The sequence below is a fragment of the Melioribacteraceae bacterium genome, from assembly GCA_019638015.1.
In the GTDB taxonomy this organism is placed as follows: Bacteria; Bacteroidota; Ignavibacteria; order Ignavibacteriales; family Melioribacteraceae; genus JAHBUP01.
Genome location: JAHBUP010000001.1, coordinates 3,517,958 through 3,575,628, shown reverse-complemented (window position 1 = coordinate 3,575,628; position 57,671 = coordinate 3,517,958). Strand labels below are relative to the sequence as shown.

General features: G+C 34.0%; 55 protein-coding genes (1 of these 55 cut by a window edge). 44 read left to right on the top strand and 11 right to left on the bottom strand.

Annotated elements, in window-relative coordinates:
* Positions 1-135: 135 nt before the first annotated feature.
* The 12 genes from KF816_15320 (at position 136) to KF816_15265 (ending at position 11,251) form a co-directional block, all read left to right on the top strand.
* Entirely contained in the window at positions 136-540 is a 405-nt protein-coding gene (locus KF816_15320) for a hypothetical protein (protein ID MBX3009390.1), read from the top strand.
* Between the two features lie 55 nt (positions 541-595).
* Positions 596-2,263, top strand: a complete 1,668-nt coding sequence (locus KF816_15315; GenBank protein ID MBX3009389.1) for an amidase — start codon at positions 596-598, stop codon at positions 2,261-2,263.
* Between the two features lie 16 nt (positions 2,264-2,279).
* Positions 2,280-3,068, top strand: coding sequence for a LamG domain-containing protein (locus KF816_15310; GenBank protein ID MBX3009388.1), 789 nt, complete (start codon positions 2,280-2,282; stop codon positions 3,066-3,068).
* 83 nt (positions 3,069-3,151) lie between these two features.
* On the top strand, positions 3,152-3,907 hold the full coding sequence (locus KF816_15305) for a cytidylate kinase-like family protein (GenBank protein ID MBX3009387.1): 756 nt from the start codon (positions 3,152-3,154) through the stop codon (positions 3,905-3,907).
* Positions 3,908-4,021: 114 nt separating this feature from the next.
* Positions 4,022-5,524: a serine hydrolase gene (locus KF816_15300; GenBank protein ID MBX3009386.1), complete on the top strand. Its 1,503-nt coding sequence runs from the start codon at positions 4,022-4,024 to the stop codon at positions 5,522-5,524.
* A 1-nt stretch (position 5,525) separates the two neighbouring features.
* Positions 5,526-6,665, top strand: a complete 1,140-nt coding sequence (locus KF816_15295) for a hypothetical protein (GenBank protein MBX3009385.1) — start codon at positions 5,526-5,528, stop codon at positions 6,663-6,665.
* Positions 6,666-6,756: 91 nt separating this feature from the next.
* Positions 6,757-9,120: a CotH kinase family protein gene (locus tag KF816_15290; protein MBX3009384.1), complete on the top strand. Its 2,364-nt coding sequence runs from the start codon at positions 6,757-6,759 to the stop codon at positions 9,118-9,120.
* 9 nt (positions 9,121-9,129) lie between these two features.
* Positions 9,130-9,642: a DinB family protein gene (locus KF816_15285; protein MBX3009383.1), complete on the top strand. Its 513-nt coding sequence runs from the start codon at positions 9,130-9,132 to the stop codon at positions 9,640-9,642.
* 12 nt (positions 9,643-9,654) lie between these two features.
* Entirely contained in the window at positions 9,655-10,176 is a 522-nt protein-coding gene (locus KF816_15280; protein ID MBX3009382.1) for a 2'-5' RNA ligase family protein, read from the top strand.
* 75 nt (positions 10,177-10,251) lie between these two features.
* The gene (locus tag KF816_15275; GenBank protein MBX3009381.1) at positions 10,252-10,563 is read left to right on the top strand and encodes a DUF2752 domain-containing protein; all 312 of its coding nucleotides are present in this window, start codon (positions 10,252-10,254) and stop codon (positions 10,561-10,563) included.
* A complete protein-coding gene (locus KF816_15270) occupies positions 10,556-10,906 on the top strand; it encodes a TM2 domain-containing protein (GenBank protein ID MBX3009380.1) in 351 nt (116 codons plus the stop codon). Before KF816_15275 ends, KF816_15270 begins: the two co-directional genes overlap by 8 nt.
* A 132-nt stretch (positions 10,907-11,038) precedes the next feature.
* Complete coding sequence (locus KF816_15265) at positions 11,039-11,251, top strand: cold-shock protein (GenBank protein MBX3009379.1); 213 nt, start codon at positions 11,039-11,041, stop codon at positions 11,249-11,251.
* A gap of 47 nt (positions 11,252-11,298) precedes the next feature.
* Here KF816_15265 and KF816_15260 read toward each other — a convergent pair whose 3' ends face one another.
* Positions 11,299-11,940, bottom strand: coding sequence for an NAAT family transporter (locus KF816_15260; protein MBX3009378.1), 642 nt, complete (start codon positions 11,938-11,940; stop codon positions 11,299-11,301).
* A 229-nt stretch (positions 11,941-12,169) separates the two neighbouring features.
* On the opposite strand from KF816_15260, the gene KF816_15255 reads away from it, so the two are divergent.
* Positions 12,170-13,027: a serine acetyltransferase gene (locus KF816_15255; GenBank protein MBX3009377.1), complete on the top strand. Its 858-nt coding sequence runs from the start codon at positions 12,170-12,172 to the stop codon at positions 13,025-13,027.
* Positions 13,028-13,049: 22 nt separating this feature from the next.
* Here KF816_15255 and KF816_15250 read toward each other — a convergent pair whose 3' ends face one another.
* From KF816_15250 to KF816_15240, 3 genes are all read right to left on the bottom strand, one after another.
* A complete protein-coding gene (locus tag KF816_15250; GenBank protein MBX3009376.1) occupies positions 13,050-13,868 on the bottom strand; it encodes a M23 family metallopeptidase in 819 nt (272 codons plus the stop codon).
* Positions 13,869-13,902: 34 nt separating this feature from the next.
* On the bottom strand, positions 13,903-16,815 hold the full coding sequence (locus KF816_15245; GenBank protein ID MBX3009375.1) for a tetratricopeptide repeat protein: 2,913 nt from the start codon (positions 16,813-16,815) through the stop codon (positions 13,903-13,905).
* Positions 16,816-16,938: 123 nt separating this feature from the next.
* Positions 16,939-18,084 carry a hypothetical protein gene (locus tag KF816_15240; protein ID MBX3009374.1) on the bottom strand — a complete coding sequence of 382 codons (1,146 nt, stop codon included), beginning with the start codon at positions 18,082-18,084 and terminating at the stop codon, positions 16,939-16,941.
* Between the two features lie 244 nt (positions 18,085-18,328).
* Here KF816_15240 and KF816_15235 point away from each other — a divergent pair, with 244 nt between their 5' ends.
* The 10 genes from KF816_15235 (at position 18,329) to KF816_15190 (ending at position 28,505) form a co-directional block, all read left to right on the top strand.
* On the top strand, positions 18,329-18,802 hold the full coding sequence (locus KF816_15235; protein ID MBX3009373.1) for a YbaK/EbsC family protein: 474 nt from the start codon (positions 18,329-18,331) through the stop codon (positions 18,800-18,802).
* A gap of 8 nt (positions 18,803-18,810) precedes the next feature.
* Positions 18,811-19,587 (top strand): hypothetical protein, encoded by a 777-nt coding sequence (locus KF816_15230; protein MBX3009372.1) that lies wholly within the window; start codon positions 18,811-18,813, stop codon positions 19,585-19,587.
* A 9-nt stretch (positions 19,588-19,596) separates the two neighbouring features.
* Positions 19,597-20,463 carry a glucose-1-phosphate thymidylyltransferase RfbA gene (gene rfbA, locus KF816_15225; GenBank protein ID MBX3009371.1) on the top strand — a complete coding sequence of 289 codons (867 nt, stop codon included), beginning with the start codon at positions 19,597-19,599 and terminating at the stop codon, positions 20,461-20,463.
* A 31-nt stretch (positions 20,464-20,494) separates the two neighbouring features.
* Entirely contained in the window at positions 20,495-20,887 is a 393-nt protein-coding gene (locus KF816_15220; GenBank protein ID MBX3009370.1) for a YbaN family protein, read from the top strand.
* Positions 20,888-21,042: 155 nt separating this feature from the next.
* Positions 21,043-22,752 (top strand): hypothetical protein, encoded by a 1,710-nt coding sequence (locus KF816_15215; protein MBX3009369.1) that lies wholly within the window; start codon positions 21,043-21,045, stop codon positions 22,750-22,752.
* Positions 22,742-23,482, top strand: coding sequence for a hypothetical protein (locus KF816_15210; protein ID MBX3009368.1), 741 nt, complete (start codon positions 22,742-22,744; stop codon positions 23,480-23,482). Before KF816_15215 ends, KF816_15210 begins: the two co-directional genes overlap by 11 nt.
* 12 nt (positions 23,483-23,494) lie before the next feature.
* Positions 23,495-24,883, top strand: coding sequence for a hypothetical protein (locus KF816_15205; GenBank protein ID MBX3009367.1), 1,389 nt, complete (start codon positions 23,495-23,497; stop codon positions 24,881-24,883).
* A 48-nt stretch (positions 24,884-24,931) separates the two neighbouring features.
* Positions 24,932-26,653, top strand: a complete 1,722-nt coding sequence (locus KF816_15200; protein MBX3009366.1) for an AMP-binding protein — start codon at positions 24,932-24,934, stop codon at positions 26,651-26,653.
* Positions 26,653-26,886, top strand: a complete 234-nt coding sequence (locus tag KF816_15195) for an acyl carrier protein (GenBank protein MBX3009365.1) — start codon at positions 26,653-26,655, stop codon at positions 26,884-26,886. Before KF816_15200 ends, KF816_15195 begins: the two co-directional genes overlap by 1 nt.
* Before the next feature lie 119 nt (positions 26,887-27,005).
* Positions 27,006-28,505 carry an MBOAT family protein gene (locus KF816_15190; GenBank protein ID MBX3009364.1) on the top strand — a complete coding sequence of 500 codons (1,500 nt, stop codon included), beginning with the start codon at positions 27,006-27,008 and terminating at the stop codon, positions 28,503-28,505.
* 114 nt (positions 28,506-28,619) lie between these two features.
* On the opposite strand, the gene porQ is transcribed toward KF816_15190, so the two are convergent.
* Positions 28,620-29,555 (bottom strand): type IX secretion system protein PorQ, encoded by a 936-nt coding sequence (gene porQ, locus KF816_15185; protein ID MBX3009363.1) that lies wholly within the window; start codon positions 29,553-29,555, stop codon positions 28,620-28,622.
* Between the two features lie 239 nt (positions 29,556-29,794).
* On the opposite strand from porQ, the gene htpX reads away from it, so the two are divergent.
* The 8 genes from htpX (at position 29,795) to KF816_15145 (ending at position 37,711) form a co-directional block, all read left to right on the top strand.
* Positions 29,795-30,637, top strand: a complete 843-nt coding sequence (gene htpX, locus KF816_15180) for a zinc metalloprotease HtpX (protein ID MBX3009362.1) — start codon at positions 29,795-29,797, stop codon at positions 30,635-30,637.
* Positions 30,638-30,812: 175 nt separating this feature from the next.
* Positions 30,813-31,400 carry a hypothetical protein gene (locus KF816_15175; protein ID MBX3009361.1) on the top strand — a complete coding sequence of 196 codons (588 nt, stop codon included), beginning with the start codon at positions 30,813-30,815 and terminating at the stop codon, positions 31,398-31,400.
* Between the two features lie 91 nt (positions 31,401-31,491).
* On the top strand, positions 31,492-32,238 hold the full coding sequence (gene bamD / locus KF816_15170; GenBank protein ID MBX3009360.1) for an outer membrane protein assembly factor BamD: 747 nt from the start codon (positions 31,492-31,494) through the stop codon (positions 32,236-32,238).
* A gap of 4 nt (positions 32,239-32,242) precedes the next feature.
* A complete protein-coding gene (locus KF816_15165; protein MBX3009359.1) occupies positions 32,243-32,716 on the top strand; it encodes an acyl-CoA thioesterase in 474 nt (157 codons plus the stop codon).
* The gene (locus KF816_15160) at positions 32,664-34,790 is read left to right on the top strand and encodes a VCBS repeat-containing protein (GenBank protein MBX3009358.1); all 2,127 of its coding nucleotides are present in this window, start codon (positions 32,664-32,666) and stop codon (positions 34,788-34,790) included. Before KF816_15165 ends, KF816_15160 begins: the two co-directional genes overlap by 53 nt.
* Positions 34,790-36,412, top strand: a complete 1,623-nt coding sequence (locus KF816_15155; protein ID MBX3009357.1) for a hypothetical protein — start codon at positions 34,790-34,792, stop codon at positions 36,410-36,412. Before KF816_15160 ends, KF816_15155 begins: the two co-directional genes overlap by 1 nt.
* Entirely contained in the window at positions 36,399-37,055 is a 657-nt protein-coding gene (locus KF816_15150) for an ABC transporter ATP-binding protein (GenBank protein ID MBX3009356.1), read from the top strand. Before KF816_15155 ends, KF816_15150 begins: the two co-directional genes overlap by 14 nt.
* On the top strand, positions 37,052-37,711 hold the full coding sequence (locus tag KF816_15145) for a heme exporter protein CcmB (protein ID MBX3009355.1): 660 nt from the start codon (positions 37,052-37,054) through the stop codon (positions 37,709-37,711). The genes KF816_15150 and KF816_15145 overlap by 4 nt, the downstream gene beginning before the upstream one ends.
* Before the next feature lie 5 nt (positions 37,712-37,716).
* Here the strand turns inward: KF816_15145 and KF816_15140 are convergent, their stop codons facing one another.
* Genes KF816_15140 through KF816_15130 form a run of 3 tightly spaced genes read right to left on the bottom strand, consistent with a single transcriptional unit; the run spans position 37,717 to position 40,207 of the window.
* Positions 37,717-38,301 carry a hypothetical protein gene (locus tag KF816_15140; protein ID MBX3009354.1) on the bottom strand — a complete coding sequence of 195 codons (585 nt, stop codon included), beginning with the start codon at positions 38,299-38,301 and terminating at the stop codon, positions 37,717-37,719.
* A gap of 15 nt (positions 38,302-38,316) precedes the next feature.
* Positions 38,317-38,997 (bottom strand): response regulator transcription factor, encoded by a 681-nt coding sequence (locus tag KF816_15135; GenBank protein MBX3009353.1) that lies wholly within the window; start codon positions 38,995-38,997, stop codon positions 38,317-38,319.
* The gene (locus tag KF816_15130; GenBank protein MBX3009352.1) at positions 38,984-40,207 is read right to left on the bottom strand and encodes a hypothetical protein; all 1,224 of its coding nucleotides are present in this window, start codon (positions 40,205-40,207) and stop codon (positions 38,984-38,986) included. Before KF816_15130 ends, KF816_15135 begins: the two co-directional genes overlap by 14 nt.
* Before the next feature lie 172 nt (positions 40,208-40,379).
* Here KF816_15130 and lgt point away from each other — a divergent pair, with 172 nt between their 5' ends.
* Genes lgt through KF816_15110 form a run of 4 tightly spaced genes read left to right on the top strand, consistent with a single transcriptional unit; the run spans position 40,380 to position 44,184 of the window.
* Entirely contained in the window at positions 40,380-41,162 is a 783-nt protein-coding gene (gene lgt / locus KF816_15125; GenBank protein MBX3009351.1) for a prolipoprotein diacylglyceryl transferase, read from the top strand.
* 14 nt (positions 41,163-41,176) lie between these two features.
* Positions 41,177-42,301 (top strand): PD40 domain-containing protein, encoded by a 1,125-nt coding sequence (locus tag KF816_15120; GenBank protein MBX3009350.1) that lies wholly within the window; start codon positions 41,177-41,179, stop codon positions 42,299-42,301.
* 28 nt (positions 42,302-42,329) lie between these two features.
* Positions 42,330-42,755 carry a hypothetical protein gene (locus KF816_15115; GenBank protein MBX3009349.1) on the top strand — a complete coding sequence of 142 codons (426 nt, stop codon included), beginning with the start codon at positions 42,330-42,332 and terminating at the stop codon, positions 42,753-42,755.
* A gap of 1 nt (position 42,756) precedes the next feature.
* The gene (locus tag KF816_15110; GenBank protein ID MBX3009348.1) at positions 42,757-44,184 is read left to right on the top strand and encodes an NOL1/NOP2/sun family putative RNA methylase; all 1,428 of its coding nucleotides are present in this window, start codon (positions 42,757-42,759) and stop codon (positions 44,182-44,184) included.
* Positions 44,185-44,228: 44 nt separating this feature from the next.
* Here KF816_15110 and glnA read toward each other — a convergent pair whose 3' ends face one another.
* On the bottom strand, positions 44,229-45,647 hold the full coding sequence (gene glnA / locus KF816_15105) for a type I glutamate--ammonia ligase (GenBank protein ID MBX3009347.1): 1,419 nt from the start codon (positions 45,645-45,647) through the stop codon (positions 44,229-44,231).
* Positions 45,644-46,111 (bottom strand): Lrp/AsnC family transcriptional regulator, encoded by a 468-nt coding sequence (locus KF816_15100; GenBank protein ID MBX3009346.1) that lies wholly within the window; start codon positions 46,109-46,111, stop codon positions 45,644-45,646. The genes glnA and KF816_15100 overlap by 4 nt, the downstream gene beginning before the upstream one ends.
* 223 nt (positions 46,112-46,334) lie before the next feature.
* Here KF816_15100 and KF816_15095 point away from each other — a divergent pair, with 223 nt between their 5' ends.
* Positions 46,335-47,558 carry a M20/M25/M40 family metallo-hydrolase gene (locus KF816_15095; protein ID MBX3009345.1) on the top strand — a complete coding sequence of 408 codons (1,224 nt, stop codon included), beginning with the start codon at positions 46,335-46,337 and terminating at the stop codon, positions 47,556-47,558.
* On the opposite strand, the gene KF816_15090 is transcribed toward KF816_15095, so the two are convergent.
* Entirely contained in the window at positions 47,551-48,684 is a 1,134-nt protein-coding gene (locus KF816_15090; protein ID MBX3009344.1) for a 4-phosphoerythronate dehydrogenase, read from the bottom strand. The two genes, KF816_15095 and KF816_15090, sit on opposite strands and share 8 nt — an antisense overlap.
* A gap of 120 nt (positions 48,685-48,804) precedes the next feature.
* On the opposite strand from KF816_15090, the gene aspS reads away from it, so the two are divergent.
* The 8 genes from aspS to KF816_15050 form a co-directional block, all read left to right on the top strand.
* Positions 48,805-50,574, top strand: a complete 1,770-nt coding sequence (aspS, locus tag KF816_15085; GenBank protein MBX3009343.1) for an aspartate--tRNA ligase — start codon at positions 48,805-48,807, stop codon at positions 50,572-50,574.
* 211 nt (positions 50,575-50,785) lie between these two features.
* Positions 50,786-51,166 carry a hypothetical protein gene (locus KF816_15080; GenBank protein ID MBX3009342.1) on the top strand — a complete coding sequence of 127 codons (381 nt, stop codon included), beginning with the start codon at positions 50,786-50,788 and terminating at the stop codon, positions 51,164-51,166.
* A 14-nt stretch (positions 51,167-51,180) separates the two neighbouring features.
* Positions 51,181-51,567, top strand: a complete 387-nt coding sequence (locus tag KF816_15075; protein MBX3009341.1) for a hypothetical protein — start codon at positions 51,181-51,183, stop codon at positions 51,565-51,567.
* 92 nt (positions 51,568-51,659) lie between these two features.
* A complete protein-coding gene (locus tag KF816_15070) occupies positions 51,660-53,003 on the top strand; it encodes a type II secretion system F family protein (protein MBX3009340.1) in 1,344 nt (447 codons plus the stop codon).
* Between the two features lie 3 nt (positions 53,004-53,006).
* Positions 53,007-54,794 carry a type II/IV secretion system protein gene (locus KF816_15065; protein ID MBX3009339.1) on the top strand — a complete coding sequence of 596 codons (1,788 nt, stop codon included), beginning with the start codon at positions 53,007-53,009 and terminating at the stop codon, positions 54,792-54,794.
* 68 nt (positions 54,795-54,862) lie between these two features.
* Complete coding sequence (locus KF816_15060) at positions 54,863-56,086, top strand: PilT/PilU family type 4a pilus ATPase (GenBank protein ID MBX3009338.1); 1,224 nt, start codon at positions 54,863-54,865, stop codon at positions 56,084-56,086.
* Between the two features lies 1 nt (position 56,087).
* Entirely contained in the window at positions 56,088-57,635 is a 1,548-nt protein-coding gene (locus KF816_15055) for a hypothetical protein (protein ID MBX3009337.1), read from the top strand.
* A protein-coding gene (locus tag KF816_15050; GenBank protein MBX3009336.1) for a hypothetical protein crosses the window boundary here: on the top strand, positions 57,632-57,671 show its 5' end (the start). Its footprint extends 839 nt past the window's final position; 40 of the gene's 879 nt are visible here — the first part of the coding sequence; it begins with the start codon at positions 57,632-57,634; its stop codon lies off the right edge, out of view. The genes KF816_15055 and KF816_15050 overlap by 4 nt, the downstream gene beginning before the upstream one ends.

Genomic DNA, 57,671 nt, shown 5'->3' with positions numbered 1-57,671 from the left:
CGCAAATTCATTTATTGAGTTAACTCAAATCACTAATAATTATTTTGCAATAACACTTATTTGTTATAATTTAAGCATCAGCAATCACAATATGTAATTATAGTTCATTCTTTAATTTCAGAGTTGGAGGGGTAAGTGGCACGAGAAATTAGACAAGATCAAATCTATTTAGACAAACTATTAAAATTAATTCCCAGCGAAATTATTGCAGCATACCTTTTTATTCAAAATTTAATTGCTGACCAACCGGTGGTAATTGGAAATATCGATTATCAAATTATAGTTCTGTGGCTAGTTGTGGGTGTGTTCATAATTGTTACGCCAGTATATTTAGTGAATGTACAGCATGTTTATAAGATGAATCAGATCGTTTTAAGCAGCATCGCATTTTTAATTTGGACTTATTCACTTGGCGGGCCATTTCGATTAGAAGGATGGTATAATCCACAAATTGCAGCAATATTGTTGGTGCTTTGGACTTTAATCACGCCAATATTTATTAAAACAACTCCGGCGCGAAAACCAAAACTGAGTAAATAGCAATCGAATATTTCGGTTTTCAACATAATCATTTTTAAATCCGGCAGAGGATCATATGAAAACAAATTTTTTTAGTAAATCATTCCTTCTTTTTATCATCATCTCTATTTCGGCATTTACTTTTTTTACTACTGAGTTAGTCAAGATCACCAAAAATGATATTCCTTTCGCCGAAAAAATTATTGGTCTCGAATTCAGCGATGCCGAGCGTGATTCGATGGCTGACGCTTTAAATGAAAACCTAGAAAGTTTTATTAAAAATCGTCAACTTTCCCTTACAAACGAAATACCTCCGGCAATCTCATTTAATCCCCTCCCAATTGGTTTTTCGATTTCACAAAAACAAAATAAACTGATTTTTAGTAATTATACTTCTGTAAAATTACCTGCCAACATTAATGAGCTTGCATTTTATTCTATCGGAGAACTCGCACAATTAATTAAAACCAGGAAAATATCATCGGTAAAATTAACCCGCTTCTTTATTGATAGACTGAAAAAATTCTCTCCAAATCTGTTTAATGTAATTACAATTACCGAAGAGAGAGCTTATGCTGAAGCAGAAAAAGCGGATTTAGAAATTAAATCGGGCAAATACAGAGGAATGCTGCATGGAATTCCATATGGCGTAAAAGATTTATTATCAACAAAAAATTATAAAACTACCTGGGGAGCTTCCCCATTTAAAGATCAACTAATAGATGAAGATGCTGAAGTAATAAAAAAATTAAGTAACTCGGGTGCTGTTTTAGTTGCTAAATTTTCGATGGGGGAACTTGCTTGGGGAGATGTATGGTTTGGAGGAATTACTAGAAATCCGTGGGATACTACAAAAGGATCGAGCGGCTCCTCAGCTGGTTCTGCATCGGCTGTATCGGCTGGATTGGTCCCATTTGCGATTGGCACCGAAACATGGGGCTCAATTGTTTCTCCTTCAACTGTATGCGGGGTAAGCGGACTGCGGCCAACTTATGGAAGAGTAAGCAGAACAGGTGCGATGGCATTAAGTTGGTCGATGGATAAAATTGGTACAATCTGCAGAAACGTGGAAGATCTCGCAATTGTTTTTAATTCCATTTATGGGAAAGATATAAAAGATCAAACATTAATAAACGCCCCATTTAATTATTCGCACAAAATTGATTTCAGCAAATTAAAAATTGGTTACCTAAAAAATGATTTTGACAAAAAGTATCCATTTCATTCTCAAGATTCTGTTGCCCTAAAACAATTGGAGAAATTAGGAGCTAAGTTAATACCTATTGAATTGCCAACGATAAGTAATTATGATATTTCTTTTATTCTGACTGCAGAAGCTGGTGCAGCTTTTGATGAGCTAACAAGGTCAAATAAAGATGATCAGTTAGTAAGGCAAATTAAAAACGCATGGCCGAATGTGTTTAGATCATCCAGGTTTATACCTGCGGTTGAATATATAAATGCGAATAGAATTAGATTTTTATTGATTCAGCAAATGAATGAAATGATTAAAGATTTGGATTTTTATGTTTCTCCATCATGGATAGGAAATAATTTATTAGTTACAAATTTAACCGGTCATCCGAGTGTAGTAGTTCCTACCGGTTTTTCAAAAGCAGGTACACCAACCAGTTTTACATTTATAGGTAAATTATTTGATGAAGGAACAATAATTGCGGCCGCGAAAAAATATCAGGATGAAACCGCGCATCATAAAAAACATCCTCCCTTATTCAGTAAATAATGGAATGATATGAGTGATGAAAAAATTAGTGACAAAATTTTTATCAGTTCTCTTACTAATTATTTATTCATGTAATGTAACAAGAGAACTGGAGCCGGAGCCAATCTTTAACCCGGATTTGGATCTCTTAGCTTATTGGCCCTTTACCGGAAATGCAAATGATATGAGCGGACATAATATACATGGTACAGTAAATGGAGCCATTTTTGTCGATGATCGGTTTAACAATCCATTCAGCGCATTCTATTTTGATGGACAAAGTTATTTGAAGTTTGATTTTAATCCTGAGCTGAGCTTTATTCATGAAAGTACTACAATTACACTTTGGGTTAAAGGAGATAATTTTGATAGAAGCGCAAAAATTATTAATAATGGTCAAACGATGTTTGCCTATCCGCCAAATACCGGTTACTCAATAAGAACAGTGAAGCAGCCTATGTATCAAACAATATCGGGTCAAACAGAGATTTGGTTTCACTTAATAGATATTAACGATAAGAGGGAGTATGTTGGATTTCCGATTAGTGAGCTTCCATTAAATAAATATTTTATGCTCACGGCAGTTTTTGAAAGATCAAAAGAATATTCCACCATGAAGATATTTCTAAATGAAAAATTAATGGATTCAAAGAAGGTGGTGTTGGGAAATATTGAGACATCACAGCCCGTCTCGATAGGAGCATTATACCGATACGAGCATTATCTTATTGATGATTCTTTTAAAGGTACTATTGATGATGTTAGAATTTACAATAAAGCTCTAACTCCAAATGAAATTATTCAACTGTATAAGTTGGTAAAATAAATTCTGATTTTTATTACACTTTTATTTACTTTTAAGCAGAAATATATCCCTTCCTCCATCCATCACAAACTATGGAGGCTGCAATGAAACACATGACGTCGTACGAAAAAGCGCGCGCCTATCTTCAAAAGCATTCTGAGTTCGAAGAATTACAAAACATCGTAAAAAAAAATCCGGGTCCGGTAGTAACAATATCCCGCGAAACTGGAGTGGGCGCACCTACAATTTGTAATAAGCTTTGTGAGTATTTAAATAGTTTTTCTGTTAAGCATTATAATCACTGGACTTACTTTGATAAAGATTTAATAAACCGTGTATTGGAGGATCATAATTTACCAATTCATTTCAAAAAGTTTTTAGAAAACGAGAAACCCCATACACTCGATTCTTGGTTTAATGAAATGCTTGGTATTAGTCCCTCAAAATTGGCTCTATTAAATAAAACTAAGCAGACTATACTGCATCTTGCTCATTATGGCTGCTCTGTTATAGTTGGGCGAGGTTCAAATATCATTCTTAAAGATTATCCTAAGGCTTTGCATGTACGATTAGTGGCCCCACTTCAATTTAGAATTGAAACCGCGATGAAATTGTATGAGATCGATCGCAAACAGGCAGCTGAATTTATTGTGAAGGAGGATGAAGCTCGAAAAATGTACCTTCTCAAATATTTTCATAAAGATATAGAAGATCCCCATTTGTATCATGCCGTAATTAATACAAACATGCTGGGTTTTGATGAGATTGCAGAGATGATTGGACATTGTGTGATGCGTCGATATGAGCATTATTTTGTCCAATCCCATCTACAGATTGAAAATGATTTAATGGATAGATAAAAATTAATTGCCCTAATGTACATAGCACATTATTTTAGCGATTAGATTTGGGATTAAGTTTTTAAAATTGTTAAGCTTAATCCCTTTTTCATTTTTAATAATATGGGAGTATATATGAGTTTTCGTAAAATCTTTGTTGGGATCTGTACTCTTCTTGTAATTATTTCAAGTCCTCTTCTACCACAGAAAAATCAGATCGAAAAAATTGACTCTTTTATTGTTAAGTCGATGGATGACTGGAAGATGCCTGGTTTTGCAGTTGCAGTCGTTAAGAATGATTCTGTTATTTTTTCAAGAGGATATGGATTTAAAGATTTGCGGAGTTCGGAAAGAGTTGATGAAAATACTCTTTTTATGATTGCTTCCTGTTCAAAGGCATTCACAACTGCGGCAATAGCTACTCTCGTTGATAGAAAACTAGTTAATTGGGATGACAAGGTAATTAAATACCTGCCCGATTTTCATATGTATGATCCATGGGTCACTAATGAAATTACTATAAGAGACCTTGTTACACACCGGAGCGGGCTTGAGACATTTAGCGGGGATATACTTTGGCTCGGTTCAAATTATGATTCAAAGGAAGTGATTAGAAGAGCACAATATCTTAAACCTACCTCAAGTTTTAGAAGTAAATATGGTTACCAAAATATAATGTACAGCGTGGCGGGAGAAGTAATTACAGCTATTACTGATACTTTGTGGAGTGACTTTATTAAAGCACATTTCTTTGTTCCATTAAATATGAATAGAAGTGTTACTTCATTAGCGGATATGAAAGTAAGGGGAAATTATGCTCAGCCCCACAAAATCAAAAATGGAAAAGTTGAAGCTTATCCTGAATTTTATTCTATAGAAACTGTAGCTCCCGCCGGTGCAATTGTTTCTTCTGTTGCAGATATGACTAATTGGATTCGACTTCAATTAAACAAAGGCAAAGTTGGTGATAAAACTGTATTTAGTGAAAAACAATCAGCCGAAATGTGGCTAAACCAAACTCCTGTAGGTACAAATAATTACGGATTGGGTTGGTTTATAAGATACTGGAATGGGAAAAAGTTATTTAACCATGGAGGAGGAATGCCGGGAATGATATCCGATGTAACTTTAATTCCTGAAGAAAAGATCGGAACTGTTATTCTTAGCAATTACGAAACCGGAATGGTGACAGCAGTAAGAAACTACATTCTTGAAGTACTGATTAATAAAGAACCGCAAGATTGGAATAAGATTATGCTCGAAAACTGGAAAAAAAGAGAAGAGAATTTTGAAAAAGAAAACTTGCGTCGTGAAGAAGTTAGAGTTAAAAACACAAAACCCTCTCTGGAATTAGAAAAATATACCGGTCTTTATGAAGATAAAATGTATGGTAAAGCTGAAATAAGGATTGAGAAGGAAAAGCTATTTATGCAATTTTTACCTTCCCCAACAATGAAGGGAGAACTGAAACATTATCATTACGATTCATTTTATATCGATTGGGAAGATGAATTTTTAACACGGGGTTGGATTAAATTTGATATGAATTTTGACGCATCTGTAAAAAGTTTTTCGATAGAAGTACCAAATTCACCCGATTTTATATTTACAGAATTACTTTTCCAAAAGGAAAAATGAAATGGATTTTATCCTTAAAATCCTATTCATAATTCTTGTTATAACCGTTACATTAAAATCTCAATCTTACTATTCCAGTTATGTATTGAAAGGTACTTCTCTGGATATAAATCCATCAACTCAGCAAATAGGAACCGGTGAGTCGAGTGTTGCTAATAATTTTGCGAGCGGGAGTTATTTCTCCAATCCCGCCGCGATTAATGGTAAAGAGGGAATCAATTTATTTTTTAATGAAAGAAAAAATGATTGGAATACGTTTTTCAAAAATATGGCTTTTCAATCTATAGGTGCTGAAATAAATACATCATTTGGTGCCGCTGTTTTAGCATACCACAAATATTCATCGGGCGATTTAGTATATACTTCTCCATTATGGTCTATTCCTTCGGAGACTCAAAAAGATATAAATAATACAATCATAATTGGTTTTGCCGGTTCTCCAATAAAAGGATTAAGTGTTGGCGCGTCCGCGAAAATATTCAACAAAAGAAGAACGAGCAGTTTTGGTGTTAGTAACTCATTGGAATCAAACAGTCCAATTTTATTTGATCTGGGAATTTTATATTCCTTCAATTCATTTATAAGTAGTGATAGTTATACGGATCAATTAAATATTGGCTGTGCATTTCAAAACTTTGGAACCGATTATGAGCAAAACGAACATATTTATAATCAAGGATTTGCTAAAGTAAAGCTCCCCCGATTTGCGAGAATTGGCTTCGTTTATAATGCAAATATGGTATTGGGGGCAAAAGTTAGAGCCAAGACAAATCTGATATTTTCTGGGGAGTATAAAAATTTATTAAATCCCGGAAGCTCTGAAGGGAGCAGGAGAGATTATTGGAGTTTTGGTGTTCAGGCGGGATTGTTTAAAACTGTATATCTTAGACTTGGTGCGGTGAACTCACCAGAAAAAAATATTCTTTACGATTCTAAAAAATTCCTCTTTAGATATGGAGCTGGAATTAATATACCATTTGTTGGTTCACTGTTTGGATTGCCAGTTGATATAGAATTTAATTATTCACTAATTGAAATAAATAACATTTCTATTTATAACCTTGATGGCACACAAAATAATGGGAAAAATTCCCTAGCTTCCTTTGGAGTTTCATTAAATATAAACAGAAGATTATTTTAATATTGTGATAAAGTCATTCCATTTTGCACTCAAATCTTTTTCGTAGATTCTATGTATTGCCTATATTAGTCTCAACTAATATTATTACATCATGAAACTAAAATATTTCGCCTTAAATATATTCATTCCTCTTTTTCTCATTTTTAATACTTCTCAACTTTTCTCTCAGTCAAAACAGAGCTGGCGGCTGTATGATGATACCGAAGTGATGATTATTAAAGTTACAATGAAAAGCGAAGACTACAGCTGGATGGTTTCCAATCCCAGAATTGATTCTTTGCATAATTGTTCAATTACAATAAAAAATAAATATATAGACACAACAGTTACCGATGTTGGGATTAGAGTAAGAGGAAATACTTCTCGTGATTCTAGAAAACTATCTTTCAAACTGTCATTTGACGATTTTATCCCGGGAAGAGAATTCCTTGGAGTCGATAAGCTTAATCTCAATGGGGAACATAACGATCCATCTATTTCAAGAGCGAAAATTGCGTGGGATATTTTTCAGATAGCTGGAATAACCGCGAGCCGGGCATCTCATACTGCCCTATATATAAATGATATTTATCAAGGTTTATATATTTCGATTGAGCATATCGATAGAGAATTTCTTAAAAAGAATTATGATGATGCATCAGGTAATTTGTTTAAATGTTTATATCCTGCCGATCTCGTATATCAACAGGGAATGACGGAAAACTCACTTAAGTATACTAAGTCATACCCGGCTTATGAATTAATGACCAACCAAGATGAGGATGATTATTCTCAACTTTTTCGATTGATCAAGATTGTTAACAGTAATACAACAAATTTTGCCGATTCAATTGATAATATACTTTTTGTTGATGAGTATCTAAAATATCAGGCAATGAATTTGCTGATGGGTTCGTGGGATGATTATTGGTCGCTGAATAATAATTATTATCTCTATTATGAACCGGCTTTTGGGAAGTTTAGATGGATACCTTATGATTATGACAATACTTTCGGAATTAGCTGGTGGCCTATTGATTGGGCAAATGCTAATCCTTATGATTTTCCAAAAGTTGTACAGGGTAAACGCCCGCTTGCAGAAAAATTAATGGCTCATCCGGAATACCGAAATCTTTATACTCACTATTTAGATTTTTACTCTAAGAATATTGTAAACATTACAAATCTTAATAAAAAGATTGACGATATTCGCAATTTAATTACACCATTTGCGTTAAATGATCAGTATCGAACATTGGATTACGGATTTTCGACCGCCGATTTTTTCAATTCATTTACTTCTCTTGAAAATCAACATGTTAGAACCGGAATTAAACAATTTATTGATTTACGCTCAAAATCAATTCAGTCTCAATTAAAGTATGTCAATTCAAAACCTGTTGTATATAAAATTCATACCGAGCCAGTAAATCCTTCACCGAACGATTCAATCACTGTTTATGTTTCAGCATTTGCGCATGAAGGATTAGCAAAAGTTGCGCTTGAGTACCATCCCGGAATGCTAACAGTTATTTATTTTCATGAAATGAAATACGCGCCAGTCCCCAATACTAAAATTGTTGACGAGGCTGATCGATATAAAGTAACACTTCCGCCATTGGGAAAAAATGGTTTTGGCAGATTTAAAATCTATGTTGAAAGTAATGGAGGAAGTTTTGCGAGATTCCCATTAAATAGTTTTGTTGAAGTTAAGAATTCAAGTGCACAGTTTACTACAGGGCTCGCCATCAACGAGATAATGGCAGATAATAAAACAAGCATTCAAGATCCCGCTGGGGATTATGATGATTGGATTGAAATTCATAACTATGGCACCACAGCAATAAATTTAACAGGTAAATATTTAACAGATAAAAAAGATAACCCGACAAAGTGGAAATTCAATCAAGAGGGTTTGTTAATAAATCCAGGGGAGTTTTTAATTATTTGGTGCGATGAAGATCAAGATAAAAACCAGGCAGGAATTCATACTAACTTTAAATTATCGGCTGATGGAGAATTTATTGGAATTGTTGAAGAGGATGGTGTTACATGGATTGACTCAATTTCGTTTCCCAAACTCGATGCGGACAAATCATATGCAAGAATTGTTGATGGAACCGGCAGCTGGGAAGTAGGTTCTCAAACGCCTGGCAGATCCAATAAAATTACAACAGTCAAAGATGAAAAATATATTCCTAGTAGATTTAGCTTTGATGTATTTCCAAATCCTTTCAATCCTGAAACAACAATCCGTTTTTATGCACCGGAACTTTCTGATATTCGTATTCATATTTTTGATATCTTAGGAAAACTTGTATTTAACAACACACTATACAATATTAATCCAGGTATGCATTCTCTGATTTGGAAAGCAAAAGATAACTACGGGAAAATGTTGCCATCAGGTAATTATTTTGTTAAACTCTCATCTACTAATTATTCTGAAATAAAAAAAATTGTTTTAATTAAATAGGTAATTCTAATGAAAAAACCGGCACAAGATGAATACTCAAGTTTTTATTCGGGGTACATTAATTCACTTCCCGAAACCGATATTCTAAAATTAATCGCTGATCAAAAAACAGAACTGATTGCCATTTCAAACAATATTAATGAAGAAAAATCAAAGTATAGGTATGCAGCCAATAAATGGAGCATCCGTGAATTGATTGGACATTTAATTGATTGCGAGAGGATTTTCAGCTATAGAATTTTGAGATTCTCGAGAGGGGATTTACAAAATGAGCTTCCCGGTTTTGATGAGAATGTTTACATAGCAAAATCTAAGTATCATGAAACAGAATTTGGTAAATTAGTTGAGGAACTTATATTACTGAGATCGGCAACTGTTATCCAATTGCAGTCATTAACCGAAGAAGAGGTTAATTTCTGGGGAGTAGCCAATAAAAATAAAATTACTGTCCGTGCACTAATTTATATAATTGCAGGACACACAAATCATCACATCTCAATTCTGAAAGAAAGATATTTATAGAGAAGGGGAAATATGTCGTTATTAGTAATTGCATATCCGGAAATTGAAAAAAGTGATTATGACTGGATTCAAAAAATAAGAGCTAAGGATGACGAAAAGTATTTCAATTTAGTAAAGCCACATTTCACAATAGTTTTCCCGGTAAAAAATATTTCCATTAATACTTTTGAAAACCATGTAAAGAAAGTAGCTCAACATTTTAATGAATTCTATTTTGTTTTAAGATGTGCCCAGATTGTAAAGGATTCATTTAGTGATTATACCGATGTGTTTTTAGTACCGGAGGAGGGATACCGTATTTTCTTAAGATTACACGATATGTTATACACAGAAATATTGGAAAAAGAATTGCGGTTTGATATTCCCTTCATACCACATCTTGGTATAGCCAACAGCCTCGACCCCATTCAATGCAGAGATCTCGCTGAAAGGTTAAACTCAAATGGAATTGAAATTGTAGGTAAAATATCAACTTTATCTATTGTAGAATATGATTTGAAATCAGTGCGGACTATCAAAGAAATTAGTTTATAACCCACACTTATTTGTAACTTAAACTGGTTCATTACGACTAAAGAGTAGAATTGTTAAGAATAAGAGATCCAAAAGTTGATTAAACAAATAAAAAATATTGATTTGGAATTACTATTCTGGGTTGGCGGGTTAATTTATCTCCTGCTTATAAATCCATTTGAAGAACAACTTTTTACGCTTTGTCCATTCCACAATCTTGGAATACCTTGCCCAGGATGTGGTTTGGGAAGGTCAATTTCATTTATTTATCATGGCAATTTTATTGATTCATTTAATGCACACCCGCTGGGATTTTTTGCTTTAACAATAATACTTTATAGAATTGTACAACTAGTTTCGAATTTATTTAATTCTTACAAAACTAAAAATGAGGTGAGTCATGGCTAATGTATTTGAACTACTGCCGGAAATAATGGGGGAAGAACAAATTTATATTTCTAATATTTTAAAAAACTTAGACGATAAACAGGCTTTTCAATTTGCGAACGTGTATAGAAGTAGAAGAAGAGATCCGCAAGTAATTCTTTTAGTAACATTAGTAGGCTTTCTCGGAATCGCAGGCATTCAAAGATTTTTGGTAGATCAGATTGGTCTTGGGATTGTGTATCTATTAACTGGCGGGCTCTGCCTAATTGGAACTATTGTGGATTTAGTTAATTACAAAAAAATAGCTTTTGAGTATAATCAAAAACAAGCAAACCAAATTGCTATGATGTTGAAAAATTTATAACGAATAATCTTCTTTTAATTATGTTTTGTTTGTAAGTTTGTCCAAGTAAACGACTATATTTAATCATGTGACAGTCATATTATATAATATCTTCGTTTATAATTATAGTACAATTTATTAAGGAGTTAGTTAATGGCAGAGCGAGAAAACGGAACCGTAAAATGGTTTAACGCCACCAAGGGTTTCGGTTTTATTGAGCGTGCACAGGGCGGCGATGTTTTTGTTCATTTTTCTTCTGTTAAACAGGAAGGTTTTCGCTCCCTTGAAAAAGGTCAAAAAGTGGAATTTTCGGTTGGTGACGGACCCAAAGGACCTCAGGCTCAAGATGTTGTAATTGTAAAATAAGGAATAATTATTTTACAAAATTACCCCGCTTTGCGGGGTTTACTTTTTTAAACAGCGCCCTTAATTATCTCTTGAATAATAGGTTTCAATCCACTAAACATCAATTCAACTGCTATAACCATTAGTATTAATCCCATTATTCTCATCAATACTTTATTCCCATTTTCACCTAATAAACTTAAAATTTTGCGGCTGCCAACAAGAAATAAAAATGTTATTAGCAGAACCAATATTACAATTCCGAAAAAGATAAATTTCTCGGTAACATTTTGTGTGTCATTAAAAAGTACAATGGTTACAGTAATTGCACCAGGTCCGCAAATAATCGGGATCCCGAGTGGTGTGATAGCAAAATCGTTTACAAATTCTGTAATACTTTGCCCCTCTTCCTTAATTCTGCTCATTTTTGCTTGAAGCATATCGTAACCCGACATAAAAAAAAGTATGCCTCCCACTATTCTTAATCCATTTACCGATATATGAAAAAACTCAAAGATAAAATTTCCTCCGAAAGCAAAAAGTGCAATTATTACAAATGCAGTGATTACTCCTTTACCGGCAATCTTTGCAACTTCCCCGGTGTTCATTTTTGCCGTGATAGTTGAAAATAGTGGTATAACGCCAAAAGGGGTAACCATCGTAAACAATGAGGTAAATGCAAGAAGTGAGAATTGTAATATTCTTTCCATTAATTATTCTTTCTAATAGTTGCAGTCCAATTAGTTATTTACATTGAAAATAAAAGTTTATACAATTGCGCTGTAAATTTTAACAAATAATGACAACTATCCAAATCTTACATATCGTGTCGCTTTGTGTTACTTACATGCCAGTGCAACTCAAATCGTATGATTGTTGTTGCTAATCTTATAAGTTCTGATCTGAATATTCTATAATAAAAATTTTTAGGGGTTTAACATGAAAGCAGATTTACCACATTTAGAAAGTAGTTTTGTTGAGAGATTTTTAGAAAAACGACAAACCCATTCATGCACAAATGCTTTACGTGAGGATTCTATTCATTTTCTTAAGGAATTAATTGATTTTCTTTTCCCTCATTTTTCGAGCAAAGTTTATCATTCCTCCGAAGATATAATGGCGAAAATGCAACTGCTGAAGAGAGATTTAATTAATCTATTAAAGGAACTCAATTCGAATTACTCGGGCAATCCATTGGATGATGCATCCGCGATAATTTCGAAAATCCCGGAAATTCATGAAAAACTTTGGAATGATGCCGAATTTATATTTAAAGGAGATCCTGCCGCCGAAAGTGTTGACGAAGTAATTTTGGCTTATCCTGGATTTATGGCAATTGTGATTTACAGAATTGCGCATGAAATGTACAAAATAGGCACTCCGATTCTTCCCCGAATACTTACTGAATATGCTCATGAAAAAACTGGAATTGATATTCATCCCGGAGCTAAAATTGGCACTCCTTTTTTTATTGACCATGGTACCGGAATAGTGATTGGTGAGACTACAATGATTGGGCAGAATGTTAAAATCTATCAAGGCGTTACATTGGGCGCGATGAGTGTTGATAAAAATTTGGCGGAGACCAAACGCCATCCAACAATTGAGGATGATGTCGTAATTTATTCTCAGGCTGTAATTTTAGGTGGTAATACTGTTGTAGGAAAAAATTCTGTTATAGGAGGTAATGCATGGATTACTCAGAGTATCCCTCCAAATTCCGTTGTATATAACAAAAGTGAAGTAAAAGTCAGAAGCAACCAATCATTTGAAAACACGATTGATTTTATAATTTAATTTAGAATATGCTTTGTTTTAATTAATCACCAATTTTCAATTTAATAACACTCAGTGGGTCAACTCTTTTTTGATACCATTGAACGCCAAGGTGAAGATGAGGTCCTGTAGATCTTCCTGTTGAACCAACAAAACCAAGGGGACTGCCCTTTTTAATAAACTCACCTGCTTTAACAACCGTCTTGCTTAAATGCAAATAGATACTGGTTAATCCCTGTCCATGATCAATCAAAACAAAATTTCCATTATAGTAAAAATCATCTCCTACAAAACGAATTATACCATCAGAGATTGCGCGGACGGTATCCGATTCCTTTCCTCCAAAATCAATTCCGTTATGAATATTTTGCGGTTTACCATTTAATATTCTTTGATTGCCAAATACTCCCGTTATTTTTGCGTTATCAACAGGATAGGTGAAACCGGAAGAGAAGTACGCATTACTATCAAGGCCAATATTCTTGCGCGCGAGCTTCATTAATTCTCTTTCTGATTCAATTCTGTCTAAAACATTTTTTGGTGGCTCAACATATTTACTTGCGATTTTTAATTTCTGAACGCTGTATTTATTTTTTTTAAGATTAATTTTTTGTGTGTGCGATTTTCCATTTAAAAAATTTACAGTAAGTGTAAATTCTCCATGATCGTCTCTATCAAAACCAAGAACAAAATAACCATTCTCATCAAACTGAATTTTTTTATCATCTAACAAAATACTTTGCGCGTTATCTGTCTTTCCTATTAAAATACTACCTTGTTTTGCATCACCAAAAAGTTTTACATCCTGAGAGAAGATAAAATTGCTGGTATAAATCAATAAAATGAGAATAAAAAATTTCATGCTACATCTCCGATATAGTGAATAGATAGAAATTTTACAAGACAGTCCAATAAGCCGAAATCTGTCCCGAAAAATATCTGTAACTCGATTGGTCACGTGAAGTTGTCCCCATTGCTAATCTAGCCGACAATGAAAATGTGGGGAACCATTGGTGGAATAACTCAAAATGTCCTTCCAAAGCCAAAAATTTATTTTGAGGTACTATTCCAATTTTACCTCCGATAAGCACTCGTAAATCTTTCTTTCTATCTAGATCTTGATCGACCCAAATGCTGTGAGATTCAAAATTGGTGGGAGAGTAATAATAGTCGGCTTTTATCTTAGAGTTAGAATAAGCGTATTCATAACCAACAATAAAATCTTTAGTAATATATCTTCCCAGCCGAAGCATTAAATCGTTGCTTTCGTTTCCATCCTCAACAGATACATATTGAAAATAACCTGAGATTTTAAATCCATTTTCATGAACAAAATAACCATCTGCTTTAAATAAGGAGGCGTATAATCTGTTATCAATTAAATAGGGGGAGTACAAAATAAGCGCTGCATCGGAGTACTGGTAGGTAAGCCCAACTGAAAAAGTGTCGGCTTTTTCCATTCTCATAAATGCGTCTTTCTCTTCACGCCTTAATATACCTTGGGCAATACTTGATCCAAATCCTGCACCGAGACTAAAAATTTTGGAAGGGCGCAACAATACATGTCCCTTGAAAGTTGTAAACTGCTTGCTGCCGGTAAAGGCAAACTCTTCAAGCAGTTCTTGATCAAGACTTTCGCCATTTGCCTTTACGTGCTGTTTCATAAAAGAAACACCGAGAGTCAGATAACCGGTTACTCCAAGTTCTAACCGGCTTCCATAATTTGTTAAACGAAAACTAGTGTTATCTGAATAGTGTGAAATTATTGGAGCTAATCCAACATAACTAGGAAATGTTTCAAGAATTGCGGCTAATCCGGTTATAGGGAGCCAGCCCTTCCTCAATTTTACCATTTCTAATTGTTCGGGATCGAGACTTTCCCACTCTAATAAATCATTATAAATATCTCTAGCGTCGCTGTTTTCTCCAAGTTTTGCGTAACTATCTGCTAAATATAGATTGGCTTCAAAATTGGAAGAATCTTTTTCTACCAGTTCCTTAAATTCTTTTGCCGCATTCACCGAGTCTCCCATTGCAAAATAGAGTTTCCCTCTATTCATTTGTGCGTCAAAATTTTCTCCCTGCTTCAGTACATCATTGTAAGCATCAAGAGCTCTTTGATAATCTTTTGCACAAAAAAGTACATCCCCATATTCTTTGGTTATAAGTACATTGGGCTCAGCTTTGGAAAGATATTCCTCATAAAATGGAAGCGCTCCGGGACAGTCCTCAGCAACTACTCTTTGTCTACCAGTTTCTAGAATCGCGTAAAGTTTTTCCTCCTCCGCACGTAATATCTGCCAGTCAATATTAGACTGTAGTTTAATTACGTCGTCATTATTAGGGTCAATTTCTTTAGCTCTATTGGCGAGTGTCTGGGCTTCCTCAAAATCTTGATCGAGCAGTTTGAGAGAAGCAAATGAAATAATTGCCTGCAGATCATTCGGTTTTGCTTTGAGAACATTTTCGAGATATTGACGCGCGAGAGTAAGGTCTCTATTAATCCAAACAGAAACTTGGGCTCGGAATAATTGATAATCTAAATTATTAGGATATTCTTTCAGTAACCCATCGGTTACATCAATAGCCCGGTCAAATTCACGGTTCCATGCTAATACTCTTCCAAATCTAAACCGCAATTGTTGATCTTTTTCATCCGGGAATTTTTCAAAATACTGACTTAACATTACTGCCGCGCTATCGTAATATTGAAGGTTCTCATAATTCTGCGCCAAAGTTTTGATTGATTCTTTATCGTCGGGATTTATCAATAAGGCTTGTTTGGCGGCTAGAATTTTTTCTTCATAATTTTTTAATCTGTATTGCGTAACAAGATTCATCTTCTCAATATAACGCTCATCATTCTGGTTATTGAGGCCAATGAATTCAAGTTGTTGAAAGGCTTCTTCATATCTTTCTACTTTCAATAATTCATCAACAAGTTTAAATCGAGTTTCAATATCACCCGGACTTCTTCTAATCATTCTATAATATCTATCAATATCATATTCCTTTTCAAAAGCGCGAGGATCTTGTTGAGTTAAGTATGCTTCTCTATTTACGATATCGAGCCCGTCCTGCGCTTCCTTAAAGAATGGTTTAAAACCAAGTGAGGTTTCGAAAGCTTTTTTGGCGATAGCAAATTTTGAAAGCCAAAGAGTAAAATACCCGTATCTGCTCCAAAGCCGCCAATCTTCCGGAAATCTTTCAACATACTTTTTAAGTATTCTTTCTCCCTTAACAATATTTTTAGTTTTGGCGAGAATTTCAGTATATCTGATTATTTCATCGGGGGAAGCGTTATCATCACGTTTCAAGTATTCATCGTACCACTGTTCTGCTTTGTCCCAAATCTCCATCAACTTATATGATTTACCAATCTCCAAATAGTTATATGCGTTATTTGGGTCTATTGCAATTTCTCGCAAATGACCATTAATTTTTTTTTCGAGTAGCGGGTACCAAATACTAATTAATCTGCTCAGGTTCTTCTCATACTCAGCACGCTTGTTTGCATCACGATTTTCAATAGCTATTGCTCGTCTATAATCTAGCCGGGCATACTCAAATTGAGATCTTTTCTCAAAGCAAATTGCTCGGTAGTTATAACCATCAGATATTTGAGGATTCTGAGATATGTATTTGTTTAACTGGTCAATTGCTTCACCATATCGGCCGGCTTGCATATGGCTGAGCGCAGTATTTTTTAATACTTCAGAATCAGCTTTTTTCTGCTGTGCTTGCATTACTACAGTAAATAGGCACAATACTATAATTAATTTGAATATTTTGTTTAATTCTGCGGTCAATTATATTTACCGTTAAATTAGATTAACAATTTTGAATTATAATTTATTAAAAATACTTATGAAATGTGTGTTCTTTAAGTTACGCCGAGCAAGTTAGTTGAAATACTAACTTTAATCAAAATCTCAATTTGAATAGGGAATTTCGATATATCTTTTCGCAAAAGTATGTGAATTATTTCTATCGTTATATTTCAACACCTCCTTATAAAACATTAATGCATTATTGCGATTTCCCAAGAGATCATTTAATTGTCCGGAGAATAGTAGTGTGTTAATTAAAAAACCGGAAGCCCCTTTTTTATCAATTTCCCGTGAGAGTTTTTCACAATCTTTAAAGTAGACTAATGCTGTATCAATCAAATTTTTTTGTTTATAATCCATTGCAATATAGTACGATGCTTCTCTTTTAAACCTTTTATTGTAACCGGGGTAATTCATTTCGCACTTACCCAGTATATCTTTAAAGTGGATTGCGGCTTCGGAATAATTATTATCTTTCACAAAGGTCAATCCGTAATACCGTTGAAAACTTGGGTTATTTGGAAAATCCATTAATAAGTACTTTCCCCACTTTCTCGATTCATAAGAGTTATCTTCAAATTGGAAATTGAGAGTTTGTAAAAAATAGCGTGATTCTAAACGAGCATATCTTCCATTAATTGCCACATTTTCAAGCTCCTTTATCCCTTTAGCTTTATCTCCTTTAGGAAAGAAAAGCAATAATGGCTTTACCGCCGGGTATCTTTGAGGAATCACATCTGCATAGTAATGATATATTCCAAACCCAAGCTGAATATCAATATTCTTTGGATTTGCTTCATAAGCTTTATAAACAATGTCCAATCCTTCTTTTCCATCTAAAGCCGCTTTTAACCATTTTTCTCTTATTGCCAGGAGTCTCCCTCTAAAACCTAAAGAGCCACCTTTAAAAAACAATGCGTCAATATTCTTTTTGTTCTTATCTAAAATATTATCACAGAGATCGATGCATTCTTCAAGTTGATTGAAGAAATGTTCATCCATACTTTCGTTATCAATGTCGAGTAAAATTCTCCACCACGTGATCATTGATTTGAAAAACTTACCTGATGGATGCGTTGAATATTCCTTTACAACTAGATCAAATGTATTTTCGGCTTTATCAAATTCAATTCCATAAATTTGATTTACACCTGCTTTTACAAGTGAATCATGACGCACCCAGTCGTATGATTGAGCAACAACTTTTATTTGGATAATCAACAGCAGAAAAAATATTCTTGTCAAAATTTAATTATCCTCATTTTTTTTGTTCCAACGTACTCACTCTTTTTGAATAATTCCAATCAAAAATTGAGGAACCGAATAAGTTTGATTAAGATTACAATACTCTTTACCTTTATGTCAACTAAAAATAAAGCAATTTTGGTAATCGTTCTTTATACAATGGTGCATTGTTCAAATCTCAACATTAATCAAATACAAGCATAACAAAATGATTTGAGGATTATTCAATAATTAATTGGAGGTTAAAATGCCGCTCAATAAGTTAAAAGAATATCTTGATAGCAACCAAATTAGGTATGTAACAATTAAACATTCTCTCGCATTCACAGCGCAGGAAATTGCAGCCTCAGCCCATATTAAAGGTAAAGATATCGCAAAAACGGTGATACTAAAAGTTGAAGGAAAATTAACAATGTTTGTTCTCCCAGGCTCTTATAAAGTTGATATTGAAAAGGTGAAAGAAGTACTTAATACTAGCAATGTGCGACTTGCCGATGAGATGGAATTTAAGGATAAATTTGCTGACTGCGAGATTGGGGCTTTTCCCCCTTTTGGCAATTTGTATGATATTGACGTTTATTGCGAAAACGCTCTACTGCAGGATGAAAATATTGCGTTTAATTCATGCTCTCATACACAATTATTTCAGATGAAGCTGCAAGATTATATAAACTTAGTTCATCCCATGATTTTGAACTTTGCGTATCCGACAAAATTATAATTGAATTGATGAATAGAAAATTGCAGTATCGTCTCCTGGCCTTATTATTATTTGCACTTTTACCTTCTCTTATTGATGCTCAAATTATATTGGTTTGCAAATATGTGAATAGTAATGGGGAGGCGGTTGATTTATATAATTACAATGATATACCATTAAATATTCCGGTGATAATTTTAATAAGAAAAAATTCAAACACTCCGGCTAATAGCTCCCTCTTTTTTTCGATTAATAGAATTGAAGGTAAGGATCTAGTTAATAACTTAGATAAAGTAATATCATTTACCGAAAAAGAATGGACTGAAATTAAATATACTTTTTTGCGGGCAGGACCTTACAATCTAATCATTAAGGATCGGTCAAAAAGAGCAATTAAATCAATTCCCCTTTTAGTAAAATCAAACAAAAGAGAAATTGCTGCCGATGAGAGTGAGGCGGTGAAATATCAGAGCGCTAAAGCAATATTTGCAAAAAAAATACTAGAAGAGAAGCCACAGTTGGTAACAAATTCAATATCAATTAATGAAGACAAAGGACAAGTTTACATTTATCTTGAAACAGGAATACCTCTAAATACAGACATTCTCAAAATAAAAGTATGGAAGAAATCGGATTATTCAGCTCAGTATGACGTGTTTGTAGAGTCCAAAAAATTTAGTGTAATTCCGACCTGGGAGAATACCTATTTCAAACTTGGATTTAAAGAGGCGGGGAGTTATAAGATTTTTATTTATGACCAGGAAGAATTATTGATAAAAACATTATTTTGTCAGGTAAGAAACTAAAGGAAAGATATGAAGGGAATAATTTTGGCGGGCGGCTCCGGCAGCAGGATGTACCCGATCTCTAAAGTTTATAGTAAACAGCTTACATTAATCTATGACAAACCTCTAATTTATTATCCTCTTTCTTTACTAATGCTCGGGGGAATTAATGAAGTATTAATTATTTCTAACGAGGAAACAATTCCACTATATGAAAAATTATTTGGGGACGGTTCTCAGCTCGGAATGAAAATTAAATATAAAATTCAACCAGCTCCCAATGGGATTGCTGAAGCATTTATTCTTGGAGAGGAATTTATTGGTGACGACAATGTTACTTTAGTTTTAGGTGATAATATATTTTATGGAAAATTAAATTTCTTTTACGACGCAATTAACAAGAATAAAAAAGGGGCTACAATTTTTGGTTATCAAGTTAATGATCCTGAACGATACGGCATAGTTGAATTTGATAGTACCGGCAAAGCTATAAGTATTGAGGAAAAACCAAAACTGCCAAAATCCAATTTTGCAGTTCCAGGGTTGTATGTTTACGACAATAAGGTTGTCGAGATATCAAAAAATCTTGAACCATCCCCCCGAGGCGAATTGGAAATAACCGATGTAAACAAAAAATATCTTGAACAAAATGAACTTCGGGTGGAAAAAATTGGGCGTGGTGTTGCCTGGTTAGATACCGGTACTCCTGAAGCTCTTTTAAAAGCATCTAACTTTTTTGGCGTTATTGAAGATAGGCAGGGATTAAAAGTAGCTTGCATTGAAGAAATCGCTTATCAGAAGAAATTTATTGATAGAGCAAATTTTAAAAAATTGATCGAATCGATACCGAAGTCATTTTACCGGGATTATCTCGAAAGGGTATTGAGGGAAGAGTGATCAATTTCTTAATAATTATTTATGGCAAATTTTGAGTTCAAAAAAAATTTATAAATACATCTTTATTGGCTTGGGATGGTTTTTTGTAGGATTGGGTATTGTCGGGATTGTTACACCGCTGTTGCCAACTACTGTTTTCTTTTTAATTGCTGCCTGGTTCTTTGCAAAGAGTTCGGACCATTTTTATTTGTGGCTGATAAATCACCCCAGATTTGGCAAATTCATCAAGGATTATAGAGAGAAGAGGGGAATGCCATTAAAGTCGAAGATTGTAGCGGTTATTATGCTGAACATTACAATCTTATCCTCAATAATGTTTTTTACACAGAATATTTATGTTAGAATTTTACTTGTGATTATCGCGGTTAGTGTATCAGCTTATATAATTTCTTTAAATACAATAAAAAATGAACCAAGTGATTAGGAGTAATATTTAAATCCATAATATTCCGTCTGAATAGTCAGCATTATTCTGAAAACCCAGTATGGTTGCTCTTTGAATAAAATAGGACTACATTTATTTTAATTTTATTATCTTTGATAAAAATATATTAACCCCCATATTGGAGAAAAATAGAGATGCCTTTTTTTTCATCGAAATCAAAAAATGAAATAGAAAAGTTGATCGAAGAAAATGATGAGCTTAAAAACACTCTCCATCAGATACTGCAGAAACAACAAAATCTTACCGAAATAGATGCTAAACTTGTTGAGTTAAGAAGAGAATACACAGACCTCTCCATCCGCAAAGATGAGGCTCAGAGTACCATTAGAACTTTCGAAGATGAGTATGAAGAAAAATCGAATAAGATTAAAGAACTCACCCAAACAATTGAAAATTTATTTGAGCAGAAAGCAGAACTTGAAGAGTCAATATCAGCTATTCAGACTTTAAATCAAGAGAGAGTTGATGCAGAGGTAGCCGAAAAACAAAAGACTGTATATGAACTCAATGAGGAGATAACAAAACTTAACTCACTCGCAGATTCTATAAGAGATGAATTTGCCGAGAAGGAGGTTTTGCTTAATAAATTTAATGAGGAAGTTGAAGCTCTTAAATCTCAAAAGCAGGAACTTAGTAACTCAATAGGTTCGTATGGAGATAATCTGGAAGACTCTATCCAGAAAATTAAAAGTCTTGAAATCGAGCTTTCAGAAAAAATAGAGAATCTTAAGTCGGAGGAATTAAAAAGAAATGCGCTTATTAAGTCACTCGACGATAAGATCTCATTAAATGAAGAAATAAAATCGAATCTTGAAACCTCACTTTCAGCAATAGTAAGTCAGCTTTCGGAAAAAGAAAAATTATATACAGAATTCGCCTCCAAAAGGGATTCCCTGCTTGAAGAAGTTAGATCAAAACAAAAAGAATATGATGAGTTTGATTCGAGATACAACTTTGCAAAAGATAACATTACTAAACTTGAAGAAAACATAGTTGAGCTTAATTCAAAAAAAGAATTGATTGATGAGGAAGTTAGGAAGTTTGAATCAGTAAAAAATGAGATGCAGAGCCGGGTATTACAATTGAAGGAAGAGGAGGAAAACCTCAATAAGTCAATTACTTCTAAACGTACATTAATGGAAGAAATTGAGAAGCGAAAATATGAGATTGAAGAAAGTCACTTAAAAGTAGAAAATAGTTTTTCATCGGTTCTGCAGAAGTTTAATGAGGAGCTAAGTGCATCTCAAAATAAAATGAATTTGATTAAACAGGAAACTTTAGATAAAGAAAAAGAGTTGGCAGCTAAAGAGAAAATTCTTTTAGAGAAGACATCTCAAGTAGCTGAATATGGAGGTTTAACAAAAGTACTACAGAGAGAAAGAGCCGCTTCGGAACAGCAAATCCAGAACTTGAAGGATGAACAGAATAATCTGAATGAAAGAATTTTATTACTGAAAGATCATGAAAATAAGTATAAATTATCAGTACAGCGGCTTTCATCAGAAATTAAGCAGCTCGAATCTAAAAAGACTCTATTCGAGAATGAATTGAATACCATTCTAGGAAATTCCCAAAACGATCTTACCCAATTGAGTGAAAAAAAGCAGAGCTTACAAAAGGAAATTGATGCGGGAGTTAATGAGCTGTCAGATATTAATTCTAAAATTGAAACTGCGCAAAGTGATTTGAGGAAATTAAAGGAAGAATTGAAGAGTGTTGAAACTCACAAAGAAGAATACACTTCTAAAATTTCGGAACTAATAGCTATGGAAAAAAATCTAAGGTTCAAAATTTCTGAAATGGAGAAAAAAATTGAAAGTCGCTTGCCATCTAATGAATCTTAATATAAATAAGAATTATGACAATGCCTCGTTTCCGGCTAATTTATTAATTACATGTTTTCTTTTCCTTTTTATGAGCTTCAATCTTTTCTCGCAAAATATGCCCGACTCGCTTCGTTACAAGACAAATAAAAATTATCAGCTGCAGACTGAGATGTATGAAGTATACAAAACGAAACAGGCTGATATAGTTATGCTGGGAAACTCCCTTACACACGGAGCAAATTGGAATGAATTACTTGGGCGCTCAAATGTTGTAGAAAGAGGAATTGTAAGTGATATCTTACCAGGTTTTAATGCCAGAATAAATGGTGTCATTAGGTTAAAACCTAAAATAGTTTTTATAATGGGAGGGCTTAATGATATTTATTCATGGTCGAATGTACCCGATATTTTTAAACAGTATGTTAAGCTTATTGAACTATTGAAGTCAAAAAATATTATACCTGTTATTCAGTCAACTACATTCGCGACAAAAGATTATGGCAAAGATTATGGCGGGACAGCTGAATCGAATTTAAGCCGTAATCAGGAAGTAGTAAAGTTGAATAAATTATTAGGAGAGTACGCACAAAAGAACAATATTGATTTTATTGACCTTACTTCACAAATATCAACCCGTGATGGGTTTTTAAGAAGTGATTTAACCTGGGATGGTATTCATTTTAAAGCCTCGGCATACAAAATTTGGGCTCGTGAGGTTGAGAAAATCCTCAATAAATATAAATTATAAAGCGAAGGAAATATGAAGAACCGAATAGCTGAATCATTCTATATAGTTGCTACCGCAATAATTATCTTATTCTTAACCTCTTTTATTCCAACTGAAAAAGAAATTGCGCCCAACTTTATATTAAGAAACATTGACATTTTTTCTGATATCAGAAATGTTGAAGAGAATGATGGATTAATTAATTATCTGCCCGAATTGAACCTTTCTAAGGCATCTATCCTTGGCGGATTAAATCTTCCAATATTTGATGGATTCTCAGAAGTTTTTTATAATGCTTCTACTCCCTATTTTCAAGGGAGAAAATCACCAATTGTAGGAAATAAAAAACAATTGAGCTTCTTTTTTGAAGCATTAAAAAGCGCAAAGACTAAGACTGTCCGCGTTGCCCATTATGGAGATTCAGCGATTGAGGGAGATTTGGTTACAGCTGATATTAGAGAAACATTACAGAAAAGATTTGGAGGAACTGGTGTTGGCTGGCTTGGAATTGTTTCACAAGATATAACTTTTAGAATGACCACTAAGCATTCCTTTTCAGATAATTGGGATGCAGCCGCTCTTTATTCTAGCAACCCTAAAAATTTTCGTTTAGGAATTAGTGGTGAAGTTAGCATTCCAAAAGGGAATTCGTGGGTTCAATACGAAGCAACACGCGCGAGATCATATCTTAACGGTTTCACAAATGTAAAAGTGTACTATTCAAACGCAAAAAATTCTCAATTGTCCTATTCTTTTAATGGCGGTACTGCACAAAGAATTGGATTAAAATCAGAGGCTGGACTTCAGGAATTAGTAGTCACCAACAACGCTAAGGCTAAATCCGTTAAGCTTGAATTCCCATTAGCACAACAAGCTGAGGTGTATGGTGTTTCTTTAGAAAATGAAGCTGGTGTATATGTAGATAATTTGCCGCTGCGTGGAAATTCAGGCGTTGATTTGGGGTCATTACAAGTTTCTATGCTTAAAGATTTTTCGAAATATTTAGATTATAAACTTATCATTCTTGAATTTGGATTGAACATAGCCGGTACCCGCACAGATTACTCTTGGTACGAGAGGGAAATGATAAAAGTAATTAATAATTTCAAATCAGCATTTCCAAAGTCTAGTATAATTCTTGTAAGTGTTCACGATAAAGCGATGAAAAAAGGAAATAGCTTTGTTACAGACCCTGCAATCCTTCAATTACATGCAGTGCAAAAAACTATAGCCGAAAAAGCTGACGTTGCATTTTGGAGTTTGTTTGATGCGATGGGAGGAGAAAACTCTATGGCTACTTGGGTTTCGGCAAATCCACCATTAGCATTTAAAGATTATATACATTTTAATGAACAAGGAGCAAAAAAAGTAGCTCAACTTTTTACCGAGGCTCTTCTCGATGAATTTGCAAAATTTAAATAGAAAAATTATTATTAACTGAATTGTTCGCCAATTAATTAGCAGGAGCGCATGAATTCATCAAAACCAAACACATTGTGGAATCGCTGGCAGGAAAATGCCGAGAAATTTCCCGATCGAAGTGCAATAATACATTGGGTAGCCGGCGAAGAACCAATAAGAATTTCATTTAAAGAACTTATTGAGACAGCTAAAAAATTCTCTATAATGATTCATAAGTCGGGAATTAAAAAAGGGGATGTTTGCGCTATAATTATTAAACACAATCCTCTCTTCTATCCACTGTATTTGGGAATTATTAGAACTGGAGTGCTTCCTTCTATTCTGGCATATCCTAATCCACGACTTCATCCAGAAAAATTTAGACAGGGTTTGGAAGGAATGGCTCAAAGATCAGGTTTGGATTATCTTCTTATTCAAAGTGACCTTGAACCTTTAGTAAAACCATTGGTAGAGAAAACAGGTAGCACAGTTAAATCAATATTTCATCCGCTTGAGTGGAATTTGGAGGATGAATTTGATTCAAAGATTGATGAGGAAATTGAAAATATAAGTCAAACTATAAACGAGAATGATGCTCTTTTATTACAACATTCATCCGGTACAACAGGTTTACAGAAACCAGTGGTACTTTCACACGCAGCAGTCTTAAAACATGTAAATAATTTTGGTAAAGCGCTTAAGTTCAACGACAAAGATATAATTTCAACTTGGTTGCCACTTTATCATGATATGGGATTGATTGGGGCATTCCATCTTCCTCTTGCATATGGAATTCCTTCAATTCAGATTGATCCATTTGAATGGGTTCTTGCCCCTATTATTCACCTCGAATCAATTTCAAAAGAGAAAGCAACCGTTGGATTTTTGCCCAACTTCGCTTACAACATTTACGCAGAAAAAATTCATGATGAGGAATTGGAAGAACTTGATTTATCGAGCTTAAGGTTATTAGTTAATGCAAGCGAGCCAATTAGACACGACTCACATCAAAAGTTTGCCGATAAGATGAAGAAGTATGGTTTTAATCCTTTAGCATTAACTGGAATGTATGGAATGGCGGAGATGACTCTTTCTGTAATACAAACAGAACCGGGCACAAAAATTAAGGAAGTTACCGTTGATAGAAATAAACTTTCTAATGGAATAGTAGAACTTGCTACAGAAAATTCAGTCCCACGTGTTTGCGTTTCTTCTGGCAAGTTGATCGATGGTTGCCAAATAAAAATTGTTGATGAAAATAGGAATATCATTCCTAAAAATATTGTTGGTGAAATTGCCGTTAAGTCTGTTTCTCAATTTGATGGATACAGAAATTATCCCGAAAAAACTGCCGAAGTTGTTGACCAGGAAGGATGGTACTATTCGGGTGATTATGGATTTGAATATGAAGGGGAATATTTTATAATTGGCAGAAAGAAAGATATTATAATTGTTGCCGGTAAAAATATTTATCCCGAAGATATCGAAGATGCGGTTAATCAGGTTAACGGTGTAATACCGGGAAGAGTAATTGCTTTCGGTGAAGATGATGCCGCAATGGGAACTGAATTTGTAAGTGTTGTTGCGGAAACCAAATATGAAACTGATGAGCAAAAGAATGAATTGAGAATTGCAATTTTAAGAGCTGGTATGAGTATCGACGTTGTGATTCACAAAGTTTACATTGTTCCCGCACGCTGGCTAATTAAAAGTTCCAGCGGAAAACCAAGCCGTAAAGCAAATAAAGAAAGACTAATAGAAGAAAATGATCCACTAGTATGGAGTAAATAATGATTTCAAAAGAACTCAAAAGCGTTATCCTCGATGTGCTTCATCTTGATGATTTTGATTTACATGATGAAACAATAGCTCCGGATGTACCGGGCTGGGATTCGCTTACACATATAAATATTATTTTGGCCGTTGAAAAAAAGTTTAGCATCAAATTCAAAAGTTATGAAGTCCTCCGTTTGAAAAATGTTGGGGATCTTCAAAAGTTGGTTGATCTTAAATTAGCCAAATAGCTTTTCGTTTGAAAAAAACATAAGATAAATGCTGATGCATCATCCGCCATTTATAATTACAACATGCCAGTTGGTATGGCTAAATCGAACTAATTTAATTCACAATCTAAAATAATTGTATGAACGGATATTTCAGTTTCGAAAAGCTAAAATCAATTTTAACCTATGTTGAAAACGACCCACTAATTTTCAGTACCTCCCTTTTTATGATTCTATTTGCTGGAGTGCTGTTAATTTATAACCTTCTTCATAAGAATAAAAACCTTCGAATTCTATTTCTGATTTTCTTCTCGCTATACTTTTATTACAAATCGGCAGGATACTATTTCGGGATTATTATTCTTTCTGCTTTCGCAAACTATTATATTGGAAAATTTATTGCGGCGACAGAGAATTTTTCCATAAAGCGAATTTGGCTTTGGGGAGGCATTGCCCTAAATGTTGGCTTGCTATCATACTTCAAATACACAAACTTCTTAATACAGATTTATAATGATATTTCAAATGGGACTATTGAGCCTCTCGCAATATTCCTTCCAATTGGAATTTCATTTTATACTTTTAAGTCGCTGAGCTATATTTTTGATGTTTATCTGGATTTAATGCCCACCGCAAAAAGTTTGAGAGATTTTTCATTATATGTATTCTTTTTCCCCAATATACTTGCTGGACCAATTGACAGAGCCGCAGATTTTATTCCTCAAATAGATAATGAACCAGTCATTTCCAATGAAGATTTGGGAAGAGCTGTTTTTCTTATTTCCCTTGGGTTAATTAAGAAGGTGGTAATCGCTGATTATATCAGCTTAAATTTTGTTGATCGTATTTTTGACTACCCATTACGATATACGGGAATGGAAAATTTGTTGGCATTGTATGGATACACACTTCAAGTGTACTGTGATTTTTCGGGCTACTCCGATATGGCAATAGGGATTGCGCTTTTTATGGGTTTTAAATTAATGGATAATTTCAACTCTCCATTTAAAGCAACAAGTGTGGCCGAATTTTGGCGTCGTTGGCATATTTCATTAAGTAAATGGTTATTAGATTATCTTTTTAAACCAATGCAATTTAGCTTAAGACAGATGCAAATATTTGGCAATATGATTTCTCTTACAACTACTTTTTTGATTTGTGGTATATGGCACGGAGCCGGCTGGAATTTTATTTATTGGGGATTGTTGCATGGTATTTATATGTCGGTTGGTATTCTCCTGCAAAAACCTAAAACATACATTTACAAAAAATTAAAAATTTATAACACTCCATTTCTAAAGTTTTTCCAGGTTCTAATAACATTTCATCTTGTTGTGTTTTCATTTTTAGTATTTAGAACTCCTGATACCCAGATAATTAAGGATGTGATGAGTCAGATATATGAGTTTTTGCACCCTGAAGTATTCTTCCAGTTTGTGGAAGAAATGCCTGTTGTTTTTGCATTATTTGTAATAGGATATCTTTTCCATTTTCTCCCTACTGTCGTTGAAAAAACAACTTTAAAAATGGTTACTTGGTTGCCCTGGATTGGTAAAGCTGTGCTCCTTGCTGCAGTGATATGGATTGCCGCTCAATTCAAATCGGCGGATATTCAACCATTCATTTACTTTCAGTTTTAGATTATTTAGTTGAGCGAACTGATTATTGTTTGGACATGTGGTGATAAAGAGTAATGTTTAGCAATCAAAGAGATTTTCTAATTGCTAAAGAAATATGACTAAAATTGAGTAGAGTTAAAAAGTGGTTGTAATTCCAAACCTGTGTAAAGCACCTACAGAACCAAGGGATGAAAAACCGTAATCTACTGTGTAGCCGCTAACTAAAAATCCAAGCCCTAAATTAAATCCGGCTAACCCAGCTCCGGATCCAAGCTTGAGTTCCCTTCTTTTTTGATTATCATAACCAAAACGAAGTCGTAAGCTTTTGCCAAGTTTAAATTCAGCTCCTGCGGTTATATTTTTAAAACGGGAAGTAAAATTATCCCCCTTTTCATTTAATTTATTGAAGGACCAGTAGAATCTTAAAGGCATTCGTTCGAGTTCTTTTGAGAATCCTAATCTAATATCAATTGGTAAATCTTCTTTTAGATCAATATAGCTCGATAATTGTGAACCAAGATTAAGTACAGAAAAACCAAAACTTAACCGGCTTTCGGCGATTGTATAATTTAAACCCAAATCAACAGCTAATGCAGTAGAAGAATATTCAGCGATACCCGAATAGATAAACTTAACATTGGCGCCATAATAAAAATTACTATCCAGCATATTACCGTAACCAAGATAAAGCGCCATCTCACCGGCACCAAATTCACCCAAATTTTTACCAAACTCATCGGCTTCTGTAAATGTGCCATAATTTATATAGTTAATCCCGGCGCTTAACCGTCCCCAATCCTCAATTTTTTTTGATACTGCCACAGATGCTGAATTAATATCCATCAAGTGATTGAGATAGGAAAATGAGACGGGAGTTCCCTCTAATAAATTTATACCGGCCGGATTATAAAACATTACATTGGGATCATCGTAATTAGCCACGAAACTACCCGCTAAAGCCGCAGCTCTGGGACTCACATCCACCCTCAGAAAATTATAAGTACTTTGAGCAAAAATAGTAGTACCGGCAAGTATTACAGAAAGAATTACAAATTTTATTCTTGAGAACATATTTTTCCTAAATTGGTGGGTCATTTTAAAGATTATCATTTTTAAAGGCAAGGTTATTAAAAAGTTACAATTTTTTTAATTAAAAGAACGCCCAATTTGGCTTTTTGCGATGAGATAGTGGCGATATTCTTATACACCTATTGTTCAACTACTAACGCAATTAATAGTGGAACATAATATTATCAAATTTTGTTAGATTGCAATATTATTAAATAAAGAAAATAAGGAGATATATAGAAATGAATGGATTTAAAACGGCAATACTAATGGCATTAATGATGGTATTGTTAATGATAATTGGTAATATTTTTGGCGGACAAACAGGTATGATGATAGCATTCTTTATTTCTCTGGCAATGAATTTTGGATCATATTGGTTCTCCGATAAAATAGTTCTTAAAATGTATGGCGCACAACAGGTTACAAGGAATGACTCTCCCCAGCTTTACGACATGGTTGAGAAACTTTCCAGCCGCGCTGAACTACCCATGCCTAAAGTATATATAATGAATAATCCGGCTCCAAACGCATTTGCCACCGGAAGAAATCCTCAAAATGGGGCAGTTGCGGTTACTTCTGGAATAATGAGTTTATTAAATAAAGATGAGCTCGAAGGGGTGATTGCCCATGAGTTGGCTCATATAAAAAATCGTGATATTCTTGTGGGAACCATCGCGGCAACAATAGCTGGAACAATTACATACATTGCGCATTTTGCTGGATTTTTTGGCGGAAGAAGTGATGATGATGAAGGGACAAATCCAATTGTTGCGATATTGATGATGATTTTGGCGCCAATTGCGGCAATGTTAATTCAGATGGCGATCTCGAGATCACGTGAATATATGGCCGATGAGGGAGGTGCTCAAATTTCGGGTAAGCCGCTAGCGCTTGCCGGTGCGTTAAATAAATTGCAATTTGGAAACCAGAGAATTCCAATGCAAAATGCGGGTCAATCCTCAGCGCATATGTTTATAGTTAATCCATTGACTGGGAAATCATTTACAAAATTGTTTTCAACTCATCCACCAATAGAAGAAAGAGTAAGCAGATTGCAAGAAATTGCGTCTGGTAGAAGATAATAATAAGATTTGTTACTATTCCGATTTCTAATGTTTTTTGATCATATAATATTGGAACAGTTTTTTGGAATTTAATCAGAAACAGTGGATTTCGGAATAGTAGTAATTAGTTGTTGAAATTGCTGAATTCAATAAATAACTTTCACCTAACTTTTCAGCAGCCCGACTATATAAATTGAAGACTAAAATAATATTCATATTCTATCTTTTTACTCTCACATCTGTCTTTCCTCAATCGATCTCAAATTATCAAATAATTACAAACTTAATAGACCAATCTTTATTTGAATCAGCAGACTCAACAGACCTGGATAAGGAATTATCTTTAAACATATATTTACCGCAACCACTAGAAATTCTAAAACCCTATATCACTCAAAAGATGATAAAATATGGGTATAAGTTAAAATCTGTAACATCAGAAAATTTACAGTTATCATATTCCATATCAGAAATTAAAGTTGAATATGGCGAAACATTTGGAAATTTCTTTGGGGAACTTAAAACGGAGAGAACTATTATTTTAAAAGGATCCTACACCAAAATTAAGGATGGTTATATTTTTGAGCCAAAGGCATTTAATATTAGTAGTATTGATACAATTGGGTTAAATGAGTTTCAAAACATCGAAAATCCCACTATTCCATTTACACGGGGGGTTCCTCCAAGTATCTCTGTATATACAAACTTATTGGAACCAATAATTGTCGTAGGAACTCTAATCGCCACTGTTATCTTATTATTTAGCGTAAGAAGCAAATAGTCATAAATCTAAATTATTTTTCAAACAATGCTCTGTGAGCCATTTTTTACTTATTTTTGCAACACTATTTCATGAGGTCAAATTGCAGTTTATAAAGAAATCGGTTTTTGTTTTTTTAATCACAATTTTTATTTGGAATTGTTCCGGCTCTGTAGATACAACAAAATTTAACGCCGAGGAATATTTTAATTATGCGATGGAACTTTATAATCAAGAAGATTATGAAAAAGCTGTATTGGAGTTTCAGAACATAATTCTTCAATATTCGGGCACAACATTTAATGATGACGCACAGTTTTATTTAGGTATGACTTACTACAAAAGAGAACAGTATTTATTAGCTGCCTATGAATTCAGTAAGTTAATTAGGAATACCCCGGCGAGCGAGTTTGTACCATCTTCTCAGTATATGCTGGCAGAATCTTATTATCAATTATCACCCCCATATCAATTAGATCAAACCTATACAAAAAAATCTATTGAAGAATTTCAGGCATTTGTTGATTTTTTTCCGGCAGATCCCAAAGTTGAAGAAGCTGAGGGAAAAATAAAAGCCATGACAGAAAAACTAGCCGAGAAGGAGTATCAAAGCGCAGTTATCTATGAAAAGATGGATTATTCAAAGGCCGCAATTAAATATTATGGTTTGGTAGCTGATAGTTATCACGATACCAAATTTGCGCCAATGGCTCTATATGATAAAATTAAACTGCAGTTGAGTAAAGGATATATAAATGATGTGCTTGCTGATATTAGTGTATTCTTGAGTAGATACCCTGATAATTCTGTTTCAAAAGAATTACAGCAAATTGAAGTATCATTGCTGAATAAAAATTAGATTAATGAGAAAAAGTAAAAAAGTATCCGAATCCATTATTACAATGACCGAGCTGGTTTTACCGAACCATACAAATCAACTTGGTAATTTACTTGGCGGACAATTAATGCATTGGATTGATATTTGCGGCGCACTGGCTTCAGCAAAGCATTCCAATAGAGTTTGTGTAACGGCTTCGGTTGATAGAATAGATTTTCATCACCCAATTAAAACGGGGAATGTTGTAACTCTGATCGCCTCTGTTAATTGTGCTTTTAAAACATCAATGGAAGTTGGAGTAAAAGTATTTGCCGAATCACATCTTGCTGGAACAAAAATTCATACAAATACGGCATATCTTACTTTTGTGAGCGTTGATGAAAATGGAAAACCGATTGAGACCAATGAAATTATTCCTGAAACCGAAGAGGAAAAAAGAAGATTTAATGAAGCAATTCAGAGAAGAAAAAACCGTCTTTCGGACAGACCTTCATCTTAAATTTTTATTAACGTTATTATTACTTCCGGTAAGCATATCCGCTCAAGTACCCATAAACGGATTTGTAAAAACTAGCATTATTAAGCTTTCCGGGAATTATACTTCCTTATTTGCTACCGATTTTAATAAAGATGGTTATAGAGATTTACTTGTATTTAACCAAAATACTAAGCAGTATATTCCTATCATAACTTCTTCCGAAAATAAATATGTCCCAAAATATCCTCGAAATTTTCAGCATCCTCTTCATTCTTTATTTTATAGTGAAGAAAAAGGAGCCGCAGGATCTCAAACTGTCTCAACTTCACTGCAAAACAAATCATTCCAGGTTATGGATGTTGATAAAAATGGCAATACCAGATTGATTAGAAGTGTGAGTTTTGATGGGAGCCCCCGATTTATTGATGCGGCGGATATAAATCTTGATGGTAGAATTGAGTTTTTAACAGGCGGAAATTCAATAAATGGCTTTAAGATTATTAAAGAGAGAAAGAAAAATTTAATAGCCGAGACTTATGGGGAATCTAAAATATTTAGTGCTGCGAGTTTTATAGATTTAGATTATGATGGTTATAAAGATGTTGTTGCCTTTAATCCACTATCGAATTCATTTATCTTTTTTTATAATGATATGACAGGCGGATTTGTTGAACAGAGATCAATTGGTCTTTGGGAAGAAGTAAAAAATTTTAAGGCGCTCGATATAAATTCAGATGGATTTACAGATCTAGTATATTCAAAATATAATGGGGTTGAAGCGATTTTGGGTGATTCTGTCTCCTCTTTTCAAAGAAAAATATTTATTGAAACTACCTCAGAACCGTTAAACTATGTGGTTGGAGATTTCAATAGCGATGGATTTAATGATTTAGCATACATCCTGGTAAGGGACCGTGTTCTTGAAATTTGTTATGGAAAAAATCAGAATCAGTTCCATCAACCAATAAATTACTTGAGAAATAGAAAACTTTCCGACATAAATTCTTTTGTGGATAGAGGCGGAAGTAAATTGGCCATACTGTCTGACGAAATGGAACTTATACTTTTTGAAAGAGCTGCCTATGGAGAAGAAAAATTTTCATCATCATTTTTAAGTGGTGTCTCGGCCGTAGCAGAATTTGATTACTTAAATGATGGTTTTAATGATTTTATCTTTTATGATCAATCAAACAAAGCTTTGTCACTATTTCTTAATGAAAGAAGAAACTTATTTAGAACATGTTATTCATTTCCTTTATTAAATGAAGTTGACAATATATTAGTTGATGATCTGGATCCCACCGAAAAAACATTTTTCTGCTATAAAAAAGGAAAACGGTCAATAGAAGTAGTACGGTTTAATTTTAATAATCAAAAAATTAGTTCTCAAGTTTTATTTACCAAAGGGGAGATCGTTCAACTTAAAATCTCGCATGACCGGCTAAAAGATAGGCAGTCAATTTTTGCGCTTATACAAATTGCAGATAAAATATATTTAGAACAACTTGAGTTCAAAAACTTCCGGTTTGTTTCTTCAGGCGAAATATATATTGATGCAGCTCCCTTATTTTCTGATTTAATGATTAATGTATTCTTAGAAGTTTATTACATTTCAGTAAAAAATAGTATGGCAGGCTTGTATAAATCAATAATAGAAAGAAACAAACCAAAACCTATACTTTTAAAGAACCTTACTTCAACAAACGATTTTAAAATATATTCATCAAAAACTGCCGACAGATTGATAAATAGAGCTAAACCATTTTTACTGCTGTTGAGTAAAAAAAATAAACCCGAACTGCAGATTCTACTTGATAATAAGTTTAAGACGTTTTACCCAAAATATATTCCAGAGGTCAATACTCCAATTTATTCAAGAATATTAGATATTAATGGTGAAATAATATCTTATTACAGAAGCGGGAAGAAGATTGTGGAAATAAGGTATAACACGAACAACCAAAAGTTTACGGAAAAGTCTATATTTGAAACAACTGATGAAGGGTTCTTTTATATCACCCAAAATATGAGTCCTAACAGTTTTCTTTTCAGTTCAAACAAAATTGAAGGCACTATAACTATTAAAAAGTTTTAATGAAAAAGTACATTTTTATAATCTTAATAAATACAATTCTAAACGCACAAAATTTGGATTCATTATTCAATGTGGTTGTATCGATGCATCCGAATAGTGGATTTATAAAAGCTCCTTCTATTCAGAACTTCGAGCAGACCAAGTGTAATTTTGGTGCTGTTAATTTTGTAAAGGCTAATTTAAATTTATTTAGTGCAGATCAAATCTCAATACTCAGTAAGATATTGCAGAGACCCTCAAGTGATACAAGTATTGTTTCGCCATCGGGAAAATTCCGGATACATTATAAAAAGAGTGGATTTGATGCTCCGGGTTATGATCTGAATGAAATTATGAAATCGGCAGATTCAGTTTATAATTATGAGGTAAATAAACTTGGATATCCTCCTCCGCCTAAAGATGGGGTTTCGGGGGGTGATGATAAATATGATATTTATATTTTAAATCTATCGAGTGGATTATATGGTTACACCGAGTTTGATACCCAAATCGGCGAGAATAAGTATACATCATTTACAGTAATTGATAATAATTATTCACAAGGTTATAATACTACTGGAATTGATGGAGCGAGAGTAACAATTGCGCACGAGTTTCATCACGCAATTCAAATTGGCAATTATGGATTTAGATCCGCCGACCAATATTATTACGAGATAACTTCAACTTCTATGGAAGAATTCGTTTATGATTCTATTAACGATTATTATCATGAAGCCGCTAATTATTTTCTCCGTCCTTTCAAGTCACTACCACTCAATAATGGTTATAATCTAGCTGTCTGGAATATATATTTAAAAGATAGGTTTGGCATCAATGTAATTAAAGAAATATGGGAACAAATTGAGACAAAGGGAGCGGCGGTTGCGATGAGCAACGTAATTGTTTCAAAGGGTTCTACTTTCAAAGAGGAATTTAATAAATTTGGTCTGTGGACATATTTTACAAACAGCAGAGCAGTCCCCGGAAAATATTTTGAAGAAGCGGCGAGCTATCCTTTATTAAGAACTAATATTGGCATTAGTTTAGGAAATACTGAACAAAGGGTTATGATTAATTCTGAACCAATATCAAATAACTTTATTCAAATTACTGATGATCTTGTTTCACCAAAAAACAATATTATTGCAATTATTACTAATTCGGATATTGAAAGTTCAATGAAGGATTCCAAACCCGGAATTGAGTTTAACTACAGAATTGCTCGAAATAATATTAATGGATTTAGAAAAATAGTTGATAGCTATTATTCCAAAATAGAAAGCCAGAATAATTCCTTCTTGGCTGAAACGAATATCTTTAATAATATTCCCGTTAATAACGGAGAAATTATCACAGACAAATTGGAATATGCTTTCCCTCAACCTTTCTATCATAGCAAGCACAGCGCAATCTATTTTCCAGTTCAGGAGAACAATTATAATTCCGCTGAATTAAGTGTTTTCACAATTGATATGAATCTTATTTTCAACTCGACCAGCATGATAATTGGTGGAGAAAAATTAGTATGCAGCTGGAATGCCCGCGATAATAATGGGGATCCGGTTAAATCGGGGGTTTATATTTATGTAACCAATGTTGATGGAAAAATATTAAAAGGAAAATTTGTTGTCTTTAACTAACAGCTATAATATTAGAACCGAAAAGTTGGTTAAATACTTTGGTCGAAGATTGATATTTAACGATCTCAATCTCGAATTCGACTCGGGTAATATTTATGGTGTTTCCGGACCCAACGGTTCTGGAAAATCTACCTTCGTTAAAATTATTTCAGATTTAATTTCACCCACACGCGGTAAAGTGCTACATATCTTGAATGACAAAAAAATAGTGTCGGAAAATATTCACACTCATCTGGGTTTTGTTTCCCCCTATTTATTTTTATATGATGAATTTACCGCCGAAGAGAATATTAGTCATTTTGCTAAAATTCGAGGTGTTGAGACTTATAAAGAGTACACAGACCAACTATTTAATGATTTTGGCTTGTTCGAGAGAAAAGGTGATTTAGTAAAAGGTTATTCGTCCGGAATGAAACAGAGGCTCAAATTTATTTTTGCTTTATTTCATAACCCTCAACTTCTGATATTTGATGAGCCCACATCTAATCTTGATAACTCAGGTAAAGATATAGTTTATAGAAAAATTACAGAAGCAGGTAAAAACTGTTTAGTAATTGTCGCATCAAATGAAGAAAACGATTTAGCTCTCTGCTCCACAATTATAGATTTAGAAAAATATAAAAAGATAAATTCTACAAAATGAAAAGCATTGCATTATTTCTCAAAGATTGGCAATCTGAACTTAGAACACGATATGCTATAAACGCGTTGGCTATGTTTATACTTGTAACAATAAGTGTAATAATGTTTTCTATCGGTAGCGAAAAAATTAACGAATATCTAACCGGCGGGTTATTTTGGATAGTAATTTTCTTTTCTGCGATGTCCGGTTTATCACGGGCATTTGTATCAGAGGAGGAGAGAGGAACAACATTAACACTGCAATTAATAGCATCCCCCTCAACAATCTTTTCGGGAAAGTTAATATTTAATCTTATTCTGGTGTTCATGATGAACCTGTCAATCACATTTTTATTTGTGATTTTATTTGAATCGTTTATAATTAAAAGCTGGGGATTATTTATACTCTCCCTAATTTTAGGAAATATCGGGATTGCGGTTTCCTCAACAATAATTGCGGCAATTATTGCAAAAGCCAGTTCGAAGGGTACATTATATCCGGTACTCTCCTTTCCAATCTTATTACCACTAATCTTAATACTTCTTGAGCTAACTAAATTTAGCTCTGATGGAGCTTCAATAAACTTTGCTTCCACAGAATTACTCGTACTGGTTTGTTACGATGTAATTATGGGAACAGCCTCATATCTACTATTCGATTTTATTTGGAAGGATTAATTCTCCTAAATATTCCTAAGGTTCAAATGCAGTTTGGGGTTATCTTCTTTAAATATGGTAAACCAAATTGCAATAAGTACCTGGAATAGTGTAGTAACTATAAAATAAATTAATGTGGTTTCTGAATTTTTGAATAAAATCGCAATTTTAGTAATAATTGTAATCTCATAAAACAAAAGTATCAAATGAAAAATATTAACTCTGGATGTTGCGGCAACAAAACGAAGAGTGTACAATAAGAATACAATTAAATTAAAAAACTTGCTTATAGCTATACAATGTAAAAAATATATATTTGGACCAAATAAAAGCAAAATATAAAGTAAGATCATTAATGATGCCAAGGCATAGAATATTTTTTTATTAACTACGATATACTTAAGAGAAAAGAAATTTAATATTGTAAAAAGAGCCAAAATTTCATTTGAACTTAATACTCTAAAATTTGCTAATAAAATAACCATAGGATCAGCGAGAGCTATAGTATAAAAGTAGAAAAATAACTTAGAATTAGCCTGCCGGATCATTGGCATCGCCCAGGCTATTATAGACATAAAAAGTATAATAATTACTATTTGTGGTTGGTTCATCTTAACATTTACAAATTATTTATCAAATATTTTTTTTGAATTTGTGAACTTGATTGCAAATGAAATAAGTTCCGGCAAAGTTCTGATGTCCAACTTAAGCATAATTTTTGATCTGTAATAGTCTATTGATTTTTTACTCAAGCCCACTAAAGTTGCAATCTCATTACTGGTTTTACCGGTGCTAAGGTATTCTAAAATCCTTTTTTCTTTGATAGTCAAATCTATAAGATTTTCGATGTCATCGGTAGCCATCATTCTATATTTCTTTTCCAATTCCTTTAGCTTATTAGTAGTGTAATTTTTCCCGAAATACTTTTCACCATTGTAAATAGTTTTAATGGCATATATCAGTTCCCCCTTAACAACATTTTTACCGAGAAGACCCTTTCCACCCACTTTTAAAGTCTGGTAAATATATTCCTCCCCTTCAAACATCGTTAAAAATAATGCTTTTACTTCTCTATCCTTTAGTTTAATTCTTCTGAATGCGTCGACGCCATTTAATTCGGGCATAGAAATATCAACAACAATCAGATCAGGTCGTTTGGAAAAATATTTCTCAATAAGTTCAACGCCATTTTTTGCCTCATCAATTATTAGTATGTCTGTAACATCGTCGAATAATGAGATAATCCCGCTTCTAAAAAGCTTATGATCATCTGCAATAATTACTGAGATAGGATTAGCTTGTTGCATATTTTAACTCTCTAATTGGTAGTTCTGCAATTATTAAAGTTCCAGTGTCGCTGGATGATTCAACTTTAAAAATTCCACCCAGAGCTTCAATTCGTTCCATCATATTAAATAAGCCCATTCCTTTTTCATTTCCTCTTTTTTTTATGACTTCTTTAAAGTCAAAACCAGTTCCATCATCAGCGATTATCAATTTCAAATGTAATGGTTCAAAAATCACCTGTACACTAAAATTAGACGCATTGGAATACTTGATCATATTGTTCAGTGCTTCCTGAACAACCCTAAAAACAGTTATCTCAAGTTTATTCTCTATTCTTACTTCTTTACCAACCACTTGAAACTCTGACTTCACGCCAGAATGGTAGGTGGTTCTATTTACTAAGTTGCTAATCGAAACACCTAATCCTAACTCTTCCAACAATTTTGGCTTTAATGAATAGGAAATGTTTTTTAATTCAGAAATAGCTTCTTCCAGACTAACAATCGCATCATCTATTTCATGATGTTCTAGTCCATTATCCCTATCCTTAAGTTTTAATAAATTTATCCGAAGTAGGGATAAATTTTGTCCAATACCATCATGTAAATTTCTCGCAATTCTTGTTCTTTCATCTTCAATTGACGATTGAATGTGATCAGATAACTCTCTTAATCGTTTTTGATAATGAGTCATTCTATCTTCAATTTCGACCAATCCAGTTATATCTCTAAAAAACAGTTGAGCAAATTTTAATTCCGCCTCCCCTCTAAGGAGAAGCAAATAATAACGGTCATTTAGTTTTGTGGTATGAGAAATATTACCATTTATATCTATGAATTTTTTAAGATCAAAATTAAAGAATGGAAGAAACTCGTCAATTTTTTTGAATTTCAATTCACTCTGTTGAAAAACTTTTAATGCAGCATTATTTGATTCTATTATCTTGCCATCAGAATCTATTCTTAAGAGGGGATCCGGATCAAGTTCAGCAAATTGAGCCATTAACTTTGCTGATCTTAATTCCAATTCCTCTTTTTCTTTGATTAACGTATTGGTTATAGGGTTTACAACTACTTTATAAGTGAGAACCAAAATTAAAATGAAAACCAAAATAACAGCCGCTGAAATATAAATTGGATTCCCGAGGCTCGAGAAGGAACTCCACAAATCTAATGATTGCCCCTGGAATAAAAGAATGGCACTGTTTATTGGTCCGATCAATGTTTTCATTCGCCCACATTTCTAGAACAAAACAAATATAATATAATTTAAGTTTGAATGCTCGCCTTCAATTTCCCCACATAAAGCAATCAAGCTATTGGTTTATTCACTCTTGTTTAGTTAAATTTGAACAGATAACCATTGATCATTAATTATAATTTAATTTTTTAGGAAGCTCAACTTGTTAAATTGGGATGTAAGCCCGGATATTTTTGCAATTGGTCCATTTGTGATTAGGTGGTATGGTTTACTTTTTGCTCTCTCATTTATGACTGGTTTCCAAATAATGAGTGTGATATTTAAGAAGGAGCAACGCTCCGATACTGATTTGAATGATTTGGTTTGGTATATGATTTTAGGAACTGTGCTTGGTGCCAGAATAGGGCATTGCATGTTTTATAACCCCGCCTACTATTTGAATCATCCCCTCGAAATTTTACAAGTCTGGAAGGGTGGACTTGCTAGCCACGGAGCGGCTATAGGTATAATAATAGCGATCTTGCTTTTTGTGAGTAGAAGAAAAAAATTCACTTTCTTATGGTTGATGGATAGAATTGTAATTACAGTTGCGCTTTCCGGCTTTTTTATAAGGATGGGTAATCTTTTTAATTCTGAAATAATTGGCAAACCAACTAATGCCGAGTGGGGATTCGTATTTACAGCAATTGATAATGTTCCCCGGCATCCGGCCCAGTTATATGAAGCAATTGCCTATCTGTTAATTTTTATTTTCTTAATTGTTATTTATCTTAAGAAATATCAAACTCTCAAAAACGGCTATTTGTTTGGCATTTTTCTGATCACCGTTTTTGGATTTAGATTTTTCGTTGAATTCATTAAAGAGAATCAAACTTATTTTGAGGAAGATTTAACATTAAATATGGGACAAATTTTGAGCATTCCTTTAATTATTTATGGGATTGTGCTGCTATTCATTAGTAATAGAAAAACGCTTAATCAATAATAGAAAGACTCACTATGTATCAATTCTCTAAAAGAACACTCATTTCACTTTTAATTTTTTTCTTCAGTATTCTTTTTGTTCAATGTAAATCCAACAATGTACCAAATGATTTGAATTCTAAAATGGATGATTCACTTCTATTTGCGGGTGAGACCAATTTCAAGAATATAAAACAACTTACTTTCGGTGGAAATAACGCAGAAGCATACTGGAGCTTCGATAATAAGCAGCTTATATTTCAGAGTGATTGGAGTAAGATAAATAACCAAGGATGTGACCAAATTTATATAATGAATGCTGATGGATCACCTGTAAATGATTCAACACAATATCAATTGGTATCTACCGGCAAGGGTAGAACAACATGCAGTTATTTTTTGCCTGACGGAAAAATAATTTTCGCTTCAACTCATGAGGGGGGACATTCATGCCCCGAATCTCAAATGTTTAGTGGCGGCAGATATGTGTGGCCATTATTTGATTCATATGATATTTATGTTGCGGATTCTGATGGAAAAAACACAAAAGTATTAATAGGGGGCAAAGGATACGATGCCGAAGCCACAGTTTCACCGGATGGTAAATTTGTTATTTTTACATCTACACGCTCGGGTGATATTGAATTATGGAGATATGAGATTTCGACTGGGAATTTGCTTCAATTAACAAATGAACTCGGTTATGATGGCGGAGCTTTTTTCTCACAAGATTCAAAGAAAATTGTATGGCGCGCAAGCCGTCCACAAGGCGAAGATGCTGACAATTATAAAAAATTATTAAAAGACGGATATGTTGAACCAAAAGCGTTGAATATATTTATTGCTGATATTGATGGCTCAAATGTAACGCAGGTAACAAATTTAGCTGGAGCTAACTGGGCGCCCTATTTTCATCCATCGGGTAATAAAATACTCTTTTGCTCAAATCATCATACAATTGATAAAGGGGGAAGAATTTTTAATATCTTTATTATCAATACTGATGGCTCTAATCTTAAACAAATTACTTTCTCGGATACATTTGATGCTTTCCCGATGTTTTCGCATGATGGCAAAAAAATAGTTTTTGCCTCAAACAGAAACACAAAAAAAATACCCTCTAGAGATACTAATGTTTTTATTGCGGACTGGGTTGATTAGTTAATTATTTCTTATTTGATAAATAAAGATGACAGAAAAAGAATTTGCGTCAAATTGGGTTGAAAAAATTAAAGAGGAATTAAAAGTATTCCCCGATGATTTTATGAGTAACTGGAAAACAGAAGAAGTAAAACTTCCGCCCAAAACTCTGTTTTTGCCCTCTCCATTATTTAACAGCTATCAAATAATTGATGATGCCGGAGAGACTTTTTTTTCAACAGATGAACACTTTAAAGCAAAATTTATAATGTATGCTAATAGATATAAGCCGAGTATTGTGAAAATTCCGGTTGAAGATTTACACGTCTATGAGGCAGTCCGTGATTATGAAAAGCATCTGGATTCCTTCCTAAAAAAAATGGAAATAGACTATAAGCAAAATTTTCAAAACCCAAAGGGATTTAAAAGAATATCCATTCAAATATTTAATACTCTAAATCTAATCCGCTATTAAATTGATTGAATTAAGCAGTAATATTAAAAATTACATTCTTGAAAATTTTGGAGAAGACTACCTTCAAAAGTATCAAGATTATTTTAACAGCAATTATAAAAGTTACCTCCGCATTTCACGATCTAAAAATTCAGACAGTTTAATAAGTTCGTTGCATGAATATGGAATTGAATTATCGGCTATACCAAACATTCCCGAAGCTTATAAAATAAATGTCGGCGAAAATATTGTAGGTAAAACCCTAGAGTTTGTTTTGGGTCAATATTACATACAAAGTCTCTCCTCAATGATTCCTGCATTGGTATTAAACCCCGCGGAAAATGATGTTACGTTAGATATGTGTGCGGCACCCGGTTCAAAAACAACGCAATTATCGGAGTTGATGAATAATAGAGGTACACTTGTAGCAAATGAGATTTCACTCGAGCGAATGAAAAGTTTGATTTTCAATCTAGATAAAATAAACGCAATGAATACAGGAGTTCTTAAAGGTAAAGGTGAACTTTTAAGCAAGATTTATGATAATTACTTTGACAAAATTTTAGTCGATGCGCCATGCAGTGCTTTGGGAATTGTTCAGAAAAAAGGGGAGGTGAGTAATTGGTGGGATGTTAAAAAGGCAGAAGCTCTCTCCGAACAACAAATTAGACTGCTTGTTGCCGCTATTAAGATGGCAAAGGTTGGAGGTGAAATTGTTTATTCAACATGTACCTTATCACTGGAAGAGAATGAATATGTGGTGAATAAAGTATTAAATAAATATCCAGTTGAATTGTTGGAGTTCGATCTTCCAATAAAATCAATTGATGGATTTACAAAATATGCGGGAGAGCACTTAAATGATGAACTCAAAAAAACTAGAAGAATTTTACCCTGGGATAATCACTCGGAAGGTTTCTTTGTTGCCAAGCTAGTTAAGACTGATGATACAGAGGCAAATCAAAAATACTCTCCCAAAGAAAAGAAGCATGAGTTTATAAGACATACCCAACCCAAAATTCAAATATACCTAAAGGAAATTTCGGAAAGATTTGCAATACCTTACCAGGTCTTCGAAAATTATAAGTACATAAATAAAAATGGTGATGTTTATTTTGTCGATAGAAATTGGAATGGGGGAATAATAGAAAATTTTATGAGAATTGGTTCAAAGCTTGGATCAATAGATAAAAGAGATAAGTTACAAATTCACACCGCGGCGGCACAGTTGCTGGGAAGTAGCGCACAAAATAATTGTGTTGAAATAGATAAGGAAGAATTGGAAATCTATTTTGGCGGCGGAATTATTCGCAAAGAATTTATGCCTTTTGGGCAAAAGATTGTTTTATATCGAAACCAGGTTATTGGAACTGCGTCTGCGTCTTCTGAGGGATTAAAAAGTCAATTTCCACGAGCTTTCCGAACACAAGAAATAATTTTCCCGAAATAAAAAAGCCCGGCGTAACCGGGCTTTACACTTCAAACAAACAACAACTAAATATCAAAGTACATTTCGTATTCAAAAGGTGTAGGTCGTAGAGCCGCAGGTTTTACTTCTCTTGCGGTTTTATAATTTATCCAGGTGCTAATTACATCTTTTGTAAATACGTCACCTTTCAATAAATACTCATGATCATCAGCGAGGGCTTGAAGCGCACTTGCTAATGAATCGGGTGTTGATGGAACGTCTTTTAACTCTTCTGGAGACATATCATAAATATCTTTATCGAGAGGATCACCGGGATCAATTCTATTTAGAACTCCGTCAATTCCCGCCATCAGAATTGCCGAGAATGCTAAATATGGATTGCTCGAAGGATCGGGGCATCGGAATTCAACACGTTTTGCTTTAGGATTATTTCCGTAAGGAATACGGATTGAAGCGCTTCTGTTATTTGATGAATAGGCTAAGTTAACTGGAGCTTCAAATCCCGGAACTAACCTTTTGTAAGAGTTTGTAGTTGGATTTGTTAAAGCTAATAATGATGGCGCATGTTTGAGTAATCCGCCAATAAAGTAGAGGGCCGTTTCACTTAATCCTGCGTAACCGCCGCCGGCAAATAAAGGTTTTCCCCCATTCCATAAACTAACATGAACGTGCATACCACTTCCGTTATCACCAAAAATTGGTTTAGGCATATAGGTAACCGTCTTTCCATTCTTTACCGCAGTATTTTTTACCACATACTTAAACATCAATAATTGATCTGCCGCTCTGAGTAATGGTTTATATTTCATATCAATTTCGCATTGACCACCGCTGGCTACTTCATGATGCTGGGCTTCAACTTCTATTCCGACACTAATAAGATTTTCAACCATCTCATTACGTAGGTCCATCAATTTATCAGTTGGGGGAACCGGGAAATAAGCTTCTTTGTAGCGAGGTTTGTAACCCAAGTTTGGTCCCTCTTCGCGTCCCGAATTCCATTTACCTTCAATTGAATCAACTTCAAAAAAAGCAAAGTTTGGACCTGAATCAAATTTAACATCATCAAAAACGAAAAATTCTGCTTCGGGACCGAAATAGGCTACATCAGCCAAACCAGTTGATTTTAAATATGCTTCCGCTTTCTGAACAATGTTACGGGGACATCTTGAATATTTTTCTTTTGTAGCGGGTTCATAAACATCGCAAATTAATGATAGTGTTGGGGAAGCAATAAAAGGATCAACAAACATTGTATTCGCATCTGGAATGATTAACATATCACTTTCATGAATATGCTTCCAACCGCGAATGGAAGATCCATCAAAGCCCAATCCATTCACAAAAGTATCTTCACTAAATTCTTGAACCGGAATTGTAAAATGCTGCCATTGTCCCGGAAAATCCATGAATTTGAAATCAATAAATTTTATGTTGTTTCCTTTTGCGAAGGCCACAACATCTTTGGGGGTTAATGCGCTCATTCTGACTCCTTTTTTGATTGTATATTTAAACTTGTCGTTTCTTTAATAACCGAGAGAACAAAACTTGTTACCGTACGTGTAACGCCCTGCCACGATTGAATTTTACTGAGAAGCGCCTCAAGTGTTTTTGTGTCTTTAGCTAACACTTTTAAAACGTGCGAACCTTCCCCAAGAGTGGAGTAGCATTCTAAAATTTCGGGAGATTTTTTGATATGTTCGGCAAACTTATCATAATATTTCGATGATTCCATAATCACAGTAACAAAAGCCATTAAATCATATCCAAAAGAGTGACGGTTAAGTTTTGTAAAATAGCCTTCAATAATTTTGTGTTCCTCAAGTTTTTTCAATCGATCGCTGAGTGAAGGAATTGAGAGTCCAATAGCTTCCGCCAATTCACTTCTCTTGGTTCTTCCATTTTCCTGGAGAATTCTTAAAATTGTCAAATCTAATTCGTCTAGCATGTTTTCACTTAATTTATTTAGGAAATTGTTATTTAATAACTCAAAATATAAGGTTGGTTGCTAATAAATGCAAATTTTTGATGAAAAATTATTTCATTTTCCATTTTAGTGAATTTAGGTAGATTTGACCTCGTTCATTATTCCAATAATCGATTCAAAACTTAGGTGAGCATAGGTATTCCCCCAAATACGTTCAACATTCATAAAAATAGTGATTGGGCAAATGAGAAAACTATTATTAAACTTTTATGTGATCGGCATTATTCTTTATTCTGTTGTCTATTCTCAAAATATAGATTACCGAGTCTACTCTGCAATTAATCAGGTTAATCAGGATACTTTAGTTGAAAATCTGAGAAAATTAACTGGAGAGGTACCAGTAACATTATTGGCAGGTCCCGTATTAATTAGTTCGCGCCACAGCTCAAATGTTGGGAATGCTTATGCCGCCGCTTGGTTAAGAAATAGAATGGTCGGATTAGGCTTAAATACCTATACTCAGGATTTTGAGAATAATGGACAAAATATATATGCAGTTCAACCCGGAAAGGAACTGCCCAACCAGCAGGTTATAATTTGTGCCCATTATGATAATATGCCATTTTCAAATATTGCGGCTGGGGCAGATGATAACGCAAGCGGTACTATTGCGGTTCTCGAAGCCGCGCGCATTCTTTCTAAATTTAAAACAAAGTACACAATTATTTATGCTTTTTTTGATCATGAAGAGCAAGGACTTTTAGGAAGTAAATATTATGCGCATCAAGCATACTTAAGAAAGGATAGTATAATAGCAGTAATCAATTTAGATATGATTGGATACGATGGAAATAATGATTCCAAAGCAGGGCTCCATGTAAGGAATTATGGTAAATCTATTGATTTGGGAGAGACGATTAAAACCGTGAATAAAAATTATAGTACCGGTTTAAATCTAATTTTAGAAAATCCCGGAAGTCTGGCAAGTGACCATGCTTCTTTTTGGGGTTATTTTATCACAGCAGTTATGCTTATTGAAGATTTGTACACTGATAGAAATCCTTGGTATCATACATCTGCGGATCTTATTGATAAAATGAATATACCCTATTATTTAAAGTGTACGAAACTTGCAATTGGATCGCTTGCAAAAATTGCTGAAGTATTATCTGAAACCCATGTTACAGCAGATATTCCAAAAAAATTCGAGTTGTATCAAAATTATCCAAATCCATTTAATCCAACTACAACAATTAAATATTCACTCGATGAAACAATGCAGGTTAAGCTTGTGGTTTATGATCAACTGTCGCAGGAATTAGCAGTTTTGGTAGATGCTCCTCAAAATTCCGGCAATTATGAAGTATCTTTCAGAACCGATAAATTAAATATTTCAAGCGGTATTTATTTTTACGCTTTGTACGCCAATAATTCTATTAGTGTTAAAAAAATGGTTGTTACTAAATAATATTAAAACGCAATTTCTCTAACTGTTCTTTAAAGTGATTATTGGTTTGATTTAGTTTAATTGTATAATTGTTAAACTCTCTTCTGACGCGATAATTTTTTCTTAGTAAATCAAAATGTTTTTTTCTTTCAAACTCAGTTTTATCAACAGCTTCAAATAGTAATTTGTGATCTTCGGCTATCGGGTAAATCTGATTAGTTACATAATTTAATAAATGTTCAAGAGAATCCATGTCACCAGAATCAATTATGGGATTTGCAATTTCTGGATATCTGGGTTCCCATCCAATTGGCACCCCTAAAAAATTGCACAACTTATCATAAACGTATTTGGTGCCGTTTAATTTACCTTCTAACGAATAACCAGCAATATGTGTAGTTCCTATATCAATATTGCTTAGAATTTCTGAATCAAAATCGGGTTCGAACTCCCAAACATCCAAAATGGTTGAATTATTATTTGTGGATATAAAATTTCTTAGTGAATTTGTCTCTACTACTTCCCCTCGTGCGGCATTAATAAAAATAACATTTTTCTTTAGTTTCGAAAATTCTGTTTCAGAAAACAAATGATGAGTTTTATCGATACCATTCATATTCAGCGGAACATGTAAGGTTATTATGTCACAATTTAGAATTTCCTCGAATGAATAATTCTGAAAATTTTTATCCCTTCTTGCCAGCGGTGGATCGTTACACAAAACATTAAAACCAATCGCTTTGGCAAACCGCGCAACTTTACTCCCCACATTGCCGCATCCTATTACGCCAAGGTTTTTATTCTTGAACCGTAAATTATTTTCAACAAATATTTTTGATAAAGCTGTGATAATATACTCGGCAACTGAATAAGCATTGCACCCGGCGGCATCATCAAACTTGATATTCAATTTTGCTAAACAATCTTTATCAACATGATCTGTTCCAGCAGTAGCCGTAGCAATATATTTAATTTTTGTCCCGGCTATAAGTTGTTCGGTTACTTTTGTAACTGAGCGAATCAATAAAACATCAACATCGTTTAACATCTCATTTGTAATTGATCTTCCAGCTACAAAGTTAACTTCGCCGAGAGATGAAAAAGCTTCCTTAGCCTGAGGTATGTTTTCGTCAACCAGAATTTTCATAGTAGTTAAAATTAGTTTTGGCAAATTTAGAAAAATGAATTTGTATTTCCTCAAAATTTGAATCACCATAATCATTTAACTATCTTTGCGCCTAAAACATTGAAGGAGAGTGGTAAAGAGATGAAGTTTAAGCGTAGAACACATACATGCGGCGAGTTGAGAGAATCCAATATTGGGCAATCGGTTGTTTTAAATGGTTGGGTAGCTATACGAAGAGATTTGGGCGGAGTAATTTTTATTGAGTTGCGTGATAGATATGGAATTACTCAGGTTGTCTTTGAACCCTCTTACAATGCCGATGCACATGAATTTGGTAAAAAGCTTAGAAGTGAATTCGTTGTATCTATTGAAGGGAAAGTTAGAAAAAGACCAGAAGGAACGGAAAATAATCTAGTCCCAACCGGAGCTATCGATGTAATGGTTGATAATCTAATAATTCTTAATCATGCAGAAACTCCGCCATTCCCAATTGAGGATAACATTGAAGCTAGCGAAGATTTACGACTGAAATACAGGTATCTCGATTTAAGAAGAGGGGAGATGCAAAAGAATTTACTTCTGCGTCATAAAATGTATTTAATAACCCGAAAATATTTTGATGCTCAAAATTTTGTTGAAGTCGAAACTCCCATATTAATGAAAAGTACACCCGAGGGTGCAAGAGATTTTCTCGTACCGAGCAGGATGCACAAAGGAAAATTTTATGCGCTTCCTCAATCGCCTCAAACCTATAAGCAAATTTTAATGGTCTCAGGTCTCGATAGATATTTTCAAATAGTAAAATGTTTTAGAGATGAGGATTTGCGAGCAGATCGACAATATGAGTTTACTCAAATTGATGTGGAAATGTCATTTGTAGATGTTGAGGATATTTTTGAGATGATGGAAGGATTGATGAAAGTATTCTTTAAAGAAATACTTGGCAGGGAATTACAGACACCAATAATGCGCCTTGGATTTGATGAGGCAATGGAGCGATTTGGAAGTGACAAACCAGATTTACGTTTTAACCTTGAAATGAAAACATTGAATAATGTATTCGCTAATTCGGACTTCAGAGTTTTCAAAGATTCATTAACAAATAATGGGGTAATAACCGGTATTGTAGCTGAAGGATGCGGAGACTATACCAGAAACCAATTAGATAACTTAACAGACTTTGTCAAAAAGCTCGGCTCTGGCGGTCTAATTTGGATGCGAGTGAAAGAAAATGAATTAGAAGCACCAATTTCCAAATTTTTAATAGATGAAGAGAAGAAAAATTTAATCTCTACTTTTAATGCAAAACCAGGTGATTTATTATTACTTCTAACTGGGCCCAAATTACGTACATTAAATATTATGGGTACTCTTAGATTAGAAATGGCAAAAAGGATGGAATTAATAAAGCCGGATGCGGATCCTAAATTATTATGGGTAACCGATTTCCCATTATTTGAATGGGATGAAGAGTCAAAACGGTTTTACGCAATGCATCATCCATTTACATCTCCAAAAGTTGAGCATATTCCGCTGATGGATACCGATCCTGGTCAAGTGAAAGCTCGTGCATACGATTTAGTTTTGAACGGAAATGAAATTGCTGGAGGAAGTATCAGAATTCATGACGCTGAATTGCAGGCAAAAATGTTCAAGGCTTTAGGTATAAGTGATGAAGAAGCCAAAGAAAAATTTGGATTCCTAATGGGTGCATTTAAGTATGGTGCACCGCCTCACGGTGGAATTGCGTTTGGATTCGACCGACTAGCAATGTTGTTTGCGGGAAGAACCTCAATTCGAGATGTGATCGCGTTTCCCAAAACCTCTAGCGGGATCTCATTAATGGATGAATGCCCCTCTTTTGTCGATGAAGCCCAATTAACCGAGCTTCATATCAAAGTTAAAAATTAACCTTTTTACATGTAAGTATTACAGCATTTGAAAAATCTTCCGGAATGGGAGATTTTTCTATTTGCTATTTCCTTAGAAATTCCTATTTTTCTCAAGATTTATATAATTCCGATGCTTTTTTTGTTCTGGTTTAATATTTGTCATCTAAATGTGAACAAATATTTTTTTTCAACTGGAAAAAATTACCGGCAAATAAAAAAGGAATTTTGTAGTGGGTCAACAGCAGCTTCTTCTTATCTTACTTGGAATAGTAATAGTTGGGATAGCAATATTTGCCGGAATCAATTTATTCAGATCAAACGCGATAGAAGCCAAAAGAACTAACATCACTAACGAGCTCGTAAATTTAGCAGCTCTCGCTCAACAATATTATTTAAAACCAGCATCGCTTGGCGGCGGCTCTCGTGCTTTTACCGGTTGGCAAATCCCCTCTGAATTAGGCACTACCGCCAATGGACATTTTGTTGCAGTTGTAACAGCCGATAGTGTTGTTTTAACGGCGACAGGCAATGAAGTGGTAACCAACAATGATTCGGTTAAAGTAAAAATGACAGTTTTACCAAACACATTCAGAACACAAATAATAAACTAAATTAGGAGAAACAGATGGGACAGCAACAATTATTATTAATCGTATTGGGTGTAATTATAGTTGGTATCGCAGTAGTAGTAGGAATCAACGTATTTACAGCTAGCAGTTCACAAGCCAATAGAGATGCGGTAATAAGTGATTTAACAAACTTAGCATCCTTATCACAACAATATTATAGAAAACCAAGTGCATTGGGTGGTGGAAACAATACATTTACAGGTTGGACAATTCCAGGTACACTAGATACAACAGGAAATGGAACTTATGCAGCCACAGTAGCCGCACAATCAGTAACCTTGGTTGGAACGGGAAATGAAACCGGAAACAATGGAACGAGCGCAGTTAAGGTAACAATGGTGGTTGGTCCGAATGCAATAACCTCAACTACAATCAATAATTAATTTTATATTAATTTTTGTTATTTTAGAGCCGGTAGTACCAAAATAAAATATTGGTAATGCCGGCTTTCTTTTTATACAAAACCGGATAATAAATGGTTGAAGTTCGTTTTAATGCACAACGCCCTAACGGACAAGTAATTACGGGGAACTTGACCGAAGAATCTTATTCGATAGCAAAAAGTAAAATTAATGCTCTAATTAAAAAGAACCAGCTTAAGCTCCAATCCATTGAAAAAAAATCTGCATATCTGTATAAGATTAGAAAAGGTAAAGAAAAGCCAATTGTTGGTGAACAACGCGCTTACAATAAAGATGAAGTTGCAAACGCACTTCGAAAACTAGGTTATGAAGTTGTATCCGTTAACCGCAAATTAATAGATATTAATTTTAAGCCCCCTCAACAAGATATTGTTTCGTTCGTTAAAATTAGTGCGGAATTGCTCGAACAAAAACTTCCTTTTAGTGAAATCTTAACTTTGCTTATCAACGACATTCAAAACAAAACTTTAAAGGAAACCTTAAAGCAAATTAATGCCGATTTGAAAAAAGGAGCCGATAGTGAAGCAGTCTTTTTGAGGTATCAAAGTGTGTTTGGAAAATTTACCTCATATATGCTCGGCTTAGCTTCCAAGAGCGGTAATATGGCGGAGATTTATAAAGCAACGGCAAAATTTTTAGAGAGGCAACAAGAATTTAGAAAAAATTTACGCTCCGCGCTTATTACTCCAATAGTAACATTGTTTGTACTTTTCTTAGCTGTAATTTTTTATGTAGGATATATTTTCCCCGAAACAGCAAAATTGTTTGTGAAATTTAAAATTGAACTTCCCCCCCTTACTGCCGCAACTCTACATTTTAGTGATTTTCTAATCGGCAATATTTGGCTTGTAATTATTGGTATGATAGCACCTCTAATTGCATTTTGGCAGTTTAGCAAAACAAGATCTGGAAAATTAATTATCGATAAATATATTTTAAAAATGCCGATAATGGGTTCGCTGATTCATAAAACCTTAATTGAAGTTTTTTGCCGAGTATTTTATACTCTTTATAGCGGCTCTGCAGAAAGCATTGATCCAATTAGAATTGCCGCGGAGGCAACCGATAACGCCTACTTCGAACAACAGATAAAAAATGTTTCGATTCCATTGATGATCAAACGAGGTATTGGTATTACTGAAGCATTCGAAGCATCTAAAGTATTTTCTGACACCGCACTTTCTAGATTCCACTCGGGAGAAGAGACGGGCACAATTAAAAATACAGCGCTTCAACTGGCAAATTATTACGAAAGCGAAACTGTTTATAGATTAAAAAATGTGATTGAATTGATACAGGTTGTTATTGCTATGGTTATTATGATTGTTATGATCGGCTTAACTTTAGTATCTGCAGAAACAGCTACAATAAGTCCAAAATCACCAGTACTGGGATAAATTATGCAAGATTCACAACTTGAAATGACCGACAAAATTGGTTACCTGCTTCTCAAAAAGGGAATAATCGATTACCAAATATTAGAGCAAGCACTAAAAATTAAAGATGCTGACCAGCATAAGCTTAAGAGAAATCTTGCGCAAATTCTGGTTGAAGAATTTAAATTTGATCATGATGTAATATTCCGTGAAGTTGCAATTCTATATGCATTCAAAGAATTAAACATTCATCCTGAAGAACTTTCGGATGAACGGATTGGCGAGATTAAAAACTTAATGAATAAGCAAGGAGATGATGTTCGTAAAATGCTCCTTGATTATAGAGTAATTCCTTTTAAATTTGACGAAAAGATAAAAGAAAAATTAATTCTTGCGGCAGTTGATCCTACTGATAGAAACTTACCAAAAGTAGCTTATACACTGAATGTTAAAAAATTTGAGATAAACTATTTACGAAAGAAAGAATACGATAAATTAATCTCGATGATTGTTACTTCCGAGAATGAGTTCTTAAAAATATTGAAAGATTCCAATGAAGAAATTCAAGTAGATACTGATGAACCTTCTTTGAATGAAGATGAACTTGATGCCGAAATAAATAAAAGCGCTCTAATTAATTTAATTGAAGCCGCATTAGTTGAAGGGACACGTAAAGGAGTTAGTGATATTCACATAATTCCACAATCGGGAAATAAAACCGAAATTCATTTTAGGTTAGATGGTAAACTTGCACTATGGCACACCCAAGAAAATACTTTGCCCGAAGCTGTTATGGCTGTTGTTAAAGATAGATCTAAAGGTATGGATCGTTTTGAAAGAGAGAAAGCGCAGGACGGATTTATTCAACGAGAAATTGATGGGCATACAATTCGTTTCCGTGTCTCGGTGCTTCCCACAGTTGGTACTGAGCTTAAAAATAAATTTGAAAGTATAGTAATAAGAATTCTTGATGATAGAAAAGTTATAAAAGATTTGGGAAAACTTGGATTAACCGGTTATGCAAATTCGGCATTTGTTAAAGCTATCAATCAGCCACAGGGAATGATTATTCTTACCGGACCTACTGGAAGCGGCAAATCTACAACATTGGTCGCTGCATTATATCAAGTAATTAATCCAACAAAAAACGTTTTAACTGTTGAAGATCCTGTAGAGTATGTTATTGAAGGCGCACGACAATTAAAGATTGGTCACAAAATGAATTTTGAGCAAGCCATCAGAGCCATTTTGCGTCACGATCCCGATATTGTTTTAGTTGGTGAAATGCGTGATAAAGAAACCGCTGAAACCGCTATTAAACTTGCTAATACCGGTCACTTAACTTTTTCAACTCTACATACAAATGATGCGCCAAGTGCTGTTGCTCGTTTATTTAAAATGGGTGTTGAGCCTTTTCTTATTGCCTATGCAATTAATATTATTGTTGCTCAACGCCTAATAAGAAGATTGTGCGGAGTTTGTAAGAAAAAAGTTACAAACTTAGAAGAGCATTTAGTCGGTTTAGGTCTCAATATTAAAGATTGGGCGGGTTCCGAAATTTATGAGGCTGTGGGTTGTGATAAATGTAATGGTTCTGGTTACAAAGGAAGATTAGCCATTCATGAAGCGCTCTATTTTACAAAAGAACTGAAAAGAATAATTGTTAAATCGGGTGAAGATGTTGATGAAGAAGCTGTGCGTGATCAATCCCGCAAAGATGGTACTTTAAATCTTCGGGAAGCTGGTTTTGAAAAAGTTAGACTCGGTTTCACTTCAATTCAAGAAGTGATTGGCGCGACAATGGAAGACTAATATTTCAATTCTATTATTTACTTAGGTTTAATTAAAGCATATATTTAAGTAACTAGTTGGAAGTGCTGATGTTATCAGAAGCTAAGCAAATTCTTTCAGCGTTCGCCTCAAGAATTCCATTAACTATTCTGGGTCCCGAACGCGTTAGGTATATTTCGGAAAACATACACCAATTACCCCAAGAACATCAGCTGATGCTCTATAACCTCATGAATCATATTCTTGCCTTGATGCTTGAAAGAAATGCCTCTGATATTGAGATTGGTGGTTATGGTGTTCAGGAAAGTGTTTGGTTTAGAATCTTCGGCAAGAAAGAGAGAGTTGCAGATATACCCCAATTTACAGAAGATGAAGCTTCAACTTTAATTTTAGCTTTATTAAATAAAAGTCAGATTCAACTTCTTCTGGAAAAACGAAATCTGGATTTTAGCTATACTTTTAAATACAACAAGATTAATAAGGATGTTAGATTTAGAGCTGATGCCTATTTTGATCTTGATAGTTTGGCGCTGAATATGCGCGCCATTCAAGCCTCTGTTAGACCTCTTGAAAGTTTAGAATTTCACCCATTTGCTGTTAAAACGATGAGCCACAATTATATAAAATTTGGGTTGTCGCTAATTACCGGAATTACCGGTTCAGGTAAATCAACAACTCTGGACGCAATAATTGACTTTCATAATGATTTTGATCCGTGCCATATAGTAATTATTGCGTCACCTGTTGAATATGTTCATCGTTCACGAAAATCATTAATTAAGCACCGAGAAGTTGGACGCGATGTTACTTCCTTTAAAGATGGTGTTACACAATCATTAAGACAGGATCCTGATATTATTGTTATTGGTGAAATGAGGGACCCCGAGACGATTTTATCCGCACTTGAAGTTACTGATACCGGCCATAAAGTATTTTCAACTCTCCATACTTCCTCGGCAGTTGAATCTATTGATCGTATTATAGCTGAGGTTCATCCCAATGAACAGGAGCGGGTTAGAAATAGACTTGCAGATGTTCTAATTTCAGTTGTTTCGCAAAAATTGGTACCAAGCTTGGATGGTAAGCGAGCAATGGCAAAAGAAGTTCTTCTGGTTACTCCAAGTGTAAAAGCGGCAATAAAAAACAATAATACCAGTGAAATTTACATGATGATTAACCAATCGGGCCCTCAGGGCATGGTTACTATGGAACAAGATTTGTTACGTTTATACGCTGAGAAAAAAATATCAAAGGAAAATGCACTGGCTTATTCCAACAACAAAACAAGAATGATGCAACTAATGAAGGGTTAGTTTGAAACAAATTGTCTGTTTATATTGTGAAGGCAACGATGCGAAATTAGCCGTTGTGGAAAAGGGAAAATCGGGAATGAAAATTCTCCGGTTAACTTCTATTTCTACCACACATAATGCCAATGTCGATTTTAATAAATCAGATCAACTTGATAATTTTGACTCGACCTTTGGGGAAGATTTATCTTTCGATTCGATCTCAGAACCCAGTCACAAAGATTTATCTGATGTAGCCGCTCTCAACTCGGTTTTATTTGATTTTAAAATTCCTACTCTTTCATTTATACCTATACTAACAGAACCCACGGTAAATTTTATTAATTACGAAGGTGTTCGCGATTCGAATCATAAAAAAATGATTCAGATGATTAAGAGTAGTCTGCTCGATTCCAAAGGAATTGTGGTTACAGCAGATAACATCGATGTAATGGAAATAAATGAGAAAACCAATCTTGGCGTTTACCTTGAAGGGGAGCTTCATTGTGTTGATATGATTGAGAGACTTGCGACTTTCAATAAAAGAAGATTTTTAAAAATACCCACAATTAAAACAGCAGAGCTTTCGTTAGCTTATTACATCTCTAAATCAAATAAATTTTTCCCTGAAGATTATTCTCTAATTGTTTATATCGGAAAAGAATATAGTAAACTAATCTTTTTGGAAGGCCAACAGCTCAAACATATTGGTACTACATTAGACATTGGTACAAAAAATCTTCACACTTATGATGTATATTTTTCTAAAATACTTTTAGAAATGGAAAATGGGGGAATACCAAAACTTGATAATATAATTTTATGCGGAGAAGACCGATCAGAAAACTTAATACTATCCTTCTTTGGTACATTTCCTGAAGCAAATGTTACAGAACTGCAATTTACATCTATTGACTCGTCAAATCTTAATGAAGAAGAGACTAAAAATTTAGCTTTGTACGCCATTCCACTTTCAGTTGGTGTTGAATATTTCGATGAATTAGATAAACTAACTACAGGCATTAATTTTCTCCCCCGAAGAATTCAAGAGAATCAGAAGCTACTGCAGTTTGGCTGGCACAGTTACGCACTTCTTGTGCTATTATTTGCAGCAGCATTCTACTTCACATTTTCTGCTCTATCGAATGTTAAGGATATAAGAGAGCTCGATTACGAAATCAATAATATGATTCTTAGGCAGAAACAAAACCAGGCGCTGGTTGATCAGATAACTCCTCTCGATGCCAAAATTAACTCGTTTGATGCGACTCAATCAATTCTTGATTCTGCTGTAGTTGGTGCAGGAATGTGGAATCAATCGATAAACAGAATAGCTGATTTCGTTGAAAGACGCAGAAGTTTTTGGGTATCTCGTTTGGAACCTGTAAGTGAAGAAGAAGTTCAGATTACCGGTTTTTCATTAAATAGAACTGTACTAACTGAATTTGCCGAGTTTAATAATGCGTCACTATTAAAAAATATTAATTATGAACCGCTCCGAGATAAAAATGCTTTTTCATATTCAATGAAATTTTCATTAATCCCTAAAACTGATTCCTTGAACGTTCAATGAATGTTAAAGTAAAAAATACCGTAATTATTGCTGTAA

What these genes read in the sequence shown, in the direction of transcription:
- KF816_15315 (MBX3009389.1), top strand. Translation starts at nt 596, where the DNA reads ATGAAAACAAATTTTTTTAGTAAATCATTCCTTCTTTTTATCATCATC.
- KF816_15310 (MBX3009388.1), top strand. Translation starts at nt 2,280, where the DNA reads ATGAAAAAATTAGTGACAAAATTTTTATCAGTTCTCTTACTAATTATT.
- KF816_15305 (MBX3009387.1), top strand. Translation starts at nt 3,152, where the DNA reads ATGAAACACATGACGTCGTACGAAAAAGCGCGCGCCTATCTTCAAAAG.
- KF816_15300 (MBX3009386.1), top strand. Translation starts at nt 4,022, where the DNA reads ATGAGTTTTCGTAAAATCTTTGTTGGGATCTGTACTCTTCTTGTAATT.
- KF816_15295 (MBX3009385.1), top strand. Translation starts at nt 5,526, where the DNA reads ATGGATTTTATCCTTAAAATCCTATTCATAATTCTTGTTATAACCGTT.
- KF816_15290 (MBX3009384.1), top strand. Translation starts at nt 6,757, where the DNA reads ATGAAACTAAAATATTTCGCCTTAAATATATTCATTCCTCTTTTTCTC.
- KF816_15285 (MBX3009383.1), top strand. Translation starts at nt 9,130, where the DNA reads ATGAAAAAACCGGCACAAGATGAATACTCAAGTTTTTATTCGGGGTAC.
- KF816_15280 (MBX3009382.1), top strand. Translation starts at nt 9,655, where the DNA reads ATGTCGTTATTAGTAATTGCATATCCGGAAATTGAAAAAAGTGATTAT.
- KF816_15270 (MBX3009380.1), top strand. Translation starts at nt 10,556, where the DNA reads ATGGCTAATGTATTTGAACTACTGCCGGAAATAATGGGGGAAGAACAA.
- KF816_15265 (MBX3009379.1), top strand. Translation starts at nt 11,039, where the DNA reads ATGGCAGAGCGAGAAAACGGAACCGTAAAATGGTTTAACGCCACCAAG.
- KF816_15260 (MBX3009378.1), bottom strand. Translation starts at nt 11,940, where the DNA reads ATGGAAAGAATATTACAATTCTCACTTCTTGCATTTACCTCATTGTTT.
- KF816_15255 (MBX3009377.1), top strand. Translation starts at nt 12,170, where the DNA reads ATGAAAGCAGATTTACCACATTTAGAAAGTAGTTTTGTTGAGAGATTT.
- KF816_15250 (MBX3009376.1), bottom strand. Translation starts at nt 13,868, where the DNA reads ATGAAATTTTTTATTCTCATTTTATTGATTTATACCAGCAATTTTATC.
- KF816_15235 (MBX3009373.1), top strand. Translation starts at nt 18,329, where the DNA reads ATGCCGCTCAATAAGTTAAAAGAATATCTTGATAGCAACCAAATTAGG.
- KF816_15230 (MBX3009372.1), top strand. Translation starts at nt 18,811, where the DNA reads ATGAATAGAAAATTGCAGTATCGTCTCCTGGCCTTATTATTATTTGCA.
- rfbA (MBX3009371.1), top strand. Translation starts at nt 19,597, where the DNA reads ATGAAGGGAATAATTTTGGCGGGCGGCTCCGGCAGCAGGATGTACCCG.
- KF816_15215 (MBX3009369.1), top strand. Translation starts at nt 21,043, where the DNA reads ATGCCTTTTTTTTCATCGAAATCAAAAAATGAAATAGAAAAGTTGATC.
- KF816_15210 (MBX3009368.1), top strand. Translation starts at nt 22,742, where the DNA reads ATGAATCTTAATATAAATAAGAATTATGACAATGCCTCGTTTCCGGCT.
- KF816_15205 (MBX3009367.1), top strand. Translation starts at nt 23,495, where the DNA reads ATGAAGAACCGAATAGCTGAATCATTCTATATAGTTGCTACCGCAATA.
- KF816_15200 (MBX3009366.1), top strand. Translation starts at nt 24,932, where the DNA reads ATGAATTCATCAAAACCAAACACATTGTGGAATCGCTGGCAGGAAAAT.
- KF816_15195 (MBX3009365.1), top strand. Translation starts at nt 26,653, where the DNA reads ATGATTTCAAAAGAACTCAAAAGCGTTATCCTCGATGTGCTTCATCTT.
- KF816_15190 (MBX3009364.1), top strand. Translation starts at nt 27,006, where the DNA reads ATGAACGGATATTTCAGTTTCGAAAAGCTAAAATCAATTTTAACCTAT.
- porQ (MBX3009363.1), bottom strand. Translation starts at nt 29,555, where the DNA reads ATGTTCTCAAGAATAAAATTTGTAATTCTTTCTGTAATACTTGCCGGT.
- htpX (MBX3009362.1), top strand. Translation starts at nt 29,795, where the DNA reads ATGAATGGATTTAAAACGGCAATACTAATGGCATTAATGATGGTATTG.
- KF816_15165 (MBX3009359.1), top strand. Translation starts at nt 32,243, where the DNA reads ATGAGAAAAAGTAAAAAAGTATCCGAATCCATTATTACAATGACCGAG.
- KF816_15160 (MBX3009358.1), top strand. Translation starts at nt 32,664, where the DNA reads ATGAAGCAATTCAGAGAAGAAAAAACCGTCTTTCGGACAGACCTTCAT.
- KF816_15155 (MBX3009357.1), top strand. Translation starts at nt 34,790, where the DNA reads ATGAAAAAGTACATTTTTATAATCTTAATAAATACAATTCTAAACGCA.
- KF816_15145 (MBX3009355.1), top strand. Translation starts at nt 37,052, where the DNA reads ATGAAAAGCATTGCATTATTTCTCAAAGATTGGCAATCTGAACTTAGA.
- KF816_15140 (MBX3009354.1), bottom strand. Translation starts at nt 38,301, where the DNA reads ATGAACCAACCACAAATAGTAATTATTATACTTTTTATGTCTATAATA.
- KF816_15135 (MBX3009353.1), bottom strand. Translation starts at nt 38,997, where the DNA reads ATGCAACAAGCTAATCCTATCTCAGTAATTATTGCAGATGATCATAAG.
- KF816_15130 (MBX3009352.1), bottom strand. Translation starts at nt 40,207, where the DNA reads ATGAAAACATTGATCGGACCAATAAACAGTGCCATTCTTTTATTCCAG.
- KF816_15120 (MBX3009350.1), top strand. Translation starts at nt 41,177, where the DNA reads ATGTATCAATTCTCTAAAAGAACACTCATTTCACTTTTAATTTTTTTC.
- KF816_15115 (MBX3009349.1), top strand. Translation starts at nt 42,330, where the DNA reads ATGACAGAAAAAGAATTTGCGTCAAATTGGGTTGAAAAAATTAAAGAG.
- glnA (MBX3009347.1), bottom strand. Translation starts at nt 45,647, where the DNA reads ATGAGCGCATTAACCCCCAAAGATGTTGTGGCCTTCGCAAAAGGAAAC.
- KF816_15100 (MBX3009346.1), bottom strand. Translation starts at nt 46,111, where the DNA reads ATGCTAGACGAATTAGATTTGACAATTTTAAGAATTCTCCAGGAAAAT.
- KF816_15095 (MBX3009345.1), top strand. Translation starts at nt 46,335, where the DNA reads ATGAGAAAACTATTATTAAACTTTTATGTGATCGGCATTATTCTTTAT.
- KF816_15090 (MBX3009344.1), bottom strand. Translation starts at nt 48,684, where the DNA reads ATGAAAATTCTGGTTGACGAAAACATACCTCAGGCTAAGGAAGCTTTT.
- aspS (MBX3009343.1), top strand. Translation starts at nt 48,805, where the DNA reads ATGAAGTTTAAGCGTAGAACACATACATGCGGCGAGTTGAGAGAATCC.
- KF816_15075 (MBX3009341.1), top strand. Translation starts at nt 51,181, where the DNA reads ATGGGACAGCAACAATTATTATTAATCGTATTGGGTGTAATTATAGTT.
- KF816_15070 (MBX3009340.1), top strand. Translation starts at nt 51,660, where the DNA reads ATGGTTGAAGTTCGTTTTAATGCACAACGCCCTAACGGACAAGTAATT.
- KF816_15065 (MBX3009339.1), top strand. Translation starts at nt 53,007, where the DNA reads ATGCAAGATTCACAACTTGAAATGACCGACAAAATTGGTTACCTGCTT.
- KF816_15060 (MBX3009338.1), top strand. Translation starts at nt 54,863, where the DNA reads ATGTTATCAGAAGCTAAGCAAATTCTTTCAGCGTTCGCCTCAAGAATT.